Annotated in this window: 41 protein-coding genes (1 of these 41 running past the window's edge); 18 read left to right on the forward strand and 23 right to left on the reverse strand. The window is 70.4% G+C overall.

Annotation, left to right across the window (positions count from 1 at the left end; all coding sequences use genetic code 11):
* Positions 1-162: 162 nt before the first annotated feature.
* From ABZ845_RS25635 to ABZ845_RS25655, 5 genes are read right to left on the reverse strand one after another with little or no spacing between them, the layout of a single operon-like run.
* Entirely contained in the window at positions 163-1,473 is a 1,311-nt protein-coding gene (locus ABZ845_RS25635; protein WP_360983535.1) for a DUF58 domain-containing protein, read from the reverse strand.
* Complete coding sequence (locus ABZ845_RS25640) at positions 1,473-2,462, reverse strand: MoxR family ATPase (protein ID WP_360983666.1); 990 nt, start codon at positions 2,460-2,462, stop codon at positions 1,473-1,475. Before ABZ845_RS25640 ends, ABZ845_RS25635 begins: the two co-directional genes overlap by 1 nt.
* Entirely contained in the window at positions 2,462-3,649 is a 1,188-nt protein-coding gene (locus tag ABZ845_RS25645; protein ID WP_360983537.1) for a DUF4350 domain-containing protein, read from the reverse strand. Before ABZ845_RS25645 ends, ABZ845_RS25640 begins: the two co-directional genes overlap by 1 nt.
* Complete coding sequence (locus ABZ845_RS25650) at positions 3,646-4,344, reverse strand: DUF4129 domain-containing protein (RefSeq protein WP_360983669.1); 699 nt, start codon at positions 4,342-4,344, stop codon at positions 3,646-3,648. The genes ABZ845_RS25645 and ABZ845_RS25650 overlap by 4 nt, the downstream gene beginning before the upstream one ends.
* 22 nt (positions 4,345-4,366) lie before the next feature.
* Positions 4,367-5,713 (reverse strand): hypothetical protein, encoded by a 1,347-nt coding sequence (locus tag ABZ845_RS25655; RefSeq protein WP_360983539.1) that lies wholly within the window; start codon positions 5,711-5,713, stop codon positions 4,367-4,369.
* Between the two features lie 138 nt (positions 5,714-5,851).
* Between ABZ845_RS25655 and mtnA the strand changes: the two genes are divergently transcribed.
* The 7 genes from mtnA to ABZ845_RS25690 all read left to right on the forward strand — a co-directional run bounded on the left by mtnA (position 5,852) and on the right by ABZ845_RS25690 (position 14,477).
* Complete coding sequence (mtnA, locus tag ABZ845_RS25660; protein ID WP_360983541.1) at positions 5,852-6,997, forward strand: S-methyl-5-thioribose-1-phosphate isomerase; 1,146 nt, start codon at positions 5,852-5,854, stop codon at positions 6,995-6,997.
* Between the two features lie 8 nt (positions 6,998-7,005).
* Positions 7,006-7,695 carry a two-component system response regulator MtrA gene (mtrA, locus tag ABZ845_RS25665; RefSeq protein WP_311692199.1) on the forward strand — a complete coding sequence of 230 codons (690 nt, stop codon included), beginning with the start codon at positions 7,006-7,008 and terminating at the stop codon, positions 7,693-7,695.
* 1 nt (position 7,696) lies between these two features.
* Positions 7,697-9,745, forward strand: a complete 2,049-nt coding sequence (gene mtrB / locus ABZ845_RS25670) for an MtrAB system histidine kinase MtrB (RefSeq protein WP_360983544.1) — start codon at positions 7,697-7,699, stop codon at positions 9,743-9,745.
* Complete coding sequence (locus tag ABZ845_RS25675) at positions 9,735-11,567, forward strand: LpqB family beta-propeller domain-containing protein (RefSeq protein ID WP_360983546.1); 1,833 nt, start codon at positions 9,735-9,737, stop codon at positions 11,565-11,567. The genes mtrB and ABZ845_RS25675 overlap by 11 nt, the downstream gene beginning before the upstream one ends.
* Before the next feature lie 93 nt (positions 11,568-11,660).
* On the forward strand, positions 11,661-12,515 hold the full coding sequence (locus tag ABZ845_RS25680; protein ID WP_360983547.1) for a ComF family protein: 855 nt from the start codon (positions 11,661-11,663) through the stop codon (positions 12,513-12,515).
* 287 nt (positions 12,516-12,802) lie between these two features.
* Positions 12,803-13,525 (forward strand): ribosome-associated translation inhibitor RaiA, encoded by a 723-nt coding sequence (gene raiA, locus ABZ845_RS25685; RefSeq protein ID WP_360983671.1) that lies wholly within the window; start codon positions 12,803-12,805, stop codon positions 13,523-13,525.
* A 205-nt stretch (positions 13,526-13,730) separates the two neighbouring features.
* A complete protein-coding gene (locus ABZ845_RS25690) occupies positions 13,731-14,477 on the forward strand; it encodes a response regulator transcription factor (RefSeq protein WP_360983549.1) in 747 nt (248 codons plus the stop codon).
* 46 nt (positions 14,478-14,523) lie between these two features.
* Here ABZ845_RS25690 and ABZ845_RS25695 read toward each other — a convergent pair whose 3' ends face one another.
* On the reverse strand, positions 14,524-15,726 hold the full coding sequence (locus ABZ845_RS25695) for a crosslink repair DNA glycosylase YcaQ family protein (protein ID WP_360983551.1): 1,203 nt from the start codon (positions 15,724-15,726) through the stop codon (positions 14,524-14,526).
* Between the two features lie 204 nt (positions 15,727-15,930).
* On the reverse strand, positions 15,931-16,512 hold the full coding sequence (locus ABZ845_RS25700; protein ID WP_360983553.1) for a GNAT family N-acetyltransferase: 582 nt from the start codon (positions 16,510-16,512) through the stop codon (positions 15,931-15,933).
* Positions 16,513-16,822: 310 nt separating this feature from the next.
* Here ABZ845_RS25700 and secA point away from each other — a divergent pair, with 310 nt between their 5' ends.
* The gene (gene secA, locus ABZ845_RS25705) at positions 16,823-19,636 is read left to right on the forward strand and encodes a preprotein translocase subunit SecA (protein ID WP_360983555.1); all 2,814 of its coding nucleotides are present in this window, start codon (positions 16,823-16,825) and stop codon (positions 19,634-19,636) included.
* A gap of 107 nt (positions 19,637-19,743) precedes the next feature.
* Here secA and ABZ845_RS25710 read toward each other — a convergent pair whose 3' ends face one another.
* Complete coding sequence (locus ABZ845_RS25710) at positions 19,744-20,292, reverse strand: Rv3235 family protein (RefSeq protein ID WP_360983557.1); 549 nt, start codon at positions 20,290-20,292, stop codon at positions 19,744-19,746.
* Between the two features lie 355 nt (positions 20,293-20,647).
* Between ABZ845_RS25710 and ABZ845_RS25715 the strand changes: the two genes are divergently transcribed.
* Together ABZ845_RS25715 and ABZ845_RS25720 are read left to right on the forward strand one after the other, a co-directional pair.
* The gene (locus ABZ845_RS25715; RefSeq protein WP_360983559.1) at positions 20,648-21,163 is read left to right on the forward strand and encodes a hypothetical protein; all 516 of its coding nucleotides are present in this window, start codon (positions 20,648-20,650) and stop codon (positions 21,161-21,163) included.
* Positions 21,164-21,231: 68 nt separating this feature from the next.
* Positions 21,232-21,897, forward strand: coding sequence for an HAD family hydrolase (locus tag ABZ845_RS25720; RefSeq protein ID WP_360983561.1), 666 nt, complete (start codon positions 21,232-21,234; stop codon positions 21,895-21,897).
* Between the two features lie 57 nt (positions 21,898-21,954).
* On the opposite strand, the gene ABZ845_RS25725 is transcribed toward ABZ845_RS25720, so the two are convergent.
* Positions 21,955-22,521 carry a DJ-1/PfpI family protein gene (locus ABZ845_RS25725; protein WP_360983563.1) on the reverse strand — a complete coding sequence of 189 codons (567 nt, stop codon included), beginning with the start codon at positions 22,519-22,521 and terminating at the stop codon, positions 21,955-21,957.
* 703 nt (positions 22,522-23,224) lie between these two features.
* Between ABZ845_RS25725 and ABZ845_RS25730 the strand changes: the two genes are divergently transcribed.
* From ABZ845_RS25730 to ABZ845_RS25740, 3 genes are all read left to right on the forward strand, one after another.
* Complete coding sequence (locus ABZ845_RS25730; RefSeq protein WP_360983565.1) at positions 23,225-28,165, forward strand: NAD-glutamate dehydrogenase; 4,941 nt, start codon at positions 23,225-23,227, stop codon at positions 28,163-28,165.
* Positions 28,166-28,637: 472 nt separating this feature from the next.
* Positions 28,638-29,150 carry a GtrA family protein gene (locus tag ABZ845_RS25735; RefSeq protein WP_360983567.1) on the forward strand — a complete coding sequence of 171 codons (513 nt, stop codon included), beginning with the start codon at positions 28,638-28,640 and terminating at the stop codon, positions 29,148-29,150.
* 143 nt (positions 29,151-29,293) lie between these two features.
* Entirely contained in the window at positions 29,294-30,706 is a 1,413-nt protein-coding gene (locus ABZ845_RS25740) for a hypothetical protein (RefSeq protein WP_360983674.1), read from the forward strand.
* Positions 30,707-30,790: 84 nt separating this feature from the next.
* On the opposite strand, the gene ABZ845_RS25745 is transcribed toward ABZ845_RS25740, so the two are convergent.
* From ABZ845_RS25745 to ABZ845_RS25755, 3 genes are all read right to left on the reverse strand, one after another.
* Positions 30,791-32,455: a glycosyltransferase family 2 protein gene (locus tag ABZ845_RS25745; protein ID WP_360983569.1), complete on the reverse strand. Its 1,665-nt coding sequence runs from the start codon at positions 32,453-32,455 to the stop codon at positions 30,791-30,793.
* Positions 32,456-32,831: 376 nt separating this feature from the next.
* The gene (locus tag ABZ845_RS25750; RefSeq protein WP_360983571.1) at positions 32,832-33,698 is read right to left on the reverse strand and encodes an ABC transporter ATP-binding protein; all 867 of its coding nucleotides are present in this window, start codon (positions 33,696-33,698) and stop codon (positions 32,832-32,834) included.
* Positions 33,691-34,605, reverse strand: coding sequence for an ABC transporter permease (locus ABZ845_RS25755; RefSeq protein ID WP_360983574.1), 915 nt, complete (start codon positions 34,603-34,605; stop codon positions 33,691-33,693). The genes ABZ845_RS25750 and ABZ845_RS25755 overlap by 8 nt, the downstream gene beginning before the upstream one ends.
* 279 nt (positions 34,606-34,884) lie before the next feature.
* Here ABZ845_RS25755 and ABZ845_RS25760 point away from each other — a divergent pair, with 279 nt between their 5' ends.
* The 3 genes from ABZ845_RS25760 (at position 34,885) to ABZ845_RS25770 (ending at position 39,808) form a co-directional block, all read left to right on the forward strand.
* The gene (locus ABZ845_RS25760) at positions 34,885-35,511 is read left to right on the forward strand and encodes a TetR/AcrR family transcriptional regulator (RefSeq protein ID WP_360983577.1); all 627 of its coding nucleotides are present in this window, start codon (positions 34,885-34,887) and stop codon (positions 35,509-35,511) included.
* A gap of 278 nt (positions 35,512-35,789) precedes the next feature.
* Complete coding sequence (locus ABZ845_RS25765; protein ID WP_360983580.1) at positions 35,790-38,666, forward strand: CDP-glycerol glycerophosphotransferase family protein; 2,877 nt, start codon at positions 35,790-35,792, stop codon at positions 38,664-38,666.
* Complete coding sequence (locus tag ABZ845_RS25770; protein ID WP_360983583.1) at positions 38,663-39,808, forward strand: glycosyltransferase family 4 protein; 1,146 nt, start codon at positions 38,663-38,665, stop codon at positions 39,806-39,808. Before ABZ845_RS25765 ends, ABZ845_RS25770 begins: the two co-directional genes overlap by 4 nt.
* A gap of 842 nt (positions 39,809-40,650) precedes the next feature.
* Here the strand turns inward: ABZ845_RS25770 and ABZ845_RS25775 are convergent.
* The 4 genes from ABZ845_RS25775 to ABZ845_RS25790 all read right to left on the reverse strand — a co-directional run bounded on the left by ABZ845_RS25775 (position 40,651) and on the right by ABZ845_RS25790 (position 44,692).
* The gene (locus ABZ845_RS25775; RefSeq protein ID WP_360983586.1) at positions 40,651-40,779 is read right to left on the reverse strand and encodes a hypothetical protein; all 129 of its coding nucleotides are present in this window, start codon (positions 40,777-40,779) and stop codon (positions 40,651-40,653) included.
* Complete coding sequence (locus tag ABZ845_RS25780; protein WP_360983589.1) at positions 40,776-41,102, reverse strand: hypothetical protein; 327 nt, start codon at positions 41,100-41,102, stop codon at positions 40,776-40,778. The genes ABZ845_RS25775 and ABZ845_RS25780 overlap by 4 nt, the downstream gene beginning before the upstream one ends.
* A 712-nt stretch (positions 41,103-41,814) precedes the next feature.
* Complete coding sequence (locus ABZ845_RS25785; protein WP_360983677.1) at positions 41,815-43,416, reverse strand: glycosyltransferase family 2 protein; 1,602 nt, start codon at positions 43,414-43,416, stop codon at positions 41,815-41,817.
* A gap of 37 nt (positions 43,417-43,453) precedes the next feature.
* The gene (locus ABZ845_RS25790) at positions 43,454-44,692 is read right to left on the reverse strand and encodes a glycosyltransferase family 87 protein (RefSeq protein WP_360983680.1); all 1,239 of its coding nucleotides are present in this window, start codon (positions 44,690-44,692) and stop codon (positions 43,454-43,456) included.
* Between the two features lie 254 nt (positions 44,693-44,946).
* On the opposite strand from ABZ845_RS25790, the gene ABZ845_RS25795 reads away from it, so the two are divergent.
* Positions 44,947-46,632, forward strand: coding sequence for a glycosyltransferase family 39 protein (locus tag ABZ845_RS25795; RefSeq protein WP_360983592.1), 1,686 nt, complete (start codon positions 44,947-44,949; stop codon positions 46,630-46,632).
* 130 nt (positions 46,633-46,762) lie between these two features.
* Here the strand turns inward: ABZ845_RS25795 and ABZ845_RS25800 are convergent, their stop codons facing one another.
* Positions 46,763-47,269: a MarR family transcriptional regulator gene (locus tag ABZ845_RS25800; protein ID WP_360983595.1), complete on the reverse strand. Its 507-nt coding sequence runs from the start codon at positions 47,267-47,269 to the stop codon at positions 46,763-46,765.
* A gap of 129 nt (positions 47,270-47,398) precedes the next feature.
* On the opposite strand from ABZ845_RS25800, the gene ABZ845_RS25805 reads away from it, so the two are divergent.
* Entirely contained in the window at positions 47,399-47,812 is a 414-nt protein-coding gene (locus ABZ845_RS25805) for an organic hydroperoxide resistance protein (RefSeq protein WP_360983598.1), read from the forward strand.
* Between the two features lie 92 nt (positions 47,813-47,904).
* On the opposite strand, the gene ABZ845_RS25810 is transcribed toward ABZ845_RS25805, so the two are convergent.
* The 6 genes from ABZ845_RS25810 to ABZ845_RS25835 all read right to left on the reverse strand — a co-directional run.
* Complete coding sequence (locus ABZ845_RS25810) at positions 47,905-49,080, reverse strand: low temperature requirement protein A (RefSeq protein WP_360983601.1); 1,176 nt, start codon at positions 49,078-49,080, stop codon at positions 47,905-47,907.
* A gap of 149 nt (positions 49,081-49,229) precedes the next feature.
* A complete protein-coding gene (locus ABZ845_RS25815) occupies positions 49,230-51,467 on the reverse strand; it encodes a CDP-glycerol glycerophosphotransferase family protein (protein ID WP_360983603.1) in 2,238 nt (745 codons plus the stop codon).
* A 5-nt stretch (positions 51,468-51,472) separates the two neighbouring features.
* Positions 51,473-53,668 carry a CDP-glycerol glycerophosphotransferase family protein gene (locus tag ABZ845_RS25820; protein ID WP_360983606.1) on the reverse strand — a complete coding sequence of 732 codons (2,196 nt, stop codon included), beginning with the start codon at positions 53,666-53,668 and terminating at the stop codon, positions 51,473-51,475.
* 195 nt (positions 53,669-53,863) lie between these two features.
* Positions 53,864-56,125 (reverse strand): bifunctional glycosyltransferase family 2 protein/CDP-glycerol:glycerophosphate glycerophosphotransferase, encoded by a 2,262-nt coding sequence (locus tag ABZ845_RS25825; protein WP_360983609.1) that lies wholly within the window; start codon positions 56,123-56,125, stop codon positions 53,864-53,866.
* 189 nt (positions 56,126-56,314) lie between these two features.
* Positions 56,315-57,235 carry a carbohydrate ABC transporter permease gene (locus tag ABZ845_RS25830; protein ID WP_360983612.1) on the reverse strand — a complete coding sequence of 307 codons (921 nt, stop codon included), beginning with the start codon at positions 57,233-57,235 and terminating at the stop codon, positions 56,315-56,317.
* Positions 57,232-57,671, reverse strand: partial view of a sugar ABC transporter permease gene (locus tag ABZ845_RS25835; RefSeq protein WP_360983615.1) — the end only. Its footprint extends 943 nt past the window's final position; only the last 440 of its 1,383 coding nucleotides appear in the window; its start codon lies beyond the right edge, outside the window; its stop codon occupies positions 57,232-57,234. Before ABZ845_RS25835 ends, ABZ845_RS25830 begins: the two co-directional genes overlap by 4 nt.

Genomic DNA, 57,671 nt, shown 5'->3' on the forward strand with positions numbered 1-57,671 from the left:
AGAGTAGGACGCCGCCGAACAAATTTTGAGGGAAACCCCGCACCATACGGTGCGGGGTTTTCTGCTTTCTGGTGCGTTTCAGCGCGTTTCAGGAGCGTGAAAGAGCCCCTGAAACGCGCTGAAACGCACCCCTGAGATTGCCCCTCGAGGTCGAAAGTCAGCTCACAGCCGGCCCGCTGCCTTGAGTGCCAGATAGGCGTCCGCCAGCGCCGGTGCCAGATCGTCGGGTGTCGCGTCTACGACAGTGACGCCCCGGCGGCGCAGTTGCTCGGCCGTGCGTGCGCGCTCTCCCTGTGCCTGCGCAGCCGCCGCGGCCTCATACACCGCGTCTGTGTTTCCCCTGGCCGCCGCCATACCCGCGATGTGCGGGTCCGCCACCGAGGCGAGCAGCACCGTATGGCGCTGGGTGAGGCGGGGCAGTACCGGGAGAAGGCCCTCCTCGATGGGAGCCGCGTCGAGGGTGGTCAGCAGGACGATCAAGGACCGGCGCGGTGCCGTACGGAGGACGGTGCTCGCAAGGCCTCGGGCGTCCGTTTCCATGAGCTCCGGCTCGAGTGTCGCCATGGCGTTGACCAGCGATGGCATGAGCTCACGGGCGGCACGCCCCTGGACGAGGGCGCGTACCCGGCGGTCGTATGCCAGTAGATCCACCCGGTCCCCGGCCCGTGAGGCCAGTGCCCCCAGCAGCAGTGCCGCGTCCATGGAGGCGTCCAGACGCGGGACATCGCCGACCCGTCCGGCCGAGGTACGGCCCGTGTCCAGGACCAGCAGGATGTGGCGATCACGTTCGGGGCGCCAGGTGCGTACCGCGACCGTGGTCTGACGGGCCGTCGCGCGCCAGTCGATGGAACGCGTGTCGTCCCCTGGCACGTAGTCCCGCAGGCTGTCGAACTCGGTTCCCTCACCTCGTGTCAGAACACTGGTCCGGCCGTCGAGTTCGCGGAGCCGGGCCAGCTTGGAGGGGAGGTGTTTGCGGCTCGTGAAGGGCGGTAGCGCCCGTACCACCCAGGGCACTTTGTGGGTGCCCTGGCGTGCGAAGAGACCGAGCGGGCCATAGGAGCGGACTGTGACACGGTCGGCGTGCCGGTCACCACGACGGGTGGGACGCAGACGGGTGGTCACTCGACGGCGCTCTCCCGGAGGGACCGTCAGACGGTGGCGCGATGCCTCCACTTCGGTGCCGGGCTGCCAGCTGCTGGGCGGCCAGGCGTCACGTAGGCGGGCGCGCAGGGGGCGGTTCGAGGGGTTCGTGACGGTGAGTGTCACGTCCGCGGCTTCGCCCAGGCGTACGGAGGTGTCGCCGGAACGGTTCAGGCTCAGTCGGCGCACCGGTGCGGCGAGCGCGTAGTCGCAGGCGCACGCCAGGGCGAGTGGGCCGTTGACGGCGAGGATGCCCGTCCAGCCGGGCTCCCAGATGCCGACGGGAAGGGTGCCGAGAGCCGCCAGGAGCGCGGCGCGTCCGGTGAGTGCCATCAGCGGGGGACGGGGACGTGGGTGAGGATCGCGTTGATGACCGAGTCGGCGGTCACGCCCTCCATCTCAGCCTCGGGGCGGAGCTGGACACGGTGCCGGAGCGTCGGAAGCGCCAGGGCTTTCACGTCGTCCGGAATGACGTAGTCACGGCCCGTCAGCCATGCCCAGGCCCTGGACGTGGCCAGGAGGGCCGTCGCGCCACGGGGTGACACACCGAGGGTGAGCGACGGGGACTCGCGGGTGGCGCGGCAGATGTCAACGACGTAGCCGGCGATCTCGGGTGAGACCGTCGTCTTGGCGACGGCGGCGCGTGCGGCTTCGAGGTCGGCCGCGTTGGCCACGGGACGTACTCCGGCGGCGCGCAGGTCCCTCGGGTTGAAGCCGGCGGCGTGGCGGGTGAGGACGTCGATCTCGTCCTGGCGCGATGGCAGGGGGATCGTCAGCTTGAGCAGGAACCGGTCCAGTTGGGCTTCTGGAAGGGGATACGTCCCCTCGTACTCGACCGGGTTCTGCGTCGCCGCGACCAGGAACGGGTCGGGCAGCGGGCGCGGGGTTCCATCGACCGTGACCTGGCGCTCCTCCATCGCTTCGAGGAGGGAGGACTGGGTCTTGGGCGGCGTGCGGTTGATCTCGTCCGCGAGGAGCAGGTTGGTGAAGACCGGACCGGGCTGGAAGGAGAACTCGGCGGTCCGCGCGTCGTAGACGAGGGAGCCCGTCACATCGCTCGGCATCAGGTCGGGGGTGAACTGGATCCGCTTGGTGTCGAGTTCGAGCGCGGACGCCAGAGCCCGGACGAGCAGGGTCTTGGCGACGCCGGGCACGCCTTCGAGGAGGACGTGTCCGCGGCACAGGAGGGCGACGACGAGGCCGGTCACGGCGGGGTCCTGGCCGACCACAGCTTTGGCGATCTCGGCGCGCAGGGCCTCCAGCGAGGTGCGGGCGTCGCCCGCGTCCCCGGCGTACCCGGCGTTGTCAGTGGTCGGGTCCATCATGGACGGCGTACCTCTCCTTCGAGGGCGTCGAGTTGGTCGGCGAGCGCGATCAGGGCCGCGTCGTTGTTGGGTTGCGAGCCGAAGAGCAGGGATTGCAGGGACTGTTCGTCGCCGTGCAGGTGCGCGGACAGTGCGGGGAGCAGCGCCTCGGGCGTGTGCGCCTGGGCGAGGGGGATGCCCACGAGGGGTGCGAGGCGCGCGCGGGTGGCGGAGCGCAGAGCGGTGGCCACGCGGTCGCGGGCGCTCGCCTTGCGGTAGAGGCGGGCGCGGCCTTCGACGGTTTCGGAGGCGCGGATCGCGACGGGGAGTTTTTCGGGGACGAGAGGGCCGAGTCGGCGGGCCCGCCAAAGTGCGGCCAGTGCCGCGGCGATGAAGAGTTGCAGGGTTCCCCAGAGCCAGCTCGCGGGGAGCAGGTCGAAGAAGGTCTTGCGGCCCGCGTCGGTGGCGGTGGTGTCGGACAGCGAGGGGAGGTACCAGACCAAATGGGAGCGGGAACCGAGCAGTTGCAGGGCGAGCGAGGCGTTGCCCTGCTCGTCGAGACCGTCGTTGTAGAGGATGGCGGCCGAGCCGAGGACGACGGTGTCGCCGCCCGAGGAGGCGGGGAGGCGCACCAGGCTGGGCAGGCCGTCGCTGGGGTAGCAGGTGTCGGCGTGGGCGGCGGTCGTGCGGTAGCGGACCCCGGCCGTGTCGGCGCTGCCCGCTCGCCGGGCGGCGGCCAGGGCGCATCCGGGGTCCAGCGTCGAGTCGATACTGGTGACGGGGTCGGCCGAGACTCCGGGGGCGAGGGTGCCGACCGATGTGTCGGGGGCGATCAGGACCGTCCGGCCGCCGGAGTCCTTCGTCGCCTGGTGGGCCAGCTGTTGCTGGCGTGGCGTCAGCTGGTCGGGCGCGGTGATGAGAAGCGTGGTGTCGGGGCCGACCGCGGCGCGTGCGTCATCGAGGGTGGTGACGACGCGTGTGGACACTCCCCGGTCGGCGAGGAGTGCGGCGACGGCGTGGCTGCCGTAGGGGTCGGCGGAGCGTGGGTCGAGGCGGCCGTGGCGGGTGTCGGAGCGGATGACGGCGACCGTGACGGCGCCGATGAGGAGAAGGACGACGGCGAGCAGGATCCCGCGTGTCCGCGTCCACACATGGCGCGGGGTGGGCGAGACCGAGGTGGACGTGAGCGTGGCCTCGGTGGTCATCGGGCGCCTCCCTGGCCGGTGTTGTCGGCCGTGGCGAGGGCGGTGTCGGTGAGCTTGGGTTTGGTGCGCTCCAGGTCGTCGTCGAGGGCGGCGAGCCGGCGGTATGCGGTTTCGCTCGCGGCCCGGCCGCCGTATGTGACGTCGTCGAAGTCCCGGGCGGCGGTGCGCAGCCGGTCCGCGTGGACGGGCAGGGCGCGGGCGGCTTCGGCGGCGGTCTCGTCTGCGGTGCGGCCGGGGCGTACATCGAGCAGGGCGCGCTCTTCCAGGGACCGGACGATCGCGCGCATGCGTTCCTGGACGGCCTGGTTCCAGTGGCCTTGGGCGGCGTGTGCCTCCGCGGCCGCGCGGTGTTCGGCGGCACTTCGGGGCCTGTCGTCGAATAGGACCGCGGAGGTGGTGGGCATGCGGCGCGGTGTGCCCAGGCGCCACCACAGGCCTGCGATGAGCGCTAGGACCACCAGCACGATGACGAACAGGCCCACCCATCCACCGGGCGTCGCGGTCGAGGCGTCCCCGAAGAGCCGGTCGATCCAGTCCCAGAAGGCATTGAGGGCGCGCTGCAGCAGTCCGGGGTCGTTCTCGTGGTACAGCCGCTTGGACAGCTCACGCCGGGCCGCTTCCCGCGCCGGGTCGCGCGAGATGGTCACCGGTGGTTCGCCGCCCTTGCGCGACAGCACCGGTGCGACGCTCAGCATTCCCCCCGTGAAGCTCACCGCATCAGCCCCTTGGGGTGGCGCCGGCAGCGGCGGGTCCGTGGTCCTGCAGGCCGGCGGCGCGGGCCAGGTCGAGGTCGAGGGCCTCGCGGCGGATGCGCTGGTCGATGTAGAGCAGCACGGCCACCCCGGTGGTGAGCGGGAAGGTGATCATGCGTCCGATGACCGAACCGATCCCGCTGACGATGAGGAACGTCCAGCCGAGGCCGCTGTCGTTGCCGTTGACGAGGCTGGTGATGCCGCCTCCGTCGAGTTCCCCGGCGAGGATGACGAACGGGAGCACGATGAGCGAGGAGACGATCGACGCGATGAGTTGTGCGAGCAGCTGAATGCCGAAGATCCGCCACCACGAGCCGCGCACGAGTTTCGCGGAGCGGCTCAGCGACTTGCGGATGCTCTGGCGCTCCAGCATCAGGGCGGGTGCGGCGAGCGAGTAGCGGTTCATGATCCACAGGGCGATCACGGCGGCGCCGAGACCGCCGAGGGTCGCCAGCGCGACACCGCCGGCGGTCGATGCGGTGGTGGCCACGAGGATGCCGGGAAGTATGCCCACCGCCATGATCGCGAAGGCCATGAGCGGCAGCAGCAGAGCGAGACCGGCCAGCCTGATCAGCTGAGGGCGGGGCAGACGCCCGGTCGTCGCGGAGGCCGATGTCTTGCCGAGTACGGCCCGGCTGGTGACGGGTGTGAGCAGGCCCGTCGCGGCGATCGCGGCGAGCAGGACGATCAGCAGCGTGGCGCCGGAGCTCAGCATCGCGTCGCCCATGGCATGGCTCAGATCGCGCGCGGACGCGTCGGGGTTGTTCAGGGTGCCCGCGGTGGCGCTGTCCTCCAGCACGAGCTTTTGCAGCAGGAGGACGGCGGTCTCCATGACGACGGCGATGGCCAGCGAGATGCCGAGGACCGTGCGCCAGTGCGCGCGCATCGTGGAGACCGCGCCGTCGAGGAGCTCGCCGACGCCGAGCGGGCGCAGCGGGATGACGCCGGGCTTCGCGGCGGGCGGAGGACCCCAGGCGCCGCCCCAGGCCGTGTTCGGGCCGCCGTATCCGTAGCCGGGAGCGCCCCAGCCACGGGGTCCGCCCGGGGCTCCGTGGCCGCCGGGACCCGCGGGCGGGCGGGCACCCCAGCCCGGTCCGGGCTGAGGCGGAGGCGCGGCCTGGCCGGGCCCCTGAGGCTGAGGAGCGGTCCACTGCCCGGGCGGGGGCTGCTCCTTGGACCACGTCGGTGGCTGCGGCTGACCGGCGCCGTCATGGTCCGAGGGCTGCTCCGACGGCTGGGCGCCGGACGTGCCCGGCTGTTGCCCGTCGGAGGGGGCAGATCCGGGCGAGGCCCAGCCCGGAGTGTCTTCCATCGTCGCTCCTTCACGCTGCCCGTCGGCGTTCGCGGGCGAGTTGGCAGCCATCGTGCCACGCGGGGTCCGTTGGCGGACCAGCGGGAGAGGTGGCCGCACGCCTTCAATTGTCCGCCGGATACGGGGCAGACTGACCGCATGGCTGATCAGCGCGCGCAATCCGGTGAGGACAGGCAGTGGGCGGGGATACCGGTGATCCGCTGGGACGAGCCGCCCGAGGGGCCGGTACTGGTACTTCTCGATCAGAGAAGGCTGCCGGCCGAGGAAGTCGAGTTCGTGTGCACGGACGCGCCTGCCCTGGTGGAGGCGATCCGCACGCTTGCCGTGCGTGGTGCGCCCCTGCTCGGGATCGCCGGTGCGTACGGGGTCGCGCTCGCCGCCGTGCGCGGCTTCGACGTGGAGGAGGCCGCCGCCGCGCTGGCGGAGGCCCGGCCCACCGCGGTGAACCTGGCTGTCGGTGTGCGCAGGGCTCTGGCCGCGTTCCGAGCCGCGCTCGCCGACGGCGGTGGCCAGGAGCGGGCCGCCGCCGCGGCGCTCGATGCGGCGCGGAGGCTGCACCGGGAGGACGCCGAGGGCAGCGCGCGTATGGCGCGGCACGGTCTGGCGCTGCTGGACGAGTTGCTGCCGGGCGGTGGACACCGGGTGCTCACGCACTGCAACAGTGGGGCGCTGGTCTCCGGCGGGGAGGGCACGGCGTTCGCGGTGGCTCTGGCGGCGCACCGGGCGGGGCGGCTGCGCAGGCTGTGGGTGGACGAGACGCGTCCTTTGCTGCAAGGTGCTCGCTTGACGGCATACGAGGCGGCGCGCAACGGGATGGCGTACACCTTGCTCACGGACAACGCGGCGGGCTCGCTGTTCGCGGCGGGCGAGGTGGACGCCGTGCTGGTCGGGGCGGACCGGATCGCGGCCGACGGTTCGGTGGCGAACAAGGTGGGGAGCTATCCGCTTGCTGTGCTGGCGAAGTACCACCATGTTCCGTTCATCGTGGTGGCGCCGGTGACAACGGTGGACCCTGCCACGCCGGACGGAGCGTCCATCGAGGTCGAGCAGCGGCCCGGGTACGAGGTGACGGAATTCATCGCGCCCCGGGTGCCGATGGCGGGAGCGGAAGCGGGAGGCGGGATACCGGTGGCACCCCTGGGGACCCAGGCGTTCAATCCGGCGTTCGATGTGACGCCGCCCGAGCTCGTGACGGCGATCGTCACCGAAACGGGCGTCGTTTCGCCCGTGACGGCCGAGGCACTCGCTGTGCTGTGTGACAGGTCACGCCAGGTAACGATTTAGTTAATGGGATGATGTGGTCCATGAAGGGACGAGTCCTTGTCGTCGACGACGACACCGCACTGGCCGAGATGCTCGGCATCGTGCTGCGTGGTGAGGGTTTTGAGCCGTCTTTCGTAGCCGACGGTGACAAGGCGCTGGCCGCTTTCCGTGAGGCAAAGCCCGACCTGGTGCTCCTCGACCTGATGCTGCCCGGACGGGACGGCATCGAGGTGTGCCGTCTGATCAGGGCCGAGTCCGGTGTGCCGATCGTCATGCTCACCGCCAAGAGCGACACCGTGGATGTGGTGGTCGGTCTGGAGTCGGGAGCGGATGACTACATCGTCAAGCCGTTCAAGCCGAAGGAGTTGGTCGCCCGTATCCGGGCGCGGCTGCGGAGGTCGGAGGAGCCGGCGCCCGAGCAACTGGCCATAGGCGATCTCGTCATCGATGTGGCCGGTCACTCCGTGAAGCGGGACGGCCAGTCCATCGCGCTGACTCCGCTGGAGTTCGACCTGCTGGTGGCGCTGGCACGCAAGCCGTGGCAGGTGTTCACCCGCGAAGTCCTGCTGGAGCAGGTCTGGGGCTACCGCCACGCCGCGGACACCCGTCTTGTCAATGTTCATGTCCAGCGGCTGCGCTCCAAGGTCGAGAAAGACCCGGAGCGGCCGGAGATCGTGGTGACCGTACGTGGTGTCGGCTACAAGGCCGGACCCAGCTGACATGTCGCGGGACAGTGCCGCTGCGGCGCCCGGTGAGCCGGGAGTCCGTCCTCAGCGGCCTGTCGGTCGACGGAGTTCCGGCTGGGACGGTTTCTTCGAGGGCGGGCTGCTTCAGGGCGGAGTCCAGGGCAGCCCGGTCCTTCGGCTGGTGATGCGCTGGGTGCGTCGTCCGCTGCTGCCTGTGATGAGGCTGTGGCGGCGCAACATCCAGCTCAAGATCGTCGTGACGACGCTGCTGATGTCGCTCGGCGTGGTGCTGCTGCTCGGCTTCGTCGTGATCGGGCAGGTGCGCAACGGTCTGCTGGACGCCAAGGTGAAGGCGTCGCAGAGCCAGGCCGTGGGCGGTTTCACGGTCGCCGGGCAGAAGGCCGACAGCGTGGCCAGCGCGAGCGACGGCAACGACAACCCCGGCACCGGCAGCAACCCCGTGCAGAACGTCAGCGGGTGGATGGGCGACCTCGTCGAGTCGCTCTCCAGCGGTGGCCAGGGCGCCTTCGACGTGGTCACGCTCAGCACGACCGCCGCGGACGACGGCAACCGCGGACTCGGGCCGCGCGCGTCGGGCGGGGTGGACCCGAGCCAGAGCGTTCCGGAGAACCTGCGCAAGCGCCTCGACGCCGGCATGGGAGTGGCCCAGAGCTACACCCGCATCGTCTATACGGACGGTGACCGGGACCCGCAGCCAGGGCTGATCATCGGCAAGCAGATCAATGACCCGAACGGGGATCCGTACCAGCTGTACTACCTCTTCCCGCTCACGCAGGAGGAGAAGTCGCTGAGCCTGGTCAAGGGGACGCTCGCGACCGCGGGACTGTTCGTGGTCGTCCTTCTCGGCGCCATCGCCTGGCTCGTGGTGCGCCAGGTCGTCACACCCGTGCGGATGGCCGCGGGAATCGCCGAACGGCTCTCCGCGGGCCGTCTGCAGGAACGTATGAAGGTCACCGGCGAGGACGACATCGCCCGCCTGGGTGAGGCCTTCAACAAGATGGCCCAGAACCTTCAGCTGAAGATCCAGCAGCTGGAGGACCTGTCGCGGATGCAGCGGCGGTTCGTGTCCGATGTGTCGCACGAGCTGCGCACTCCGCTGACCACCGTGCGGATGGCGGCCGACGTCATCCACGAGGCGCGCGCCGATTTCGACCCGGTGACCGCGCGGTCGGCGGAGCTGCTCGCCGACCAGCTGGACCGGTTCGAGTCGCTGCTCGCGGACCTGCTGGAGATCAGCCGTTTCGACGCTGGCGCGGCGGCGCTGGACGCCGAGCCGATCGATCTGCGCGAGGTGGTGCGCCGCGTGGTGAGCGGGGCCGCGCCGCTGGCCGAACGCAAGGGCACACAGATCCGGGTCGTGGGCGACCAGCAACCCGTGGTGGCGGAGACGGACGCCCGTCGCGTGGAGCGCGTGCTGCGCAACCTCGTGGTCAACGCGGTCGAGCACGGCGAGGGCAAGGACGTCACGGTCAAGCTCGCCGCGGCGGGCGGCGCGGTCGCGATCGCCGTGCGCGATTACGGTGTGGGGCTCAAGCCCGGCGAGGCGACCCGGGTGTTCAGCCGCTTCTGGCGGGCGGACCCGGCACGCGCGCGTACCACCGGCGGTACGGGGCTCGGGCTGTCCATCGCTTTGGAGGACGCACGGCTGCACGGTGGCTGGCTTCAGGCGTGGGGCGAGCCGGGCGGCGGTTCGCAGTTCCGGCTGACACTGCCGCGGACCGCCGACGAGCCACTGCGGGGTTCCCCGATACCCCTCGAACCGATGGATTCCCGCCGCAACCGCGGGCTCGGTGACGCCGGGCTGCCGCATGGCGGCTCCGGCGGCAAGCTCGCCACAGTGCCGGTGCAGGCGACCGGTGAGAAGGCGCCGCCGCACGCGTCGATCACGCCGCGGCCGGCAGCGGTGCCGACGGCGGACCCGACCGCGCTGCCCGGCAACGGCGCGCGGGTCGTGCCGAGGCCCGCCGGGGCCGTGCGGAGTGGCGACGACAGGACACAGGGGCCCGCGCAGGGCGGTGGGCCCGACGAGCGGGAGCAAGGGGAGGCGTTTCGTGGGCGCTGAGGGGGGCGGCCGACGGCGCTCGCTGCGCTGGGGAGTCTTTGCCGGCTGTGGTGCCGTGCTGATGACGGGGTGCGCCTCGATGCCGGACAGCGGGGGGCTGAGCGGAGTGGAGTCCACGCCCCGCCAGGAAGCGCAGGTCCGGGTCTTTGCCGTGCCGCCACGTGAGAACGCGGGGCCCGCGGAGATCGTGCAGGGCTTCCTTGAGGCCCTGACCAGCGACGATCCACAGTACGAGATGGCGCAGAAGTATCTGACGGACGGCGCGCGCCGCCGGTGGAATCCGAACGCCTCGACCACGGTGCTGTCCGACGGGCCCAATCCGGTGACACAGCGCCCCGTGGGGGACCAGGAGACGAATGACGCCGCGTACGTCCTGACAGGCAGCAGGCTCGCCGTCGTGGACGAGCAGCACGCCTACAGGCCGGACTCGGGCGGCTACAGCGGAACGGTGCACCTCACGCTGGAGAAGTCGACCAGGCAGTGGCGCATCGACTCGTTGCCCCCGGGCGTGGTGATGGGGAAGTCCGACTTCCAGCGCAACTACGTGTCGGTCAACAAGTACTACTTCGCCTCGAACGTGCCCGCCGGGCCGGGCGGGCAGCTGAGCACCGTCGCGGACCCGGTGTATGTGCGCAGCAAGGTGGACCCGGTGACGTCCATGGTCAGTTCGTTGCTGAGGGGGCCCACGCGCTGGCTGGACCCCGTGGCGACGTCGAGTTTCCCTTCGGGCACGGCGCTCATGAAGGGCGTCACCTCCCTGTCGCCCGATGACCAGAACAAACTGACGGTGCCGCTCAACGGCAAGGCCGACCGGGTCGGGCAGACACAGTGCTCCAGGATGGCCGCGCAACTGCTGTTCACGCTCCAGGACCTGACACCCACCGGCGTGAGCGAGGTCGAACTGCAGCGGTCGAACGGCAGAAGACTGTGCGCGCTGAACGAGGACCGGGCCGAGACCATCGCCTCGCACGGCACGGCCAGGCGTCCCCAGTACGAGTACTTCCTCGACGGCAAGCAGAGGCTTGTCCGGCTGCCGAGCGGCAGCACGTCCACGGAGCCCGACCCGGTGCCGGGCGCACTGGGCGAGGAGACCAAGAAGCTGGGCGCGGCAGCCGTCTCGCGTGACGAGGAGAGCGCGGCGGCGGTCTCGGCCGACGGGCGGTACCTGTACGTGGGGTCGCTCGTGGCGGGTGCCTCGACCGGCGATGCGGTGCTGAGCAGTGAGGGCCTGTCGCCGCAGGACCGGCTGATCACGCCGAGCTGGGACGGCGGGGGTGACCTGTGGGTGGAGGACAGGGACCCGAAGCACCCCCGGCTGGTGATGCTGCAGAAGGGCGCGGGCCAGCCGGTGGAGGTGCACACCCCGGAGCTCGACGGACGCGTCGACGCGGTGCGGGTGGCCGCGGACGGCGTGCGGATCGCGTTGATCGTGGAGAAGGAGCACAAGACGTCGCTGCAGATCGGGCGCATCGACCGGGAGCGCGGGACCGACGGCCGGCTCGACGTGTCGATCCTCGGGCTGCATTCCGTGACCCCTCAGCTGGAGGAGGTCACGGCCATGTCGTGGGCCGGTGACAGTCGGCTCGTGCTGGTCGGGCGCGAGTCCGGCGGGGTGCAGCAGCTGCGGTATGTGCAGGTCGACGGGTCCACGCCGGCCGGGAACGCGCCGGCGTCGCTCACGGGCGTCAAGCAGATAGCGGCGTCCGAGGACGACCGGCTGCCGCTGGTGGCGTATTCGGAGGACGGGATCGTGCGTCTGTCGGCCGGGGCGCAGTGGCAGAAGGTCCTCAAGGACGGGACGGCCCCCATCTACCCGGGGTGACCTCCCCGGCCCCTGCGGTTATCCACAAGGGATATCCACAGGGGGTTTCCACAGCCCTGGCAGCCCGCCGTCCGCGTTGGCACAGTGGTGGTCATGCGCGGGTGGTGGCAAGACCTCACCGACCTGGTGCTGCCGGCCGAGTGCGGCGGTTGCGGCAGGCCGCGCACGATGCTCTGCTCGAAGTGCCGCGCGGCGCTCCACGGCGCCGCGCCGCGCCGGGTGAGACCGACGCCGGAGCCGTCCGGGCTGCCCCCGGTCCACGCGGCGGCGGGGTACGCGGGCGTGGTGCGCGCCGCCCTCCTGGCCCACAAGGAGCGGGGTGCCCTGGCGCTGGCGGCACCGCTCGGCACGGCCCTGGCAGGGGCCGTACGGGCGGGTCTGGCCGGGGGCGGTGCCGGGCCCGGCTGCGGGGTGCCCGTGCTGCTGGTGCCCGTGCCCTCCGCGCGCCGGGCGGTGCGGGCGAGGGGGCACGATCCGGTGCGGCGGATGGCTCTCGCGGCGGCGGGAGAGCTGCGCCGCAGCGGGACCACGGCCCGGGTGACGGCCGTGCTGCGGCAGCGGCGTCCGGTGGCCGACCAGGCCGGACTCAACTCAAGGCAGCGGCTCGTCAACCTGGCGGACGCACTGGAGGTGGCCGGCGGGGGCGTCCGGCTCCTGGCAGGCGGACGGGTGGTCCTCGTGGACGACGTGATGACCACGGGCGCGTCGCTGTGCGAGGCGGCGCGCGCCGTCCGGGATGCGCTTGCCGACGCCCGGACGGGGGACACGGAGGTGTATGCGGGCGTCGCAGGGGAAGCAAGGGGGGAACGAAGAGGGGTGCGGACAACGGAACGGGCGTATCGGACGCAGGCGCCCCAGGGAATGGCCGCCGGGAACGGCCTTGTGGACCGCGTCCGGGCGGCGGTAGTCGCTGCCTCGCCGGAGGCTTTCGAAACAAATCGGAACTGATCGAGAACTTGCGTCGTTGCAGGTAATGAGCAGGTCAATTCACCTGAACGGAGGTACGCGACAGTAGAGGGTGACGACATCCGTCCGGGCGAGATATGTTCGGGTTGTGAGGGAAAGGCGCAGGCCATCCCCCGCTTATCCGAATGCCGTGCTGCGGGTATTCCGCAATCACTCGTAGCGGCGGGGTGGAGATCGCGCCCACGGGGGAGGAGGAGGTGGAAGTCACCGAGTCCGAGGCTCCGGTGCTCGCCGGAGCCTGGTGCACCAAGGGAGATGCTCCGCCGAAGATGCGGAGCGATCCGGGAACGGAGTTCTGCGTGGACATCGTCGTCAAGGGCCGCAAGACCGAGGTGCCCGAGCGGTTCCGGAAGCACGTGGCCGAGAAGCTGAAGCTGGACAAGATCCAGAAGCTCGATGGCAAGGTGATCAGCCTGGACGTCGAGGTGTCCAAGGAGCCCAACCCCCGACAGGCCGACCGGTCCGACCGGGTGGAGATCACCCTCTACTCCCGTGGCCCGGTGATCCGGGCGGAGGCAGCGGCCCGCGACCCGTATGCGGCACTCGACCTGGCGGCGGAGAAGCTCGAGGCCCGGCTGCGCAAGCAGCACGACAAGCGCCACACCCGCCGCGGAGTGCGCAGGCTCACCGCGGCCGAGGTCCCCGACCACGTCCCGGACGCCGCGACACTCAACGGCAACGGCGGCATCGTGTCGAGTGAGGAACCGGGCGGCGTGCCGGCGAAGAGGATCGGATCGCTCGAGGTGCAGGGCGAAGGCCCCCTCGTCGTCCGCGAGAAGACCCACGTCGCGTCCCCGATGTCGCTCGACCAGGCGCTCTACGAAATGGAGCTGGTCGGACACGACTTCTATCTGTTCGTCGACTCCGAGACCAAGCAGCCCAGCGTCGTCTACCGACGTCACGCGTACGACTACGGCGTCATCCACCTCAGCACCGACCAGATGGTGGCTCAGGCGCAGATGGCAGGTGCCAGCGGAGCGCTCGGCGGCTGATCCCGCCGGGTGAGTACGGAACCGGTGCCCCTGGTGAGCCTGTGCGCCCCCGGGGGCACCGGTATGCGACCACTTCACGCCACGCTCTGTCACCCGGCTGCCGCCAGAGCATGGAATCATGGCCGCAACGGTCCAACCGGTGGGCCGTTGCCTTGCGTTGGCTATGGCCAGGAACCACGGGCCAGGGCCTTCAGGGGGAGGAACGATGGCGGACAGCTTCGGACCGATGCATGACGAGGACGTGGACGACGGCGTCGTCGGCATGGGCCCGGAGTCGGGCTCGGCAAGCAGCGAACCGATCCGTGTCCTCGTCGTGGACGACCACGCCCTCTTCCGCCGCGGCCTGGAGATCGTGCTCGCGGCAGAGGAGGACATCCAGGTCGTCGGCGAGGCGGGAGACGGCGCCGAAGCGGTCGACAAGGCCGCCGACCTGCTGCCCGACATCGTCCTGATGGATGTGCGCATGCCCCGTCGGGGCGGGATCGAGGCGTGCACCTCCATCAAGGAGGTGGCACCCAGCGCCAAGATCATCATGCTGACGATCAGTGATGAAGAGGCCGATCTCTACGACGCGATCAAAGCCGGTGCGACCGGATATCTGCTCAAGGAGATCTCCACGGACGAGGTGGCCACGGCCATTCGCGCGGTCGCCGACGGCCAGTCGCAGATCAGCCCCTCCATGGCGTCGAAGCTTCTTACCGAGTTCAAGTCGATGATCCAGCGGACCGATGAGCGCAGGCTCGTTCCCGCACCCCGGTTGACCGACCGGGAACTGGAAGTCCTCAAACTCGTCGCCACCGGAATGAACAACCGGGACATCGCCAAGGAGTTGTTCATCTCCGAGAACACCGTGAAGAACCATGTCCGCAACATCCTGGAGAAGCTGCAGCTGCACTCCCGGATGGAGGCCGTCGTGTACGCGATGCGGGAGAAGATCCTCGAGATCCGCTAGCACGACAGCACGACGACGCCCCCGGCGGTGTCCGGTCGGCCGCGGATCAGCCCACGGCCCGGGCCAGCTCCCTCATGAGGGGCTCACGCAGGGCGGAGGACTCCACCCGCTCCACACGCACGTTCGTGCAGTCCACCCAGGAAGCCGCTTCCAGCAGAGCCTGGGCGACGGCCGGGACCGACCGGGCATCATCCAGCGTGACCTGCTTGGCGACCAGCGTGCGGCCCTCGCGCGCGGGGTCCAGGCGCCCCACCAGCCGGCCGCCGGCCAGGATCGGCATCGCGAAATAGCCGTACACCCGCTTCGGCTTCGGGACGTACGCCTCCAAGCGGTGCGTGAAGCCGAAGATCCGCTCGGTGCGCGCCCGCTCCCAGATCAGCGAGTCGAACGGCGACAGCAGCGTCGTACGATGCCTGCCGCGCGGCGGGGCCGCAAGGGCCGCCGGGTCCGCCCACGCGGGCTTTCCCCATCCCTCCACGGACACCGGCACCAGACCGGAATCGGCGATCACCGCGTCGACCTGTTCTCCCTTGAGGCGGTGGTAGTCGGCGATGTCCGCGCGCGTGCCCACCCCGAGGGACTGGCCCGCCAGACGGACGAGACGGCGCAGGCACTCGGTGTCGTCCAGCCGGTCGTGGAGGAGGGCCTCGGGCACGGCGCGCTCGGCCAGGTCGTACACCCGCTTCCAGCCGCGGCGCTCGACGCACACCACCTCGCCGTACATCAGCGCACGCTCCACCGCGACCTTCGTCCCCGACCAGTCCCACCACTCACTGGTCTTCTTGGCGCCGCCCAAGTCGGTCGCCGTCAGGGGCCCTTCGGCCCGCAGTTGCTTGATGACCTGCTCATAGGCGCCCTCCGGCAGCGGATGGTTCCAGTGCGGGCGGGAGCGGTACGCGCGGCGCCGGAACGCGAAGTGCGGCCACTCCTCGATCGGGAGGATGCAGGCCGCGTGCGACCAGTACTCGAACGCGTGGGGCTCGGCCGCGGTCGTGCCGTCGGGCGACGGGGTCCAGTACGCAGAGTCCACGGTCCTGCGCCCCACGGCGCCGAGGCGGGCGTACGGGATGAGTTCGTGGGAGCGGGCGAGAACCGAGATCGTGTCGAGCTGGACCGCGCCGAGGTGGCGCAGGACGCCGCGGACGCCCGCCCTCCGGTCGGGAGCGCCGAGGAACCCCTGGGCGCGCAGGGCGATGCGGCGGGCTTCGTCGGCGGTCAGATCGGTGGCGGGGCGCGGAAGACTCGGCATGGTCACACGGTAGGCGGTGCCACTGACAACGCGGGATGAGCTGGGATTTCTCCCTCACGCGGCCCTCGCGCCAGGCTTGCGGGCGCGCCCCAGGGGCTTTCGTTCGGATCAGGCCGGATCAGGGCGCGGTGCCAGACCCCGCGAGCCCGGCCCGATCCAGAGCCCGGCCCGATGCAGAGCCCGGCCCGATCCGACCGAGAGGACCTACTGCTGAGGCCGTACCGGCGCCGGCAAGTACGGCGCCGTCGACGGCAGCCCCAGGTCCGACGGCAGCAGCGAGCCCACCCAGCAGTCCCTGCGCACGCCCTTGTTGTCGATCGCGGCGCGCTGCACGCCCTCCATGGTGAAGCCCGCCCGTTCGGCGACGGCCCGGGAACCCGCGTTGCCCACCTCGGCGCGCCATTCCACGCGGTCCACCGCCACCTCGGTGAAGGCCCAGCGCGACGCGCCGAGCGTGGCTTCCGTGATGTAGCCCATGCCCCGGTGCTCCTTCGCCGCCCAGAAGCCCACCTCGGCGACCGCGGGCGAGCGCATCGTGAGGCCGAACATGCCCACAAGGTCGCCGGAGCGCAGGAATACGCCGAAGGTGAACGCGGAGCCGGCGGCCCAGCCGTCGGGCACGGCCTGACCGACGAACCCCTCCGCGTGTTCGCGCAGATACGGAGAGGGGATCGTGGTCCACCGCTGGATGTCCGGGTCCTGCGCGGCTTTGTGCACCGCGTCGGCGTCGTGCGGACCCACCGTGCGCAGCAGGAGACGTTCGGTGGTCAGTGTGACGGGTTCCATCGCCCGATTCTGCGCGTCCGCTCCGCCTGGGCGCCACGATTTTTCACCCCGAGCGGCTCTTCCGCGCCGCCTCGCCGCGTCGTCGCCCCTGACGCCACGCCGTCGCCCCTCACGCGCTCGTCACGGAGTGAAAGGACCGTTACTTTTCGTGGCACGGACGCGGCACCTTCGGCCACGCCCATCCGTTGTCCTTATGGCTGTCACAGGCAGACCTCCCGGTGCGGCGTGGTCCTCGCTTACGATGGCCGTTGCTCAAGCTGTCATACATAACCGACCGTCCCAGGCCCGACCGGCAAGGAGACAAACCCCCGTGTCCGTCCTCTCGAAGATCATGCGTGCAGGCGAAGGCAAGATCCTGCGCAAGCTGCACCGCATCGCGGACCAGGTCAACTCCATCGAAGAGGACTTCATCGACCTCTCCGACGCCGAGCTGCGGGCCCTCACCGATGAGTACAAGCAGCGGTACGCCGACGGCGAAAGCCTCGACGACCTGCTGCCCGAAGCATTCGCCACCGTGCGTGAGGCCGCCAAGCGCGCCCTCGGCCAGCGGCACTACGACGTGCAGCTGATGGGCGGCGCAGCGCTCCACCTCGGCTATGTCGCCGAGATGAAGACCGGTGAGGGCAAGACGCTCGTCGGCACCCTGCCCGCTTATCTCAACGCTCTCTCCGGCGACGGCGTCCACATCGTCACGGTCAACGACTACCTGGCCGAGCGCGACTCCGAGATGATGGGCCGGGTCCACAAGTTCCTGGGCCTCACTGTCGGCTGCATCCTCGCCAACATGTCGCCGGCGGAGCGCCGTGAGCAGTACGGCTGCGACATCACCTATGGCACGAACAACGAATTCGGCTTCGACTACCTGCGCGACAACATGGCGTGGTCGCAGGACGAGCTCGTGCAGCGCGGCCACAACTTCGCGATCGTCGACGAGGTCGACTCCATCCTGGTGGACGAGGCCCGTACGCCGCTGATCATCTCCGGCCCCGCCGACCAGGCCACCAAGTGGTACGGCGACTTCGCCAAGCTGGTCACGCGCCTGAAGAAGGGCGAGGCGGGCAACCCCCTCAAGGGCCTGGAGGACACCGGCGACTACGACGTCGACGAGAAGAAGCGCACGGTCGCCATCCATGAGACGGGCGTCACCAAGGTCGAGGACTGGCTGGGCATCGACAACCTCTACGAGTCGGTGAACACCCCGCTGGTGGGTTACCTGAACAACGCCATCAAGGCCAAGGAACTCTTCAAGAGGGACAAGGACTACGTCGTCATCGACGGCGAGGTCATGATCGTCGACGAGCACACCGGCCGTATCCTCGCCGGCCGTCGCTACAACGAGGGCATGCACCAGGCCATCGAGGCGAAGGAGGGGGTGGACATCAAGGACGAGAACCAGACGCTCGCCACGATCACCCTCCAGAACTTCTTCCGCCTCTACGGCAAGCTCTCCGGCATGACCGGCACGGCGATGACCGAGGCCGCGGAGTTCCACCAGATCTACAAGCTCGGTGTGGTCCCGATCCCGACCAACAGGCCGATGGTCCGCAAGGACCAGTCGGACCTGATCTACCGCACCGAGGTGGCCAAGTTCGAGGCGGTCGTGGACGACATCGCCGAGAAGCACGAGAAGGGCCAGCCGATCCTCGTCGGCACGACCTCGGTCGAGAAGTCCGAGTACCTCTCGCAGCAGCTCGCCAAGCGCGGCATCCAACACGAGGTGCTGAACGCCAAGCAGCACGAGCGCGAGGCGTCGATCGTCGCCCAGGCCGGCCGCAAGGGCGCCGTGACCGTGGCCACCAACATGGCCGGCCGTGGTACGGACATCAAGCTCGGCGGCAACCCCGAGGACCTCGCCGATGCCGAGCTGCGGCAGCGCGGCCTCGACCCCGAGGAGCACATCGAGGAGTGGGCCGCGGCGCTGCCCACCGCCCTGGAGCGGGCCGAACTGGCCGTCAAGGCCGAGAAGGAAGAGGTCGAGGAGCTCGGCGGCCTGTACGTGCTGGGCACCGAGCGGCACGAGTCGCGCCGTATCGACAACCAGCTGCGCGGTCGTTCCGGCCGTCAGGGCGACCCGGGCGAGTCCCGCTTCTACCTCTCGCTGGGTGACGACCTCATGCGCCTGTTCAAGGCGCAGATGGTCGAGCGCGTCATGTCGATGGCGAACGTGCCGGACGACGTGCCCATCGAGAACAAGATGGTCACGCGCGCGATCGCGTCCGCCCAGTCGCAGGTCGAGCAGCAGAACTTCGAGACCCGCAAGAACGTCCTCAAGTACGACGAGGTGCTCAACCGGCAGCGCGAGGTCATCTACGGCGAGCGGCGCCGCGTCCTGGAGGGCGAGGACCTGCACGAGCAGGTCCAGCACTTCATGGACGACACGATCGACGCGTACATCGGCGCCGAGACCGCCGAGGGCTTCGCCGAGGAGTGGGACCTGGACCGGCTGTGGGGCGCCTTCAAGCAGCTCTACCCGGTGAAGGTCACCATCGAGGAGCTGGAGGAGGCGGCCGGCGACCGGGCCGGACTGACCGCCGAGTTCCTCAGCGAGTCCATCAAGGAAGACATCCACGAGCAGTACGAGCAGCGTGAGACGCAGCTGGGCTCCGAGATCATGCGTGAGCTGGAGCGCCGGGTCGTGCTGTCGGTCCTGGACCGCAAGTGGCGTGAGCACCTCTACGAGATGGACTACCTCCAGGAGGGGATCGGCCTGCGCGCGATGGCGCAGAAGGACCCGCTGGTGGAGTACCAGCGCGAGGGCTTCGACATGTTCACCGCCATGATGGAGGGCATCAAGGAGGAGTCCGTCGGCTACCTGTTCAACCTGGAGGTCCAGGTCGAGCAGCAGGTCGAGGAGGTCCCCGTCGAGGCCGCCGCGCCCTCCCTGGAGAAGGAAGAGGCGGTGGCGGCGCAGGCTGCCCGTCCCGAGATCCGTGCCAAGGGCCTGGAGGCCCCGCAGCGCCGCGAGCGGCTGCACTTCTCCGCTCCGACCGTGGACGGCGAGGGCGGCATCGTCGAGGGCGACTTCACCAACGACGACGAGCCGGTGCGTTCGGAGGCGGACGGCCTCACGCGCGCGGAGCGCCGCAAGCAGGCGAAGAGCAACGGCCGTCGCCGCAAGAAGTGACGCCGTGCCGGGCGGCCGGTGAGTGACGCCGCTGCGGCCACGGGTACGACCGTGGTGAGGGCCGGGCACCTGAGGGTGCCCGGCCCTTTCACGTCTCCGGGCCAGGGTCAGTCGTCGTCCCTCCGCGGCATCTGCGGCCCGCCCAGTTCCACCGCCGTGCAGCGCCACCGGTGGTCGGGTCCGTACTCCAGGCGGAACGCCATCGCGCGGAGCCGGTCGCCCGCGGCGATCCGGGCGAACGCCTCGATGGCGCCGGGGCGCGGGACGTAGTAGCCGATGTCCCGGACGACCGGGCGGTGGCCGCGGGTGCGCAGCGGGCCGCGCTCGGCAAGCCACGCCAGTTCGTCGTAGGCCCGGCCGCGGGTGTGGCGGAGCATGCTGTGCACCGGGCGCCGGCCACTGAGCACGGACAGCAGACGCTCGGCGAAGAGGTCGGTGGGGCGGGGCTGGGGGACGGAAGGGGCCGCAACGGGGGCGTCCGGGGCGCCCGGCGCGCCTGGAGGCGTCGTACGGGGCGTGCCCTGGCCCGGTGCCATGAGCCGCGTGCCAGGGGACGTGGTGCCCGGGCGGCGGGTGTCATGGCGTACGGGAGGACGGCCGCCCGGGTGACGTCCGGTCCTGGTCGAAGGCCTGTTCCTGGTCATCACCTTGTTCATGAGGGATCCCCGTCTCGTCGGACCGGCGAGTACCGGTCGGTAACTTTCGGTGAGGATCCTGTACGGAACGAGAGCGGGGTCCGTGACGCGGCAGGGGCGCCCAGGGAGAGCCCAAAGGTTCACCTATCAGAGTGAGGACCGGGGCGGGAACCCGTGCGGCGGCCGGGGAGTGCCGGGTGACCGGCGGGGGCGCCGGCTGACGGCGGGGAAGGGTGCGGGCGGGGCCCGAAGGGGGACACCCGCACGTATCCTGGGATGACTCGCCGGAGGGCGCGGACGCGGTCCCCGTGGGGCCCGTCCCGGGGCCGTCCGGCCGCCCCGACCGACCACCGACCGACTATGAAGGCGGCTCGCCATGCGCGTCTACGTCCCCCTGACCCTCCCCGGTCTCGCCGAGGCGTACAAGACGGGTGAGCTGGGCGCAGGGCCGTTCGTCGCGTACGCGGTGACGCCCGCGCTGCGCGAGTGGTATCTCTCCGACGACATCGAGGAGCTGGAGTACGCGGCGCTGAGCCGGGCCGCACTGGCCTCGCTCAGGCTGCTGGCGGCGGACCCGGGCGCCCCGCGGCGGAGGGCGGTCGTAGCGGTCGACGTACCGGACGGCGCTGCGGCTGCCGATCCCGACCGGGGGCTCGATCCCGCGGCTCTGGGCGAGGTGACCGTGAGCGGGGCCGTGCCGCTGTCCAAGGCCGCCGCCGTGCACGCCGACGCGGACGACGCGGAGGCGGACGTGAGCGCGGCGGCCGAGGCACTGGAGAAGGCGGACCGCGGGGACGACGACGCGCAGTTCGTCGTGGACGGGGCCGAGGACCACGAACTGCTCTGGTACGCGACGCAGGAAATCCCGAATCTGCTGGGACTGGGCGGCTGACCCGGCATTTTCCTCTCTCGGATCCGGGGAGCCGGTGATTGTCAGTGGGGCCGGGTAGCTTCTCTGTCATGGGGATGCACCACAACGCGCACATCGTCTGGGACTGGAACGGAACGCTGTTCCACGACAACGAGGCGATCATCGGGGCGACGAACGCCGCCTTCGCCGAGCTGGGTCTGGAGCCGATCACGCTCGAGCGGTACCGGGCGCTGTACTGCGTGCCGGTGCCCAGGTTCTACGAGCGGCTGATCGGCCGGCTGCCGACGGACGCCGAGTGGGAGGTCATGGACGAGGTCTTCCACCGCTACTACGCGGAGCACCGGCACGGCTGCGGGCTCACCCAGGGGGCGACGGAGCTGCTCGCGGGGTGGCGTTCGGCGGGCCGCAGCCAGTCGATCCTGAGCATGTATGTGCACGAAGAACTCGTTCCGCTGGTCCGGGGGTTCGGGATCGAGGCACACTTCATACGGGTCGAGGGGCGCGTCGGACCGTCCGGCGGCAGCAAGGCCGAGCACATGGTCCGGCACCTGAAGGCCCTCGACGGCGTCGACCCGGCGCGCACGGTGGTCATCGGCGACGCGGCGGACGACGCGGTCGCCGCACGGTATGTGGGTGCGCGGGCGGTGCTGTACACCGGCGGCTCGCATGGCCGCGACAGCCTGGAAGAGGTCGGCGTGCCGGTCGTGGACACGCTGGAGGAGGCGGTCGCGGAGGCCGAGCGGCTGGCGGCGTGAGAGCGGTGTGAGCCGGTGCGGCCACCCGCGGGGCCGCCGCACCGGACACCGGGTGCGTCAGGTCACCGGCGCCTTCGCGCGCAGCACCGTGAGGAACTCGCGCATCCAGCTCGGGTGGTCCGGCCAGGCGCGGGACGAGACGAGGGTGCCGTCGACCACCGCCTCGGCGTCCTGGAAGGTGGCACCGGCCGCCTGCATGTCCAGCTCCAGGGCCGGATAGGCGGTGACGCGCCGCCCGTGCAGTCCGTCGACCGCGGCGGTGAGCAGGGGGCCGTGGCAGATCTGGGCGACCGGCTTGTCGGTGTCGAAGAACGACTTGAGGATCTTGCGGAGTTCGGGGTCGTTGCGGAGGTACTCGGGGGCGCGCCCGCCGGGGATGACGACGGCGACGTATTCCCCGGGGTCGACGTCGGAGAAGGCGAGGTCGGCGGGCCAGGTGTAGCCGGGTTTCTCGGTGTAGGTGTCGAAGCCGGGTTCGAAGTCATGGACGACGAAACGGAGGGTCTTTCGGGTCGGGGCCGCGATATGGACCTCGTAGCCCTCCTCACGCAGGCGCTGGTAGGGGTACAGGACCTCCAGTGACTCGGCGGCGTCGCCGGTGACGATCAGGATCTTCTGCGACATCTTCGCTGTGCTCCCCTCGCTCGTGCGGACGGCTCCGTCGAGCGGACGGCTCCGTCGGGTGCTGCGGGCAACGTGCCTGAGGCCGAGGCGCTTGCCAAGGGGGCCTGTACCGCTCGTACAGCGGTGTTCACTGCTCGTACGGCCGTGCTAGAGCAATTCAGGCCCGGCGTACGACCGCGCTCGTACGGTCATGCTCGTACAGCAGCTCGTACAGCCATGCTCGCACCGACGGCCCTGCACGGCATCGCCCCCGGCGTCCCTGTGCAGAACGTCAAAGTTCGGCCCCCTGTTTTGTACACATACGGCTCATGACGTGCCCCCCGTCCGGAGCGATAGCCTTGTGGCGTGATCAGCGCGATACGTCGCGGGGACGTCCGCGTCCCTGCCCTGCGCCCGGTGAGCACGGAAGACATCCGTGACCGGGCGGCGGTCGCTGGTCTTCGCAGGCGGGGCCGGTCGAACAGGGCGCCGCTGGCGCCCGGCACGGCGACCGGGGCGCCTAAGACGCTGAGTGCGCACAGCGCGCCGAGAGCAGCGTCACAGTCGCCGAGGCCGACCCAACTGGCCGACACCCCCCCTCGCACCTCTCCATGCGGCATAGCGTCGGTTCTGACCGGACACCCCGGGTCACGGCGTTGCGTCGGAGGAGAGACCCAACTTCCTTCAACGTCTCGCAACGGCGCGCGACAGGAGCCAGAGGACAATGCAGACCAAGCTGGACGAAGCCAAGGCCGAGCTGCTCGAAAGGGCCGCACGGGTAGCTGAGAACAGCCCGGTCGGGGGGTACCTACCGACTGGGACGACGGGCGAGGGCACCCCGGACCGGGACACCGTGCTCGCGTTCCTCCAGCGCTACTACCTGCACACCGCTCCGGAGGACCTGGCCGACCGCGACCCGGTCGATGTCTTCGGAGCCGCTTTCTCGCACTACAGACTGGCCGAGACGCGCCCCCAGGGCACGGCCAATGTGCGGGTCCACACCCCGACCGTCGAGGAGAACGGCTGGACGTGCAGCCACTCCGTCGTCGAGGTCGTCACCGACGACATGCCCTTCCTGGTCGACTCCGTCACCAACGAACTGTCGCGGCAGGGGCGCGGAATCCACGTCGTCATCCACCCCCAGTTCGTCGTACGGCGCGACCTGACCGGCAACCTCCTGGAGGTGCTGCGCGACGTTCCCGCCGGTGAGCTGCCGCACGACGCGCACGTGGAGTCGTGGATCCACGTCGAGGCCGACCGCGAGACCGACCGGGCCGACCTGAAGCAGATCACCGCCGATCTGCTGCGCGTCCTGTCCGACGTCCGCGAGGCGGTCGAGGACTGGGAGAAGATGCGCGAGGCAGCGCTGCGCGTCGCCGAGGACCTCTCGAAGGAGCCCGTGCCCCAGGACCTGCCCGAGGCGGAGCTGCAGGAGGCCGGAGAGCTGCTGCGCTGGCTGTCCGCGGACCACTTCACCTTTCTCGGCTACCGCGAGTACGAGCTGCGCGCGGACGACTGCCTGGCCGCCGTGCCCGGCACGGGGCTCGGCATACTGCGATCCGACCCGCACCACGCGGGTGAGGACCAGCACCCCGTCAGCCCCTCCTTCGAACGGCTGCCCGCCGACGCCCGCGCCAAGGCCCGCGAGCACAAGCTGCTGATCCTCACCAAGGCCAACAGCCGCGCCACCGTGCACCGTCCGTCGTACCTCGACTACGTCGGCGTGAAGAAGTTCGACGAGAACGGCAACGTCGTCGGCGAGCGCCGCTTCCTCGGCCTGTTCTCCTCCGCCGCGTACACCGAGTCCGTGCGCCGTGTGCCCGTCATCCGGCGCAAGGTCGACCGGGTACTCGAAGGCGCCGGCTTCTCGCCCAACAGCCACGACGGCCGGGACCTGCTCCAGATCCTCGAGACCTACCCGCGCGACGAGCTGTTCCAGACCCCGGCGGACGAGCTGCGCTCCATCGCCACCTCCGTCCTCTACCTCCAGGAGCGCCGCCGACTGCGGCTCTACCTGCGCCAGGACGAGTACGGACGCTACTACTCGGCCCTCGTCTACCTTCCGCGCGACCGCTACACCACCGGCGTCCGGTTGCGGATCATCGACATCCTGAAGGAGGAACTCGGCGGCACCAACGTCGACTTCACGGCCTGGAACACCGAGTCGATCCTCTCCCGGCTGCACTTCGTGGTCCGTGTGCCGCAGGGCACCGAGCTGCCGCAGCTGTCCGACGCGGACAAGGACCGTATCGAGGCCCGTCTCGTGGAGGCCGCCCGTTCCTGGGCCGACGCCTTCGGCGAGGCGCTCAACGCCGAACTCGGTGAGGAGCGCGCCGCCGAACTCCAGCGCCGTTACGGCCACGCCTTCCCCGAGGGCTACAAGGCCGACCACACCCCGCGTGCCGCGGTCTCCGACCTCGTCCACCTGGAACAGCTCACCTCCGAGGCGGGTGGGCAGAACTTCGCCCTGAGCCTCTACGAGCCCGTGGGCGTCGGCCCCGGCGAGCGCCGCTTCAAGATCTACCGCAAGGGCGAGGCCGTCTCCCTGTCCGCCGTGCTGCCCGTGCTCAGCCGCCTCGGCGTCGAGGTCGTCGACGAGCGCCCGTACGAGCTGCGCTGTGCCGATCGCACGACCGCGTGGATCTACGACTTCGGTCTGCGGCTGCCCAAGTCGCTGACTGCCAACGGCGACTACCTCGGTGACGACGCCCGCGAGCGGTTCCAGGACGCCTTCGCCGCCACCTGGACCGGGCAGGCCGAGAACGACGGCTTCAACTCCCTGGTGCTGGGCGCCGGGCTCAGCTGGCGGCAGGCGATGGTGCTGCGCGCGTACGCCAAGTACCTGCGGCAGGCCGGTTCGACCTTCAGCCAGGACTACATGGAGGACACCCTCCGTAACAACGTCCACACCACCCGGCTGCTGGTCTCCCTCTTCGAGGCGCGGATGTCGCCGGACCGGCAGCGCGCCGGTCTTGAGCTGACCGATGCCCTGATGGAGGAGCTGGACGCCGCCCTCGACCAGGTCGCCTCGCTCGACGAGGACCGGATCCTGCGCTCCTTCCTCACCCTGATCAAGGCGACGCTGCGCACCAACTTCTTCCAGGAGTCCGAGGGCGGCAAGCCGCACGACTACATCTCCATGAAGTTCGACCCGCAGGCCATCCCGGACCTTCCGGCGCCGCGCCCGGCGTTCGAGATCTGGGTGTACTCGCCGCGCGTCGAGGGCGTGCACCTGCGCTTCGGCAAGGTCGCGCGAGGCGGTCTGCGCTGGTCCGACCGGCGTGAGGACTTCCGCACCGAGATCCTCGGCCTGGTCAAGGCGCAGATGGTGAAGAACACGGTCATCGTGCCGGTGGGCGCGAAGGGCGGCTTCGTCGCCAAGCAGCTTCCGGACCCGAGCGTGGACCGGGACGCATGGCTCGCCGAGGGCATCGCCAGCTACCGGACGTTCATCTCGGCGCTGCTCGACATCACCGACAACATGGTGGCCGGCGAGGTCATGCCGCCCGCCGACGTGGTGCGGCACGACTCGGACGACACCTACCTCGTGGTCGCGGCGGACAAGGGCACGGCGACGTTCTCGGACATCGCCAACGAGGTCGCCGGGAAGTACAACTTCTGGCTCGGCGACGCCTTTGCCTCCGGCGGCTCGGCCGGCTACGACCACAAGAAGATGGGCATCACCGCGCGCGGTGCCTGGGAGTCCGTGAAGCGGCACTTCCGGGAGCTCGGCGTGAACACCCAGGCCGAGGACTTCACGGTCGTCGGTGTCGGCGACATGTCCGGCGACGTCTTCGGCAACGGCATGCTGCTGTCCGAGCACATCCGCCTGGTCGCGGCCTTCGACCACCGGCACATCTTCATCGACCCGAACCCCGACGCGGCGACCTCCTACGCGGAGCGCCGCCGCCTGTTCGAGCTGCCGCGCTCCTCGTGGGCCGACTACAACGGCGAGCTCCTGTCGGCCGGTGGCGGTGTGTTCCCCCGCTCCGCCAAGGCGATCCCGGTCAACGGGCACATCCGCGAGGCCCTCGGCATCGAGGGCTCCGTCACCAAGATGACCCCGGCCGACCTGATGCGGGCGATCCTCAAGGCGCCGGTCGACCTGCTGTGGAACGGCGGCATCGGCACCTACGTCAAGTCCTCGGCGGAGTCGCACGCGGACGTCGGCGACAAGGCGAACGACGCGATCCGCGTGGACGGCGCCGAACTGCGCGTCAAGGTCGTCGGCGAGGGCGGCAACCTGGGCCTGACCCAGCTCGGCCGGATTGAGTTCGCCCAGCTCGGCGGCAAGATCAACACCGATGCCATCGACAACAGCGCGGGCGTCGACACCTCCGACCACGAGGTGAACATCAAGATCCTGCTCAACTCGGTCGTGGCGAACGGCGATCTGACGGTCAAGCAGCGCAACCAGCTGCTCGCCGAGATGACCGACGAGGTCGGCGCGCTGGTGCTGCGCAACAACTACGCGCAGAACACGGCGATCGCCAACGCCCTGTTCCAGTCGAAGGACATGCTCCACGCACAGCAGCGGTTCCTGCGCCACCTGGTGCGCGAGGGCCACCTCGACCGTGCGCTGGAATTCATGCCCAGCGACCGGCAGATCCGCGAGCGCCTGAACGCCGGGCAGGGCCTGACCGGTCCGGAGACGGCCGTCCTGCTGGCGTACACGAAGATCACGGTGTCCAAGGAGCTGCTGGAGACGCAGCTTCCCGACGACCCGTATCTGCGCAGTCTGCTGCACGAGTACTTCCCGACCGCGCTGCGCGAGAAGTTCTCCGAGCAGATCGACTCCCACGCGCTGAGCCGTGAGATCGTGACGACCCTGCTGGTCAACGACACGGTCAACACGGGCGGTACGAGCTTCCTGCACCGTATGCGCGAAGAGACGGGCGCCTCGCTGGAGGAGATCGTCCGGGCGCAGACCGCCTCCCGCGCGATCTTCTGCGCGAGCGCGGTGTGGGACGCGGTGGAGGCCCTGGACAACCAGGTGGACGCCGACGTCCAGACCCGTATCCGGCTGCACTCGCGCCGGCTGGTCGAGCGCGGCACGCGCTGGCTGCTCAACAACCGGCCGCAGCCCCTGGAACTGGGCGGCACCATCGCGTTCTTCAGGGACCGGGTGGAGCAGGTCTGGAGCGAGCTGCCCAAGCTGCTGCGCGGCGCCGACCTGGAGTGGTGGGAGAAGATCCACGACGAGCTGACGGGCGCGGGCGTCCCGGACGAACTCGCCACGCGCGTGGCCGGGTTCTCCTCCGCCTTCCCGGCGCTCGACGTGGTCTCGGTCGCCGACCGCACGGGCCAGGACTCGCTGGACGTCGCCGAGGTCTACTACGACCTCGCCGACCGGCTGCGGATCACCCAGCTCATGGACCGGATCATCGAACTGCCGCGCGCCGACCGGTGGCAGTCGATGGCCCGTGCCGCCATCCGCGAGGACCTGTACGCGGCTCACGCGGGTCTGACGGCCGACGTCCTGTCGGTGGGCAACGGCAGCTCCACGCCGGAGCAGCGGTTCACGGCCTGGGAGGAGAAGAACGGGGCGATCCTCTCGAGGGCGCGCACCACCCTGGACGAGATCTCGAACTCGGACGCGTTCGATCTCGCGAACCTCTCGGTGGCGATGCGGACGATGCGGACGCTGCTGCGCACGCACAGCTAGGCCTCTCGTTTGGATCAGGCCCCGCTCCCTGATCCGGCCTGATCCAAACGAAAGACCCTAGGAGTTGTGAGGGGCGTCGGGGAACTGCGGGCCCGCTGCGGCTGGTTGCGCGGTTCCCCGCGCCCCTTTGGTTCGGGGCGCGGGCGTTGCCGTTGCCGCGGGCGTTGCCGCGCGGTGACTCGGGCGCCGTCATGGCCGGTCGTGCCAGCGCGGTGACTCCAGCGCCTTTGCGGCTGATTGCGCCCGGCGGAGAGGTATGCCGATGCAGCCCCGTGCTCCTTCGAGGGGGCGCCCGGGAGTTTTGGGGTGCCCTCGTTCGTGTACTGTGACAAGCTCCCGTTCGCGCAGGTCAAGGCCTGTTTTCTTGCTGATGCCTTGGGTGAATCGGAAGTGGAACTTACCTTCCCCTGTTAGATGGGATGTTTGGGCCAGGTGTGGCCCCCCGTCCGACAAATGTGAAGGGCCCCTACCCGTGTCAGTGAACCTCTCCGAGCAGCGGCCCATGGTCGCCGCCCCGGTCGCGGAGACCGTCGTTCTTGCCCCCGTCCCGGCAGTCACCCGGGCGGGGCGGATCGCGGTCGAGGTGGCCAAGTTCGGAGTCGTCGGCGGCAGCGGTGTCGCGGTCAACTTCATCGTCTTCAACCTGCTGCTGCACGCACAGAAGTGGGCGCCGATGACGGCGACCGTGCTCGCCAGCATCATCGCGATGGGCACCAACTACCTGGGCTTCCGCTTCTTCGCCTACCGGGACCGCGCCTCGCGCACCCGGCAGCAGATCGTGCTGTTCTTCGTCTTCAGCGGGCTCGGCGTGGCGATGGAGAGCGCGCTGTTCTACGCCGCCTACCACGGGCTCGGCATGAACGGGTCGCTGTGGTCCAACGTCGCCAAGGCGCTGTCGATCGTGCTGGCGTCCGCGTTCCGTTTCCTGGTGTACCGGACGTGGGTGTTCCAGCACGGCACCGAGCGGGGTGCCGGCGCGCGATGAGTGTCGTGCCGGACACAGGCAAGGACGAGAAGAAACGGTCGGACAGCTCGAAGCGGCCCTGGCCTGCGCTCTCCGAGGCCCGGACGCCCCGCGGAGCGGCCGGCGCCGCGCTGTGGGCGGTCGCGGGCGGGCTCGTGGTCCTGATGCTGCTGGTGATCGTACGGCTGCCCTGGGCGGGAGACCTGGGCATCCATGCCGCGACCGTGGAACGGCTGCGGCACAGGCTGCTGGACCCGGGCAATCCGCTCGTCGACGAGAACACGCCGAGCCCGTACTACTCGCCCTGGATGGTCTTCCTCGGCCTGCTCGCCCGCCTCACCGGGCTGTCGGTCTGGGTGGTGCTGCGCATCGGCGCGCTGATCAGCCTGCCCCTGCTGGTGACGGGCGTGTGGCGGTACGTGCGCACGCTGAGCGCCCACCGTCTCGCGCCGCCGCTCGCCCTGCTGTGCCTGGTCCTCCTGTGGGGCACCGAGGTGTTCAACTGGAGCGGCTTCCTCGGGCTCAACTCGCTGGCGCTGACGGTGGCCTATCCGAGTGCGTTCACGCTGGGGCTGGCCTTTCACTTCTGGGCGATGCTGACCCGGGCCCTGAAGAGCCCTCCGGCCGGGTGGGCCGTCTTCCTCGGACTCGGCGTGATGTGGGCGGTGATCCTGCTCAGCCACCAGTTCACCGGCGTGGTGACGACACTGGGCGCCCTGGCGACGGTCGTGGGAGCACGGGCCGGGCGTGAGGTGTGGCCGCGACTCCTCGCCGCGGGCGCGCTCGGCGTCCTGATCCTCGCGCTGTGGCCCTACTACGACTTCTTCGCGCTGTTCCAGGTGAGCGGCCTGGAGGAGATACACCGTTCGCTGTACAAGCACCTGTTCGTACGGTTCGGTCTCGTGCTGTTCGGAGTGGCGGCGCTGGCCGTACGGGCGCGCAGGGACCGGCGGGATCCACTGGTGCTGTTCTTCCTGCTCGGCGCGTCGATGTTCACGGCCGGCGGGCTGAGCGGACACTACTCCTGGGGCCGGGTGCTGCCGGCGGTGCTGATCCCGGCGCAGCTGGCGGCGGCCGTGGAGGTCGCCGGGGCGGTGCGGGGCAGGATACGGGCCGTGGCGGCAGGGGTGCTGGCGGCGGCGCTGGCCGTCGGCGCGTGGACGCAGGCGCAGACCTTGGGATACGTGGTGGGGCGCAAGGCACTCCCCGGGCCCCTCGCCGAGAAGTACCAGGAGCCGTGGACGGGCTACCAGTGGATCACGCCCTGGGTGCACTACGGGGACGTGGTGATGGCGAAGCAGTTCGCCGAGCGGGGGATCCCCGCGTACGGGCCCTACACCGTGGAGCCCGGGTACCCGGACTTCTTCCTGCCGGACGAGAAGAAGCGGCAGGCGGCCGTACGGACGTACTTCGAGGCCGGTCAGCCGCGCGGCGCGCGCCTTGGCGTACTGAAGTCGTACGGGGTCCGCTGGGTGGTCCAGCGCCCGTCGGACGGCGGACTGCCCCTCGGGGACCCGACGCTGCGGCGAGTGGCGTCGGGGCCGGGCGGCCAGGTGCTGTACGAAGTGGTGCGTTGAACGGGTCCCGCAGAGGACGTACGACACAGGGGCGGCGAGGGTGGGAACCCCCGCCGCCCCTGCTGCGCCTGCCGGCTGACCGGCTTACCGCAGCGCGCTGCGGACCAGCCGCGCCGCCCGCCGCACCCGTGGTCCCGCCACCCGGCGGACCACCGGGCCGACCAGGGCCGTGACGCCCACCGGACGCCACCGGATCTGGAGACGGCCGGCCCCGCGGCCCTCCGGCTCCACCGTCATCTCATGCGGCAGCGTGCCCACCCGGGTCGCTGCGAGGGGCCGGAAGCCCAGCGGGGCCAGCAGGATGCCCGAGTTGGCCAGGCCCTGCTCTTCCAGCCGCAGCTGCGGGTGGCGGACGCCCTCGAAGCCCTGCACGGGCAGATGCGCCTCCGCCAGGTTCAGCCGGACCAGCCCCTCGAATACACCGGGACGGACCGGCTCCAGGCGGAACGCGGTCACCAGTTGGCGCCGGCCCGGGTGCACCACGATGCTCGCCCGCTGCGGCCCCACGGACAGTCGCAGGCCGGGGTCGTAGGTCCGCACCGCCAGGTTCACCGAGGCGCCGGGGCCCGGCGTCACGGCAGTGATCTCATGGCGGAACAGCGCGCTCGGGAAGGGCCGGAGCTCCAGCTCGAGGTCGGAGACGTCGAGTTCGCGCCTGGCCCAGGACGGGGAGGGGACCTGCGTACCCCAGAACGTCGCCTTCGACGCGTCGTCCGTCACGGTCTCGGTGGGGGCGACCCCATAGCCCAGCCCACGCGCGGCCGACTGCGCCTCGGCCAGCCGCCGGTCGCGCACCAGCTGGATCACGACCCGCTCCGTGCGCGGCAGCCGCGCGAACGCGCCGGGCGCCAGCGTCTCCAGATAGGGCGTCACCAGGTCGGAGAAACCGGCCAGCCACTCCTCGTCCCGGTAGGGCAGGTCCCCCGCGTACATCCGGAAGTCGTGCTTGAGGAACTTGTAGTCCTTCTCCTCGCGCAGCCCCGTGTGCCCGCTCTCGGCCAGGAAGTCGTCGATCAGCGTCTGCACATGGATGCGGTCGCGGACGTTCGTCAGCTTGTGCCGCTGGTTGGAGATCGACGCCGACTCCGCGGCCACGAACGGCGCGATGTACCAGCGGTACACCGGTTCCGGGATGACCGTGAAGGAGCGCGCCAGGCAGTACGCCTGGGCCGAGAACAGCTGGTCCTCGTAGTGGATGCCCTCGGGGAAGCGCAGCTCGTGACGGTCCAGGAACTCCCTCCGGTACATCTTGCTGGTCGACAAGTGCTCGAACAGCAGGCCCGGTTCGGAGCCGATGCCCTCGACCGTGCGCCGCTCGGCGACCAGACGCGGCATCCAGGTGGTGACGCGGCCGGTGTCGACACGGATCCGCTCCACCGCGCCCATGGCGAAGTCGACCTCGCGCTCGCGGTGCGCGGCCAGCAGCAGTTCGACGGCGTTCTCGGGCAGTTCGTCGTCGCTGTCCAGGAACATCAGATACGGCGCGCGGGCGATGTCGATGGCCCGGTTGCGCGGTGCGCTGCACCCGCCGCTGTTCTCGGGCAGCCGCAGAAAGCGCACCCGCTCGTCCTGCGCCTCCAGCCGGCGTGCCACCGCGGGGGTGTCGTCCGTCGAGTGGTCGTCGCTGATGATCACTTCGATGTTGGTGTGGGTCTGCCGCAGCAGTGACGCCACCGCTCGCGGCAGGCGCTCCGCGTCGTTGTAGACGATGACCGTGATCGTCGCGTCGGGGGTCCGGGTCGCCGTCATCGCGCCGTCGCCTCCTCGGGGGTCGGGGCCGGGGTCCGTTCGCCCACAGGAACGATCGACGGCGGGATTGGTCGCTCTCCCCGAGGAACACCGGCCGACGACGTGTCCGGCCGCGTGCCCGTCGCCGGACTCGCAGAAGCGGCGGAGGAGGCCTCCCGGGACGGCCGGAAATCCGCCCGCATCACGCGGTTACCCAGGCCGGGCGGCCAGGGCATCGAGGAGTTCGCCCGGATGACCTCGGCGATCCGGGCCAGGGACGATGATGCTCAGTCCTGGCCGCACGCGGCCTCCCGCTCCTCGGTCGCCCACAGGGGCACCGCTCTCGGCAGTTCCCCCTCGACCCATGAGGGAACCGCCGAAGGAATCCGCGGTGCGGCTACTGCTTCGCGGGCGCCGACTCCTTTGGCTCCGGGTCCGGTGCCTTCGGTGTCGTGGCCGGGGCCTTGGCCTTGCCGCCGCCGCCCGTGAACTCCTCGTACGCCTCCAGGACCTCTTCGGTCGGGCCGTCCATGCGCAGCACGCCGCGCTCCAGCCACAGCACCCGCTCGCAGGTGTCCCGGATGGAATTGTTGTTGTGGCTGACCAGGAAGACCGTGCCCGCGCTCTCGCGCAGCTCGCGGATGCGCTCCTCCGACCGCTTCTGGAACGAGCGGTCACCGGTCGCGAGGGCCTCGTCGATCAGCAGGACGTCGTGGTCCTTGGCGGCGGCGATGGAGAAGCGCAGCCGGGCACCCATACCGGAGGAGTACGTCCGCATGGGCAGCGTGATGAAGTCGCCCTTCTCGTTGATCCCGGAGAAGTCGACGATGTCCTGGTAGCGCTCCTTGATCTGCTCCCGGGTCATGCCCATCGCCAGACCGCCGAGGTAGACGTTGCGCTCGCCCGTCAGGTCGTTCATCAGGGCCGCGTTCACGCCGAGGAGTGAGGGCTGGCCATTGGTGTAGATCTTGCCGTTCTCGACGGGAAGCAGGCCGGCGATGGCCTTGAGCAGCGTCGACTTGCCGGACCCGTTGGTGCCGATGAGGCCGACGGCCTCGCCCTTGTACGCGGTGAAGGAGACGTTCTTGACGGCGTGCACCTTGCGTACGCCCGCCGCCTTCTCCACCTGCTCACGGCGCATGATGCGGTTGAGCGCGGCCGTGGCGGAGCCGCGGCCGGCTCCGGTGCCGTGGACGCGGTAGATGATGTCGACACCGTCACAGATGATGGTGGGAACCAGCGTGTCGTTCAGGTGATCAGCCACGACCGTACTTCTCCTCTGACTTCCAGAAGTAGATGAAGCCGCCGACGCCGGCGAGCAGGGCCCAGCCCGTCGCGGCCGCCCACACGTGCGGAGGCAGCTGGTGCGCCTTGAAGCTGTCGATCAGCGCGAAGCGCATCAGGTCGATGTAGACGGCGGACGGGTTGGTCTCCAGCGCGATGGTCACCGCGTGGGGGAGGTGGTCACCCTTGGTGATCTTGGAGATGCTGAACATGACGCCCGACACGTACATCCAGGTGCGCAGGACGAACGGCATCAGCTGGGCGATGTCCGGGGTCTTCGCGCCCATGCGAGCCATGATCATGGAAACGCCGGCGTTGAACGTGAACTGAAGCACCAGCGCCGGGATCGCCAGCAGCCAGGCGGCCGTGACCGGCACGCCCAGGCAGAGCAGGATGACGACCAGGGCCGCCATCGAGAACAGCAACTGCTGGAGCTGCTGGATGCAGAAGGAGATGGGCAGCGCGGCGCGCGGGAAGTGCAGCGCGCGCACCAGGCCGAGGTTGCCGGAGATCGCGCGGGTCCCCGCCATGATCGAGCTCTGCGTGAACGTCCAGATGAACACGCCGGTGACCAGGAACGGGATGTAGTCGGGCACACCGTGCTTGGTGCCGAGCAGGACGCCGAAGATGAAGTAGTAGACCGCCGCGTTCAGCAGGGGGGTCATGATCTGCCAGATCTGGCCGAGCTTCGCCTCGCTGTACTGCGCGGTGAGCTTCGCGGTGGCGAATGCCGTGATGAAGTGGCGTCGCTCCCACAGCTGCCGGACGTACTGGGGAAGGCTGGGGCGGGCACCGCTGACCGTCAGGCCGTACCGGGCGGCGAGCTGCGCCGGGGTCACGTCCGGATCGGTCGCTGTGGAGGGCGGTGTGTGGAGGACCTGGCTCACATCCGCTGCTTTCACTCGGGGGTCGGTTGCGCGTACCGGTCCACAGTCTCCCGCCGTACAGACACCCAGTCTTGCGCCGCCGTGACCGCTGGATACCTCTGCCCGGATTTTTTCGCTTTGTTGCCGGGTTCTGTGTTTATCTGGCAGGCTTGGGCGGTTCTTGGGGTTTTGAGTTATCTCTCTTTACGTCGGGACGGGACCGTATCGTCGCAGCGCGAGCGTAAGCCGATCTGACGTCGGAACGCAACCGTTTCGTCGTCACCGCCTATGCTGGGCCGCATGACCACGAACGCCGGCACTTCCCAGGTGAAACGGCCGCGCAGGACGCCCGCGGGTGCGGCCGTCCTTCGTGAGGACGTGACCGAGGCCATTCGGGCGGCTGTCTTCGCGGAACTCGCGGCCGTCGGCTACTCCCGCATGTCCATCGAGGGCATCGCGCGCAGGGCCGGTGTCGGCAAGACGGCGGTGTACCGGCGCTGGCGTTCCAAGCTCCACCTGGTGCTCGACCTGGTCTCGGCGGTGGCCGTGCAGGGCCTGCCGGCCCCCGACACCGGTTCCCTGGAGGGCGACCTCAGACTTCTGTACGAGGTGACGTCCCGGGCCCTGCGCCACCCGGTGGCCGGTCAGATCATCCCGGACCTCCAGGCGGAGGCGGCCCGCAACCCGGACATCGCGGACGCCATGCAGAAGGCGCTGCGGGAGGGGCAGCAGAGTGTGGCGAGCGGCATTGTCGCCGCCGCGGTCGCCCGCGCCGAGATCGGTGAGGACGTGGACATCGACCTCGCCCTCGACCTGATCTCCGGCCCGCTGTACTGGCGGGCCGTGGTGGTACGGGGGCCGAAGTTCCCGAAGGGGTACCTGGCGGGGCTGGCCCGGGCGACGGCCGGGGCCCTCAAGGCGTTGTGAGCCCGGTGCGATGCCCGGCGGATACGGGTGAACGGCAAGTGATCAATACTACATGGATACGGTAAAGCTTGGGTTGCTACGTAGCGTAAGGTTCACGATATGATTGGCGGGGAGACTCATGACAGCGTAGGAAGACCCAGCTCAGGGGAGCTGGAGAGCGTGGTCCTGCCCCTGATCGCGACGCCCGTCGACCGGACGCCCGTTCCGTCACCCGGACCGGACATCGCCGCAGTCGGCCCGATATCCATCCCTTGAGTGAGTCAGAGGTAGTTGCTGTAGTGTCCCAGCGCCACGACGGAACGCCCGACATCAGCGTAGTCGTCATCGTGTACAACGACGCCGAACGTCTCCCGACGGCGGTGCGGTCGGTTCTCGATCAGTCCCTGAGGAACGTCGAAGTCGTCATAGCCGACGACCACTCCACCGACGGCTCCTACGAGGTCGCGCAGCGGCTGGCGGCGGACTCCGACCGGGTGCGGGCGATACAGCTGGCCGAGAACAGCGGAGGCTGCGGCGAACCGCGCAACCAGGGCATAGCCGTGGCCCGCGGCCGGTACGTGATGTTCCTCGACAGCGACGACACCCTTGAGGTCAACGCCTGCCGCAACATGCTGGACGCCGCGGAGCGCACCGGCGCGGATCTCGTGTCCGGCCTCTGCGTGCGCGTGCACATAGACAGCAGGACGGGCAAGACGGTCAAGTGGTATCCGTGGCTCTACCGGCAGACCCGGACCTTCGACTCGATCGCGGAGATACCGGACCTGCTGGTCTTCGACACCCTCTCGACCAACAAGTGCTACCGCCGTGAGTTCCTGATCGAGAAGGGCCTGACCTTCCCGCGGGGCATTCACTACGAGGACCTGCTGTTCTCCGCCCAGGCGTACCTGGCCGCGTCCCGGATCACGCTGATCCCGAGTCCGGTCTACAACTGGAACGTCGTCGAGAAGGCGGAAGCGAAGTCCATCAGCAACCGTCGTCACGAGATCAACAACTTTGCCGACCGGCTGGAGATCCACCGCCGGATCGACAGCGTCCTCGCCCGTGAGGGCCATGACGAGCTGAAGCTGCACAAGGACAGGAAGTTCCTGAAGCACGACCTCGTCCTCTATCTGCGGGACCTGCCCTTCCTGGACGACGACTACCGGCACCGCTTCGCGGAGATGGCCCGCGGCTATGTGCAGGACTTCTCGGAAGAGGCCTACTCCGGGCTCTCCGTGATCCACCGGCTGTGCGCCTACCTGCTCCTGCGCGAGGACTGGGAGCACCTGATGCCGGCCATCGACACGCTCATCAACAAGGCCAAGGTCTCCAGCCCCCTGGTGGAGAGCAACGGCCGGGTCTACTGGTGCGCGGAACATCTCGAGGACCCGCTGGGCCGCCAGGTTCTCGACGTCACCGACCTCGGGTACCACGACAAGCCGGTCCACCTGCTCAGCCTGCGCAACGCGGTGACCCGGTACTCGGAGACCTCGGCGGGGGTGGTCCTCGCGGGAGCCGTGGTCAACCCGTTCGAAGCGATCTCGCCCGACGCCGCGCTGACGGCCGAGCTGGAGTTCCGTCCCCGGCGCAAGAGCCTGCCGCTGTCGTTCCGCTTCCCCGTGCAGACGCTTGGGCACGACGGGGAGTCGGTGACCTGGCAGGCCACCGTCCCCCTGGCGAGCAAGCTGCGTCCCGTGGGCATCGTCGACGACGTGTGGGACGTGCGCATGCACCTCACGGTCGACGGTGAGCGCACCACCAGCCAGCTCACCGTCGGGAGCACCGACCTGGAGAGCTCCGGAGCCGTTCGCATCCGGCCGCGGTTGGGCCGGATGACGGCCGACCGCATCGAGCCGCACGCCTCCGCCAACGGGCATCTCGCCTTCCGGCTGACCCAGCACGGTCAACTGGCCCGGCGCACCTCGCTGTTCGTGCAGCGCAACATGCACAGCCCGTCCGCCCAGGTGGCCAAGAAGGCGGTGCGCAAGGCCGCCTCGCTGCGCAAGGACCTCCACTCGGTCGAGCGGAAGATCGAGGGCTACCACCGGATGATCCGGCTCCTGCCGGTCCGCAAGGGAACCGTCGTCTTCGAAAGCCACCTCGGCAAGCAGTACAGCGACAGCCCCCGCGCCATCTTCGAAGAACTGCGTCGGCGTGGCACGCCGATCAAGGCGATCTGGTCGTACGCGGGCGAACGCCCCACCGGCTTCCCCAAGGACGTCGAGCTGGTGCGCCGCTGGTCCTGGCCCTACCTCAGGGCGCTGGCACAGGCCGAGTTCTGGATCGACAACCAGGGCTTCCCGCTGAAGCTGAGCAAGCGGCCGGAGACCACCTATATCCAGACCTGGCACGGCTCCGCGCTGAAGCGAATGGGCTTCGACGAGCCGCAGTTCCGGATCATGCCCGAGCAGGAGCAGCGCGACTACCAGCAGTCGATCGACCGCTTCGACCACTTCGTGGTGCGAGGTGAGCACGACGAGAGGACGCTCGCGCGCGCCTACCGGATCCCTGAGGAGAAGCTGCTGCGCACGGGCTACCCGCGCAACGACGCCCTGGTGCGAGCGCGGGAAGGCGCCACCCTCGACCCGGCGGCCGAGGAACTCGCCGAGCGTCTGGGAATCCGCCGGGACCGCCCCGTGGTCCTGTACGCCCCGACGTTCCGGGCGGAGAACGGGAAGGTGCGCGCGTTCGAGTTCCCCTTCGACGTGGACGAGTTCGCGGACCGTTTCGGCGACCGGTTCACCCTGCTGATCCGCACGCACTACCTCAACAGCGTGACGCTTCCGCCGTCGGTGGCGGGCCGGGTGGTCAACGTCAGCCAGGAGCCGGACATCACGCCCGTCCTGCAGCTGTCGGACGTGCTCGTCACGGACTACTCGTCCGTGATGTTCGACTACGCGCTGCTGCAGCGGCCGATGGTCTTCTACACGTACGACTGGGACGAGTACGTGAAGAACAGCCGCGGTACGTACTTCGACCTGTCCGAGCAGGCGCCGGGCCCGGTCGCCATGACGACGGAGGAACTCTTCGACGCCCTGTCGGACCTGGACGCCCTCGCGTCCGGCTACGAGGGACGGCTCAAGGAGTTCATGACCCAGTACGGCGACTACGACCACGGTGACGCCGCCGCGCAGATCGCAGACCGCTTCTTCGGCACCCGGGAAGACAACCGATGACACAGCGCGACATCATCTTCGTGGCCAACGAGGTCAATGAACTCGGCGGCGTGGCCCGCTGGCAGACCCAGATGGCCGGTCTGTTCGCGGAGCGCGGCCACCGCGTGACCATCGTGGGCATCGCGCCGTCGGACGCGCCGATGGATCTCGGTGACAACCCGCCGTTCGCCACCGTGACGCTCTACGACAAGCGTCCCCCCGGGCCTCAGCGGATCCGCACCCTCCGCGACCGCGCCAACCTCACGGCCCGGCGACGCGAGGCCGCTCGTCAGAGGAACATGCGAGCGGCGGCCGGACGGCTGTCGGACATCTTCCGCGCCGCCCGCCCGGGCGCGGTGATCATCGTGACCCAGGTGTGGGCCATGGAATGGGTGGCCATCGCCGACACGGCCGGCCATTGCGTCATCGGCATGAGCCACGAGTCCTTCGAGACCTCGCGGACCTCATCCCGCTTCCAGCGCGTGGAGCGCTACTACAAGGACATAGACCGGCTGCTCCTGCTGACCCAGGAGGACGCCGACCTGTGGACGGGCCGCGGGCTCACCAACGTGGGCTTCATGCCGAACCCGTCGCCGATGATGCCGGAGCGTCCCTCCCCGCGCAGCGAGAAGGTCGTCGCGAGCATAGGCCGCCTCGCCCACCCGAAGGGCGTCGACATGCTGCTCGACACCTGGGCGGAAGTGGCGCCGAAGCATCCGGGATGGCGGCTGCGCATCTACGGTTCCGGGCCCGACGAAGGGGTGTTCAGGCAGCAGTGCACCCAGCTGGGGCTGGACGGCTCCGTGGAGTGGGCCGGCCAGACCGACGACGTCGAGGGCGCCCTGCACCAGGCGTCGGTGTTCGTCCAGTCCTCACGTGGCGAGGGCTTCCCGCTGGTTCTGCTGGAGGCGATGGCCTGCGCCGTACCCTGTGTGGCCTTCGACTGTGCCCCCGGTGTCCGCGAGATCATCCAGGACGAGGAGGACGGGCTCCTCGCCAGGCTCGGCAACACCTCCGAACTCGCGCACCAGCTCGGACGCCTGCTGGAGGACGCGGAATTCCGGGACAGCATGGGCGACAAGGCCCGCGGGAACGTCCAGCGCTTCTCACCCGCGGTCATCACGGACCGTTGGGAAGAACTGTTCACCTTCCTGGAGCGCTGAGCCGCCGGGACAGACCGTGCGCCATCGTCCGGGAGCCGAGGAACGATCCTTGCCTCCCGGACGTCGGCCGCCCGTGGCCCTGGTCCCGGGAGGGATACCGGGGGCTGCTGAGGGATACCGTGGAGCCGGTCTTGACCGAGGTATCGCGGGTACGGGGAGCGGGCAGTGCGCGGCGGGTGCGGTGGCGTATGCCGCGTACAACCCGGACGCCTCGTTCGGCGTGTTCCTCGGTTACGTCGCTCGCCGTACCTTCCGGCGCGTGTCCTTCGGGCGGCGGAGCCGTTCTAGCGCAGCCTTCTGGACACGGTGGGGCCGTGTCCGGCCGCAGCGTCGTGGTTCCCGTACGGATCAGGCCGAGTCGCCTCTGCCGCCGGCAAAGAGCGGCCCCCGCCACCTCTCATCGGGGGTGGCGGGGGCCGCGGTGCTGGTCGGCCGGGCTTACGAGGGGTTGGGAGCGATGGAAGGCTGGGGGCGTCGCCCGGGCCGGCCGTCGCGGCGAAGGCCCGCGCGGTGGTGGTGAGAGGGAGGGCCGCGGCTGCCGTCGTGGCGGCGGCCACGGTCAAGACGCGGCGTCTGCTCCAGTACGTCGTGTTCAAGTTTCGAGTCCCGATCGGTCGGCGGCCGCCGACGCCGCCCGGGTGATCCGTGGGCGCCGTCGGCAGTGGGGGGTGAATGGAAGGGAGATCTCAGAACTGCCGTGCGGCCGAGGCGAGATGAGCCCGGCGCGCCGCGGATGACCGGTGGTGCGGGAGCTCCAGCCGAGCGGTGAGCGCGGCGAGCGGACCCGGTCGTCCCGCACGAGGCAGATGCGTGGAAGCTTCCGTGCGCAGGGCGGAGGGGAGCTACTTGCTGGTGGAGATCTCGACGAGCGTCTGGTCGTGGCTGCCGGGATCGGCGCTCTCGCCCACAGGCGTGAGGGTGTCCTTGGGGATGTCGTAGTGCGTCGTCTTGTCGTCGACGGTCATCGTCACGTCGGCGGAGTGGTCGGCGGCGCCCTGATGCCGTAGACGGCGGGGATCTCCAGGCTCAGGTAGCCGCTGTTCCCCGTGACGCGGAAGCAGATGTGGCTCTGCCGGTTGCGCTCCCAGATCTCCAGCAGGCCGTCCTGGCTGCCGCACGCGGCCAGCACGATGTGCCCGTCGCCCCGCTTGAGCACGATGCCCAGTTCCTGCTGGATCTTGGCGGCGTCGGGGTAGTTGAAGTCCTCGACGGCGTAACCAGGCGTGTCGGCCGCGACGGTGGTGGGCGAGGAGGGCGTCGATCTGGCCGACGCGTAGGAAGTGGACCAGGCCACGGCGGCGGCTCCCGCTAGGCACGCAGCCACCACTGTTCGAGCGACGAGTCTCAATGTATTTCCTAGCTAGTAAAACGACCCTTGAGGAGCTGGGCAAAAGTGCATGGCATGCGAAATTAAGACGCGACTCCCCCTGGAGCGGCGCCAAAAATTACCCAACTGTCCTCATGCAAGCCACAGTTGGTTCACATGTCCACTCGGACAAATCGGGGTGATCATGGAAGTTGAAGGGCGAACCGAACCGGCTCGTTAATCAACGTCGAGATAGTTGTGCGCTTCCGCGCGAAAGGTGCGTAAGGAAATTCCAAGAAGCGCCGGAGGTTATATACTGTTCAACAGTCGCGGCATTATGGAGGGAACTGAAAAGAGCTGCGGAGGCGCTAGCAGGCGCTAGGAGACCTGGTACCCGGCGGCCTGTTGCTCGGCCTGCGGGGACAGCGTCGCGCTGATGAGCGAGCACGCCGAGGCCTTCGTCTCAGCGCCCCGGACGCCGCTCCTCGACGGGCGGACGTCGCCTGCCGCGGTGCAAGTGCCGCAGCAGGCAGCCGTGTCGGGCTTGGTCAGCCCGCCGTCCGGACCCTGGAGCCGGCTGTACGGACTTGTGGCGGCCGGCGTCGAGCCCGGACGGCCGCGAGTCCGCCATAACGGCCGAGGAGGGCGTTCGCGCTCCTCGGCGGCTGTGAAAGGTGATGGTGGCCCTAGAGCCGTGCCGTCATGTGCGGCGGGCGAGGCGCCGCAGCCTGCGGCCCAGGACCGATGTCGCTCCCCGCACTCCGGGGGCCAGCCGCACGGCCAGCGCACCGGAGTGTGTGGCGTACGGCTGGACCAGGAGCACGCCGTGCTTCAGGCTCGGCACCGCGCGGCGGGTCAGGAGACCGGGGCCGGTGAGGGCGTGTGCCGTGGTCTCGCGGCTCGTGCCGTCGTCGCAGCGGAGCGTCAGCGTCACGTCCCAGGTGCCTGCGGCGAACGCCGACAGGTCGACCGCGGTCTCGGCCCTCCAGCCGTCCGAGGCCGCGTCCCGGCGCAGCGGGGCCGTGTACGTGTGGCTGGTGCGGGCGCCGCCCTCCCGGGGGGTGAACTCCACGTCGATCCTGGCCGGACGCGCGTTCTCCATCCGCCCGTACAGCTCGTGCAGGTGCAGCCGCAGCCGGCTGCCGCGCGCCGCGGGGTGCAGCTCCGCGTCGATGGCGACGGGCAGACGCGGTACGGGCCGGTGCAGCAGGTGTTCCAGCTGGACCTGGGGCAGATCAGCCGACCAGACGGGGGTGCCGTCCGCCGTGCTCGCGTAGGGCGGGGCCAGCTGCGCGGGGCGCGCCGCGAGTTCCTTGAGCCGGTCGAGGTCGCGCGGCGCCTCGGAGGCGAGCACCACCTGGGCGACGACCCTGCCGGACACGGAAGCCTGGGCGAGGTCGGCGTCGTCGAAGTCCGAGAGGAACGCGCGTGTGAGGGTCCACCACTCGTTCTGGTACCCGGCGTCGCGCAGCGGCAGTTCCCTTGTGTACATGCGCAGTCCGCGGTCCAGGAAGGTGGTGCGCGCGGCACGCGCGAGCCGCTTGTCGCCCGCCCGCAACAGGATCTCGTATGCCTGCCGGGTCGCCTCCATTCGCGCCTTCCAGTTGTCGACGTCGGCGCGGTCGAGGGAGATGGACAGCCGTCGGGCGGAGCGGCGGACATGCCAGATGTAGACGGTCTCGGGCACCAGGGCGATGCTCGGTCCGGCGGCCAGCATGCGCGCGCTGAAGACGAAGTCCTCATAGGGGAAGCGGCCGTCGGGGAACCGGATGCCGTGTTCGCGCAGGAAGTCCGTGCGGTACAGCTTGTTGACGCACAGCGTGTCGTACGCCAGCCGCGGGCGCCGGCTGGGGCGGGAGATCAGCGCGGGCCGCTCGTACAGCTCCGGCTGCCAGGGGACCTCTCGGCCCGACGGCAGCTCGCGACGCACGCACAGGCCCGCCGCCACCGGGGTTCCGTGCGCGACGGCCGCCATGAGGAGCGCCTCGACGGCTCCGGGCGGCAGTACGTCGTCGCTGTCCAGGAACATCACATACGGGGCGGCGGCCAAGTCGATCCCGTCGTTGCGCGGGCTGCCGCAGCCGCCGCTGTTGACGGTTCTGCGCACGACCTTGACGCGCGGGTCCTCGGCCGCCAGCGCGTCCAGCAGTTCGGGACTGCCGTCCGTCGAACAGTCGTCGACCGCGATCACTTCACGGACGACACCGCCCTGAGCCAGGGCGGAGCGCACCGCGTCCGTCACATGAGCGGCGTCGTCGTATCCGATGACGATGACGCTGACCTGTGCGTCGTGAGGGTGCATCGATTCCACGAGCGGCAACACTAGGGATTCCGGGTAATTATCTGTTAAGAGAGGCCCGGCCGCGCGGGTGGAACACGGCGGAAATCGTGGCGCGGCCCCGCCCGGGAGTGTCCGGTCCGGGCCGCTCGCCCCCTGGATTCCCCGGCTGCTCCGGTGTGGGCCGTCCCGAGCACCACAGACGGGTGAAGGACATCACCGCGGCGGAGACCAGCAGCCCGTTGCGCACAGTTATGAGAGCGCAGCCCGCCCAGGTGCTGCCGATGACCTCTCCGTAGTAGGCGGGGAACTCCACGGTGCTCACCGCGGTCGCGGCCAGGACGAGCGGCGCCACCGGGCGCTGGGCGGTGTGCTGTGACGTCAGGCACACCGCCGCCAGGCCGATCAGCCACACCATGTACTGAGGGCTGATCACCCGGCTCGTCACCGTGAACAGCAGAACCGCGGCGAGCGCCGCGTCGTACGGGGTCGCCGGCGTCCAGCGGCGGGCCCGCAGCCGCCACAGCAGCAGAAGGGCGAAGGCGAGCGCGGTCAGCGCGAGCGAGCACAGGGCGACGGCGTGCACATACGGGCCCACGAGCTCCACGGCCCCGTACTGGTACCGGGTGCGCCCCGGCCAGCCCGCCCGGCGCGCGAGCATGAGCGCCGTGCCGCCGAGCGACTCGATCTGCACACCACGGCCGTCCTGCTGGCGCAGGAAGTCGAACGGATCGCGGAACAGGGCCGTGAGCAAGGCGAGCAGGGTGACCGTGGTGAGCACGGCGGCCGCCCAGGTCTCACGGGTCGTCCGGCCGCGCGGTGTGCCGAGGAGCGTCAGCGCGGGCCACACCTTCACCAGGGCGCCGAGCGCCGCGAACACGCCACTTGCGCGCCGGGAGCGCGAAAGGGTCAGCAGGGAGACGACCGCGAACGCGGTGACCTGGACGTCGTACCGGGCGAGCGGGATGTGCAGCAGCAGCGGCAGGCCCCCGATCCACAGCGCCGCGCCGCGCAGCGAGCGGCCCGGCCGGGTGCCCGCGCGGGCGAGGACGAGAGCGATCACAGCGTCCGTGAGCAGGGTGAGGGTGACGAACGCCTGAAAGTACGTCAGCCCGGGGAGCAGGGCGGGGGACAGCAGCACCGCCCCCGCTCCCGGCGGGTACTGCCACAGGTGGTCGCCGGACGGGAAGGAGCCGTGCCGGAGGATGCCGTACCAGCCGTAGTACAGCCGCGAGACCTCCTGGGCGACCCCGCCCTTGCCGAGCAGCGCGGACTGGTCGTGGATGAGCAGCCACAGCATCAGGACGCGGGTGGTCAGCCAGCCGACGGCGAGGGCGTACAACCAATGTCTGCGGTGGGCCGTCTTCCCATGCGGTGTTGACACAGGAGTGGAAGCAGCCGTTCCGGATGTCGCCGGACCGTTCGAGGCACTCATCAAGGCATCCATCAAGCCCGGATGGTAGGCCGGATGTTTGCTGTATAGCGGGAGGTTCGCCGTCAATGCCCAGCAAACAAACTCTAATATTACTAAAAACGGACATGTTGAATGGAGCCATGAGTCGGTCACTGGAGAAGCGCAGGGAGCTTGTGGCCGTCCTCGTCCCCGCGATCGTCATGTTCGCGATCGGGCTGTGGGGACTGGACCGTGGCGGCATGTGGCGCGACGAGGCAGCCACGTTCGAGGTCGCGCGACGCCCTGTGCCTGAGATCTGGCACCTGCTGCACCACGTGGACGCGGTGCACGGCCTCTACTACCTGATGATGCATCTGGTCCTCGCCGTCCACCCCGGCGAGGTGGTGCTGCGGCTGCCCTCGGTCTGCGGCGCGGCGTCGGCCGCGGCCCTGATCGCCGCGCTGGGCGCACGGCTGTGCCGGCCGAGGGTGGGGCTGTGGGCGGGCCTGCTGTACGCGGTCACGCCGATGGCCGGGCACTACGCGCAGGAAGGCCGCTCGTACGCGCTGGTCGCGGCCGGGGTCGCGGGCGCGACGCTGCTGCTCCTGCGCGCGGTGCGGGACGGGAGGTGGTGGCCGTACGGGGTGGTCGTCACCGTCAGCTGTGTCCTGCACGAGTTCGCCGTGCTGGCGCTGCCGGCACATGCCTGCACGCTGGCGCTCGCCCGGGTGCCGGGGCGGGTGTGGCGCGGATGGCTGCTCTCGGCCGGGGCCACGGTCCTCGTGCTGCTGCCGCTGGTGCTGGTCTCGCACGGTCAGGCGGCGCAGGTGTCGTGGCTGACGAAACCGGACGGGCGGACCGTGGAGGCGCTGATGAGGGCGTTCGCGGGGCCCTCGTCAGGGGTTCTCGTGCCGTATCTGGTGCTGGTGGTCCTGGGCCTGTGGAGGCCGGGGGGCGGGCGGGGGATCTCCCTGGCCGGGGTGGCGGTGCCGCTGGTCCTGGTGCCGCCCGCGGTGCTGATGGCGGTGTCGGAGATCTCGCCCCTCTACTACGACCGGTACGTGCTGTACTCGCTGGCCGGGGCGCCGTTGCTCGCGGCGGCCGGCGCGGATCGGGTGGCCGGCGCCGTGCGGTGGATGTGGACCGGCGGCCTTCGTACGTCCACCGCGCTCCCCTTCCGGGTTCACTCGGACGAGGGAGCCGCCGACCCCGTGCCTTCCGGCGGCGACGTCGCCCTCGGCCTCGGCCTCCGGGTGTCCGGGGCCGCGCGGCCCGCGGTCACCGGTGGGGGAGTCGCCCTCCGGGACGCCCCGTCGGCCGGTGTGCCCGGTGCCGTTCCCGCCGTCCGGCGTCCCTCCCCGGTGTGGCGCCATGGCACGGCGCTGCTCGGGGTGCTCGCCGTATGCGCCGCGTTCGCCTCGCAGCTCCCCCTGCTCCGGGCCGATCGGCTCGCCTCCCACCGCGCCGACAACCTCGCGGCCGTCTCGGCGTTCGTAGGACGCCAGGTCCGGCCCGGGGACCCCGTGCTGTTCCTGCCCTCGCTGGAGCGGCGCTCGGCGCTGACGTATCCCGCGCGCTTCCATGGGATCCGCGATGTGGCGCTGGACGTACCCGCCCGCGAGGACGGGTCCCTCTACGGGCGGGAGGTCGGGCCCGGGGAACTGCGTCGGCGGCTCGCCGGGCTGTCGAAGGTCTGGGTGCAGACCCAGTCGTACGCACTGCGGACCTCGTGGACGCCCTCGAGCCCCACCGAAAGCGCCAAACTCGCGGTCCTGCAGGACGACTTCCGCATCCAGGCGCAGTACGTGAGCCGCGGGGTCACGCTCCGGCTGTACGTACGCCGCTGACCATGCAGGGCCCGGGCTTCCCGGGCCCTGCGCGGCGGATCGTCTTCGGTGGCCTCTTCCCCGGCTGTCGAGCCCCGGATTCCCGCCCGCCTCCGCGTGGATATCCGCGGACCGGGGGCGGATCCCTCATTCAGGCGCAGCCCGGCGTCTCCTCCAGTGCCGCGGAATCCAGGGCGCCGGTCAGGCGGTCCAGCCGGGCCTGGAGGTCCATGATCTCCGCCAGTTCGAAGCCCGTCGCCGCGGCGATCCGGCGCGGCACCGCCACGGCGAGCCGCTTCAGCCCCGCGCCCTCCTCCGTGAGGTGGATCCGCACCGAACGCTCGTCCTCGGCGCTGCGCTCCCGCCGCACCAGGCCCGCCGCCTCCAGGCGCTTCAGGAGCGGGGAGAGCGTCCCGGAGTCCAGTCGCAGATGCTCGCCGAGCCGCTTCACCGGCAGCGCCCCGTGCTCCCACAGCACCAGCATCACCAGGTACTGGGGATATGTGAGCCCCAGGTCCTTGAGCGCGACGCGGTACACGCTGTTGAAGGCGCGGGACGCGGCGTGGAGGGAGAAGCAGATCTGGCGGTCCAGCCGCAGGAACTCCTCGTCCGCGGACTCGTCGGCGGCCTCGGGGCTGGGGGGCGGCGTGCTTGTCATGCACCCAGGATAGCTCCGTCGGGCCACTTAGTTGTGCACAACTGAATTGTGTGCTTCAATCTTCTCCGTGAGGCGGTCCGGAGGAACGGAAGCCGGGCGCCGCAGATGACTTCGAGAGGGTTGGTTTCCATGGACGTGCTGTACACCGCTGTCGCCACCGCCACGCACGGCCGCGACGGACGCGCGGTCAGCTCCGACGGCAAGCTGGACCTGCAGCTGGCCATCCCGGTGGAGATGGGCGGCAACGGCCAGGGCACGAACCCCGAGCAGCTGTTCGCCGCCGGGTACGCGGCCTGCTTCGCCAGCGCCCTCGGCCTGGTCGGACGGCAGGCGAAGGTCGACGTCAGCGACGCCGCCGTGACCGGTGAGGTCGGCATCGGCAAGCAGGGCGAGGGCTTCGGTCTCGCGGTCACCCTGCGCATCGAGCTCCCCGACACCGTGGACCAGGAGACCGGCCGCAAGCTGGTCGAGCAGGCCCACCAGGTCTGCCCCTACTCCAACGCGACCCGCGGCAACATCCCGGTCGAGCTGGTCGTCGAGTAACGAGGGCCTCTCCCTCCAGACCGCGCCCGGCGCCGGAAGCCTTCTCCCGGCCCCGGGCGCACCCTCATGCCCGGGTGGCGGGCGCCGGGCGGTCAGGCGTTCGAGGGACGGGTGGTGCCGCGGCGCGCCGCCAGGAGGTGCGCCAGTGCTTCCGCCGCCAGCACCGCCACGGCCACGGGCGGGCTGAGTACGTCTCCCAGGGCGATCACCGCCAGGGGCACCAGCACACCGGGCACGGCCCAGGGCGCCGTACGGCGCAGGGTACGGCCGTACCGCAGGCTGATCGCCGAGTGCGCGGCGTGGTACAGGGCCTGCCCGCCGGCCAGGGCGACCAGCGCTCCGGTGGGCAGCCGGTGGTGACCGGCATCCGCAACGACGGTACCCAGCCCCGCGGCCAGCGCGGTGATCCCGGCGACGGCGAAGAAGTGCAGGAAGGCGACCACGTCGCGGGCCATGGCGTACATCTCGCGCGGAGGCAGCAGCCGCAGATGGCGTTCCGCCGCCGGAGTCGCGAAGTCGAAGTACGACCACCACAGGGCGGCCAGCAGCACGAAGCCCAGCACGGCGACCAGGGCCGCCTGCCCGGTCCAGGTGCCGGACATGGCGGTGATCAGTGCGATCACCGACTCGCCGAGCACGATGATGACGAAGAGGCCCACCCTCTCCACCAGGTGCTCCACGCTGATCGGCCCCGGCAGCGAATTGCCGTGGCCCGCGGCGATCATGGCGACCTCGATGGCCAGAGCGATCACCCACAGCACGAAGCGCCACGGGGACGGCACGGCCGCCGACACCGCCCACAGCGTGGCCGTGACCACGCAGTAGGTGAACGGGCGCCAGCGGGGGACCCGTTGTCCGGCCGGCAGTTCCCGTGAGGTCGCGGGCCACCATTGCGCGAACATCACCAGCCGGGTGGCGGCGAGCGCCAGGGAGAAGACCGGGGCGCGGCCCCCGAGCCCCTCGGGGACGGCGGCGCTCATCGCGGCGAGCGAGAGCATCGCGGTGAGCAGCAGCAACCGGGCCCGGGGGCGGTCGTCGTCGAACAGGTTGGCCTGGAACATGAAGTTGATCCAGGCCCACCAGGCGGGGGCGAACAGGGCGAGGAACGTCAGGAAGTCGCCCCGTCCGGGATCACCGTGCAGCCCTTTGGCGAGCTGGGAGACGACCGCCACGAAGACCAGGTCGAAGAAGAGTTCCGGCCAGCCGGCATGGCGGGCCTCCGGTCCGGGTGCGTCGGCGGGGACGGCGGCCGGTGCGGCGTTCTGCATGGGCGTCACCGTAGTGGCCGGCGGGCCGATCCCACCCCCTGCCGCGGGCCGCCCGCATCATGACGCCTCGGAGGCGGCAACGCTCCGCTTCCGCGCGGTCCCGCACCGGACGGACCGCCTCTCAACCGCGTGTGATGCCGGACGGCACGCTAACCCCGCCCCCATGGCCCGGACTTGCTCGCGAGGTCACGGGCCGGTGCGTCGCTCTCGCCTGCCGCAGGGGCCGGGATCACGGCCCGGACGTCCGGTTCGCCCAGCATCAGGGTGCGTACCACCCGCTCGGCCGCCCTGCCGTCGTCGAACTCGCAGTAGCGTTCCCGGAACCCGGCGCGCAGTTCCGCGGACTCCGTGTCCCGCCAGCATCCGGACGCGAACAGCCACGCCAGTTCCCGGTACGAGCGCGAGACATGTCCCGGCGCGCCCGTCGTGATGTCGAAGTACGCGCCCCGGCTCGCCGTGTAGGCGCCCCAGTCGTCGGCGTGCACGACGATCGGGCGGTCCAGGTTGGCGTAGTCGAACATCAGGGCCGAGTAGTCCGTGACCAGGGCGTCCGATGCGAGCATCACCTCCTCGGCGTGCGGTTCGTCGGTGGCGTCGACCAGTACGCCCCGCCGGTGCAGTTCGGTCAGGCCCATCCCGCGGGCCGGGCCGTCCGCCAGAGACGGGTGCAGGCGTACGACCAGGGTGTGGTCCTCGCCCAGCTCCTCGGCGAACCGGACCAGGTCGAAGCGCTCCACATGGCCGCCCCGCACATGGTCGCGGCGGGTCGGCGCGTACAGCACGACCGTGTCGTTCTCGGGGATTCCGTGCCGGAGGCGGAAGGCCGCCCCGTCGCCCGGTTTCGCGTTGACCAGGACGTCGTTGCGGGGGCTGCCGGTGCGGGCCGAGGCGAAGTCGCAGGGGTAGGCGCGGTCCCAGACCAGTTCGGAGTGGCGGTTGGCGACCAGGCTGTAGTCCCAGCGGTCGGCCCGGCGCAGCATCCCCGGCACATCGAAGCCGTGCCGGGCGCCCGGCTTGCCCAGCAGATCGGTGCCCATGTACTTCAGCGGGGTGCCCTGATGGGTGTGGATGTGGACGCTGCCGGGGCGTTTGGCCACGGCATAGGGCCAGTTGACGTTGTTGACGAAGTACGTGGCCCGCGCGGTGATCTGGCGGCAGGCCAGGGTGTCCGGCAGGACGTACTCGACGCCCGGCGGGAGGTGCTCCGCCTGGTCCTCGCGTACCACCCACACACCCCGGATGTGCGGGGCCAGGTCGCGTGCCGCGCGGTGGATCGCCGCCGGGTCGCCGAGGACACCACGGTGCGAGAACGCGGAGTACACCGCCAGATTCGGGTCCAGAGGCCGCTTGCCGTACGCCCAGGACCAGCCGCGCTTGACCCGGCCGGCCACCGCCTGGCGGACCTGCCGTCCGTGCCGGCTCATCGCGTCGCCGGAGGCGGCGGCTCTCTGGGCGGCCTGGTAGAGGGCGTAACCCCTTTCCAGGACACGCAGTTCGGCGGGGACGGGCTCACGGGTGCGGTAGCGGCGGAAGAGTTCGGCGGTGCGGCGGAAGAACTCCCCCTTGTCGGAAGGGGGCAGACGGTCCGGCTTGGCCAGGATGTCGAGGCAGTGCTCACCCATCTTGCGGTGCAGATACGGGCGCCAGCGGTCCAGCTCCGGGTGGGTGCCGACGTACGCGAAGAGCCGTTCGTACTGCTCGTGGATGTCGAAGTGCTTGCGGCTGGTGGTGGACAGGATGCTGCCCTGGCGGCGCTGCCGGTAGCTGAGGCAGATGCGGTCCATGGCCGCGATGCGCCCGGCGGTGAGCAGGACGGGGAACGTCCAGGGGGTGTCCTCGTAATAGCCCGGCGGGAACTCGAAGCCGTGCTCGGTGATGTAGTCCCTGCGGTAGACCTTGTTCCAGACCACCATCAGCAGCTCGAGGATTTCCGGGTGTCCGGCCGCGGTGAAGCCGTCCTCGGGGGCCTCGGCCAGCACCTGGGCCAGGACGTTGCGCCGGGTGCCGCCCCACCAGTAGGTGCGGATGTAGTCGAAGACCAGGACGTCCGGGTCCCGGGTCTCCTCCAGCCGGTCCGCGATCGCGCGCAGCGCGCCCGGCGTGAGCGTGTCGTCGCTGTCCAGGAAGAGGAGGAAGTCCCCGGTGGCGAGCGGCATCCCGGCGTTGCGCGCCCGCCCGAGACCGACGTTCTCGGGCAGATGCAGCACCCGCACCCGGGGATCGCGCTCGGCGTACTCGTCGAGGATGGCCCCGCAGCCGTCGGGCGAGCGGTCGTCCACCGCGACCACCTCGAAGTCGCCGTACGACTGCCCGAGCACCGAGTCGAGGCACTCGCGCAGGAAGCCCTGCACCTTGAACACGGGGATGATGACGCTGAAGCGGGGCACGGTGATCAGCTCCTCACAAGGGCGTGGGCCGGGGCCGGAACGCGCTCGGCGAGCGGGAGCACGGCCGGGATCGACTCCGCGGGCTCGCCCAGCAGCACCCGGCGCACCACGCGTTCGGCCGCCCGCCCGTCGTCGAACTGGCAGAAGCGCTGCCGGAAGACGGTTCGCAGCGCGGCGGCGGGCCCGCCCGTGTACGAGCCGTCGCGGAAGGCGGTGGCCAGCTCCTCGGGTGTGTGCGCCACCTTGCCCGGCGGTGCGCCCAGCAGATCGAAGTAGACGCCCCGGGTCTCCTGGTAGACGTCCCAGTCGTCCGCGTACACGACGATCGGGCGGTCGAGGTTGGCGTAGTCGAACATGATCGACGAGTAGTCGGTGATCAGCGCGTCGGCGGCCAGGCACACATCCTCGGACGAGCGGTGCCGTGTCACATCGATGACGCGGCCGCTGCCGGCCGATGCGCCCTCCTGGTCGTAGAAGTAGTGGGCGCGCAGCAGGACCACATAGTCGTCGCCCACCGCGTCGCAGAACGCCTCCAGGTCCAGGCGGGCGTCGTAGCCCGTGCTGGTGTCGCGGTGCGTGGGCGCGTACAGCAGGGCGGTCCTGTCCTCGGGGACGCCCAGTTCGCGGCGGACGCGGGCGACGTCCTCGGCGGTCGCGGTGTAGTAGACGTCGTTGCGCGGATAGCCGTATTCGAGGGCTTCGTACGAGCCCGGGTACGCCCGCTCCCACATCTCGGTGGAATGCCGGTTGGAGGAGAGGTTGTAGTCCCAGCGGTCCACCCGGGCAAGGAGCTTGGCGAAGCTGCCGCTCGCCGCCGCGACGACGGGGTACGTGGACTGGTCGACGCCCATCTTCTTCAGCGGGGTGCCGTGCTGGGTCTGCAGATGCACACTGCCGGGGCGTTTGACCACGCTGTCCGCGAAGTTGGCGTTGTTGATGAGATACGTGGCGCGGGCCAGCACGTCCCAGTAGGCGCGGCTGCCGATCACCGCGTACTCCACATCCCTCGGCAGGCTGTCCACCGCGTCGGGCTCGACCAGGAACACCGACCGGATGTGCGGGGCGAGTTCGCGGGCCTTGGCGTGGATCGCGGCCGGGTTGCAGGCGTAGCCGCGGCCCCAGTAGGCGCAGTACACCGCGAGGCCGGGGTCGAGCGGGCGGCGCAGCTCCAGCGCGTAGCGGGCACGGGTGCGCAGCCCGCGGGGCACCGCCGCGCCCCGTACGGCCTTCGCCGGGCCCTGGTTGACGCCGCGCAGCGCCCGGAAGGCGCTGTACGCGCCGGACGCGAGCAGCCGGTGCTGCACGCCGACGCTGCCCGCCGGAGGCCGGTACCCGTCCGGGCGGTGGCGGCGGTAGAGGCGGCCCGCGCGCCGGAAGAAGGCGCGCCGCAGATGCGCGGGCAGCCGCTCCGGGTGCGCGGCGGTCCGCAGGACCACGGCGAACAGCTGCTCGAACAGGGGCCGCGCCCGCTCCGCGGGCAGGGAGAGTTCGGCGGCGCGGCCCATCACCAGCTCGACCTGGTCCAGGAGGTCGACCTGGTGTTTGCCGGGGCTGTGCAGACGGCTGCCCTGACGACGCACCAGATGCCGTACGCACACCGAGCGCAGCACGGCCAGACGCCCTGCGGCGAGCGTGACCAGGCCTCCCCAGCCGACGTCGGTGAAGTGGCTCGCCGGGAAGCCGAGCCGGTGTTCGGCGAGGAACGCGCGCCGGTAGGCCGCGCTCCACGCGGGTACGGACACACCGGTCAGCTCCGGGGCCCGGTCGGGGGTGAAAGCGCCTTTGGGGGTCTTCACCAGCGGCGGGGTCGTCGTCTCCGAGTCCCACCAGTGGACCCGCTCGTGGTCGAAGTACAGGACGTCCACGTCACCGGTCCCCGCCAGGCGCGCCTCGATGGCCGCGAGCGCGCCCGGCGCGAGCAGGTCGTCCCCGTCGAGGAACAGCAGATACGCCCCGGTCGCCGCCTCGGCCCCGGCGGTACGGGCCACGCCCAGGCCGCCGGAGGGCGGAGAGGTGAGCGGGACCACCCGGTCGTCCCGCTCGGCGTACCCGGTGACGACCGCGCCCTCCGGGGAGTCGGGCGCGTCGCAGACCGCGATCAGTTCGATGTCGCGGAAGGACTGGGTGAGCACGGAGTCCAGTGCCTGGGACAGGCGGCCGGCGACGCCGAAGGCGGGGACGATGATGCTGAATCGGGGCAACTCTGCTCTTTCTCTCGGGCCCCGGTTCCTGCCCCGGGGCCGGGGCGTCGTGGGCGTATCGGGCAGCGGTCAGCGCCCCCGGACGCCGGGAGGGCGGTCAGCGCCCCGGCCGTGCGGAGGGACGCCAGGTGAAGGGCCTGGAGGGGGTGGGCCTGCGGGGCATGGCATGACTCCCGTGAGGTCGGTGGGCGGACATCAGAGGAATTCGTCGACCGGAACCCGGCGGCCGGGCACCGGGACGGTGGCGGGCGGTGCGGCCGGGAGGCCCGCCGCGGCGGCGGACGGGACCGGGTGCCGGCCGGAGAGGGGGACGACCGGCGGCAGCCAGGTGTCCTCGCCGAGGACGACCCGGCGCACGATCCGCTCGGCGGCCCGCCCGTCGTCGTGCGGGCAGAAGCGCTCCCGGAACGCTCTGCGGCGCTGCGCCGAGCGCGAGGCGCACCAGTGGCCGGTCGCGAAGATGTCGATCAGCTCGTCCTCGTCGCGCGCCACCGCGCCCGGCGGGAAGGCGCGTACGTCGAAGCAGGTACCGCGGGCCGCGTCGTACGCCTCCCAGTCGTTCGCGTAGATGACGATCGGGCGGTCGAGGTTGGCGTAGTCGAACATCAGGGAGGAGAAGTCGGTGATCAGCGCGTCCGAGGCCAGGCACACGGATTCGACACTCGGGTGGCCGGTCACGTCGATGACCCGTCCGGCCGTGCTGCGCGCGAGCGGCTCACCGTACGAGGGGTGCGCCCTGGTCAGCAGGACGAAACGGGGGCCGAGCCGGTCGAGGACGTGCTCCAGATCGAGGCCGACACGCCGTCCGCGGTGGTAGTCGCGGTACGTCGGCGCGTACAGGACGGCCACCGCGCCCTCGGGGATTCCGAGCGTCCGCCGCACCCGGGTCACGTCCGCCGAGGTCGCACGGACGAAGACGTCGTTGCGGGGGAGGCCGTACTCCAGCGTGGTGAACCCGGACGGGAACGCCCGTTCCCAGACCAGGGTGGAGTGGCGGTTGCCGGAGACGACGTAGTCCCAGCTGTCGGCGGAGCGCAGCATCCGGGCGACGTCGGTGCCGCGGGCGGCGGCCGGACGGTCCAGGAGGTCCAGGCCCATGCGCTTGAGCGGGGTGCCCTGCCGGGTCTGGATCAGCACCTGACCCGGGCGCTTGACCACCCCGGGCTCGAAGTCGGCGTTGTGCACCAGGTACTTGGAGCGGGCCAGCGCCGTCCAGTACGCGGCCGAGCCGGGGTGCAGCCGGCGCGTCACGGCCGGCACGGTGTGGTGGTGCTCGGGGCGCGCGATCCACGCGGTGCGGATCTGCGGGAGCAGGGTGCGGAACGCGGACTCCAGGGCGCCGGGGTTGCAGCCGTACGCCCCTGACGCGTCCCGGGTGAAGACCGCCCGGTCGGCGCGCAGCGGGAGGCGGAGCTGGAGGCGGTAGTGCGCCCGCAGCGCGGCGGTCGACAGGCGCCGGGCCGCCCCGGAGGCCAGCGCCCTGGTGCGGCGGACGCACCGGGACGCCCACGACAGCGCGCGATGGACGCGGTGGTCGCCGAGGCGGATCAGCAGATCACGCGGCCGGGCAGGCGCGCCCGGGACGTGATGGCGGAGGTAGTGGGCGCGGGCCAGGTGCAGGAACTCCGCCCGGCTGCCGCGTGGCACCCGGCCGCGCGCGGCGTAGACCGCGGCCAGGTGGTCGACCATGCGGCGGAACAGCACCGGGCGCCAGCGGTCGAGCCCCGGACGGCCGTCGACGAACGCGAACACCCGGTCGTACTGGCCGAAGATGTCGAAGTGTCCCCGGCCGGTGGGGGCGAGGATGTTGCCGCCCTGTCGGCGCTGACGGTAGTGGACGCAGACCCGGTCGAGGGTGGCGAGGGTCCGGGTGGACAGCAGCACCGGGAACGTCCACGGCGTGTCCTCGTAGTGGCCGGGCGGGAAGGCGAAGCCCTCGCGCTCGATGAACTCCCGGCGGTACGCCTTGTTCCAGACCACCATCAGCAGTGAGAGCAGGCCGGGGCGGTCGTCCAGGGAGAAGGGCGCCGGGCCTTCCTCCGTGAGCAGTCCGGCGAGCTGGTTGCGGACCGTGCGCCCGGTCCAGTACGTGCGGGCGTAGTCGAACACCAGGACATCGGGTCCCGAGGTCTCCTCCAGCCGGTCGGCGATGTCCCGCAGCGCGCCCGGGACCAGGCTGTCGTCCCCGTCCAGGAACAGCACATAGTCACCGGTCGCCTCCTTGAGCCCCGCGTTGCGGGCCTGCCCGAGCCCTTCGTTCCGCGCCAGGTGCAGGGGGCGTACGCGGGCGTCACGGGCGGCGAACTCATCGATCATCGCGCCCGAGGCGTCGGGCGAGCAGTCGTCCACCGCGATCACTTCGATGTCCGTGTACGGCTGCTCCAGCACGGATGTGAGGCATTCCTGAAGGTACGCCTGAACCTTGTACACGGGGACGATGACACTGAACCTGGGCAAGGGACATCCATGGGATCGGCACGGGCATACTGCCCAAAAACGTCCGATGGAGTGGTTTGGTTACGCGAACTGCGGCATCCGGGGGAACGTGGGCGGAAACCCCAGGTGAACGAGCGGGGTGGACCGGGCTCCCGGTCCACCCCCGAACCGCTGTGCGGATGTGTCCGGCCGACCGTCGTACGAATACGTCTACTTGACGGCCCCCGCCATGACGCCGGACACGAACTGCCGCTGGAAGGCGAAGAACACGGCCAGCGGGATCACCATCGAGATGAACGCGCCCGGGGCCAGCACGTCGATGTTGTTGCCGAACTGGCGTACCTGGGTCTGCAGGGCCACCGTGATCGGCTGTGTCCCGGACTTGGTGAACACCAGCGCCACCAGCATGTCGTTCCACACCCACAGGAACTGGAAGATGCCGAGGCTCGCGAGGGCCGGGCCGCCGAGCGGCAGCACCACCCGGGCGAACAGCCGCAGTTCGCCCGCGCCGTCGAGCCGGGCCGCTTCCAGCAGCTCCCTCGGGATCTCCGCGAAGAAGTTCCGCAGCAGGAACACCGCGAAGGGCAGGCCGAAGCCAGTGTGGAAGAGGATCACCCCGAGGACCGTGCCGAAGAGGCCGAGCTTCCCGAACAGCTCCGCGATCGGGATCAGCGCCACCTGCACGGGGACCACCAGCAGGCCGACCACGGCCAGGAACCACCAGTCGCGGCCGGGGAAGTCCATCCAGGCGAAGGCGTAGCCCGCGAGCGAGCCGAGCCCCACGACCAGGAGCGTCGCCGGGACGGTGATCAGGACCGTGTTCCACAGGGAGTGGGTGATGTCCCCGTTCTCCAGGAGCTTGCGGTAGCTCTCGAAGGTGAGCTGCGAGGGCTGGGTGAAGACCTTCCACCAGCCGGAAGAGCTCATGTCGGCCGGTTTGCGCAGCGAGGCCAGCAGCAGCCCGACGGTGGGCACCAGCCAGAACAGGCCGACCAGGACGAGGAAGACCCGCACCAGTCCGCCGCCGAGACCCTCCACGAGCCGCGCCCCGAGAGAGCGCTTCGCCCCCGCCGCCGTCACGGACGCCTCAGGCCTCGTCCTCGGCGGACCTCCGGCATGCGTCGCGGTCATCGCCGCACCTCCCGCCTCAGCCGCCGGATGTTGAACAGCATCACCGGGACGACGAGCACCAGCAGGAACACCGCGATGGCGCTCGCGATGCCCGGCTGGTCCTCCGAGAAGCCCTTGCGGTACAGCTCCAGGGCCAGCACGTTCGCATCGTCCTGCGAGGAGCCCGGCGGGATGATGAACACCAGGTCGAAGACCTTCAGCACGTTGATCATCAGGGTGACGGTGACGACCGCGAGCACCGGCGCGAGCATCGGTACGGTCACCCGCCGGAACACCTGCCATTCATTCGCGCCGTCCACCCGCGCCGCCTCCAGCAGCTCCCGTGGCACGGCCGCGAGGCCCGCCGCGATCAGCACCATCGCGAAACCGGCCCACATCCATACGTACGCGCCGATCACGGCAGGTGTCACAAGCGTCGGGCCGAGCCAGTCGACAC

This window comes from Streptomyces sp. NPDC047022, assembly GCF_040644155.1.
Taxonomy (GTDB): Bacteria; Actinomycetota; Actinomycetes; order Streptomycetales; family Streptomycetaceae; genus Streptomyces.

Bases quoted from the DNA above. Each gene is read 5' to 3' on its own strand.
- ABZ845_RS25730 (WP_360983565.1), top strand. From the start codon at position 23,225: ATGCAGACCAAGCTGGACGAAGCCAAGGCCGAGCTGCTCGAAAGGGCC.
- ABZ845_RS25645 (WP_360983537.1), bottom strand. From the start codon at position 3,649: ATGACCACCGAGGCCACGCTCACGTCCACCTCGGTCTCGCCCACCCCG.
- ABZ845_RS25725 (WP_360983563.1), bottom strand. From the start codon at position 22,521: ATGTCGCAGAAGATCCTGATCGTCACCGGCGACGCCGCCGAGTCACTG.
- ABZ845_RS25760 (WP_360983577.1), top strand. From the start codon at position 34,885: ATGACCACGAACGCCGGCACTTCCCAGGTGAAACGGCCGCGCAGGACG.
- raiA (WP_360983671.1), top strand. From the start codon at position 12,803: ATGCGGAGCGATCCGGGAACGGAGTTCTGCGTGGACATCGTCGTCAAG.
- ABZ845_RS25810 (WP_360983601.1), bottom strand. From the start codon at position 49,080: ATGCAGAACGCCGCACCGGCCGCCGTCCCCGCCGACGCACCCGGACCG.
- ABZ845_RS25805 (WP_360983598.1), top strand. From the start codon at position 47,399: ATGGACGTGCTGTACACCGCTGTCGCCACCGCCACGCACGGCCGCGAC.
- ABZ845_RS25770 (WP_360983583.1), top strand. From the start codon at position 38,663: ATGACACAGCGCGACATCATCTTCGTGGCCAACGAGGTCAATGAACTC.
- mtrB (WP_360983544.1), top strand. From the start codon at position 7,697: ATGTCGCGGGACAGTGCCGCTGCGGCGCCCGGTGAGCCGGGAGTCCGT.
- ABZ845_RS25640 (WP_360983666.1), bottom strand. From the start codon at position 2,462: ATGGACCCGACCACTGACAACGCCGGGTACGCCGGGGACGCGGGCGAC.
- ABZ845_RS25715 (WP_360983559.1), top strand. From the start codon at position 20,648: ATGCGCGTCTACGTCCCCCTGACCCTCCCCGGTCTCGCCGAGGCGTAC.
- ABZ845_RS25690 (WP_360983549.1), top strand. From the start codon at position 13,731: ATGGCGGACAGCTTCGGACCGATGCATGACGAGGACGTGGACGACGGC.
- mtrA (WP_311692199.1), top strand. From the start codon at position 7,006: ATGATGTGGTCCATGAAGGGACGAGTCCTTGTCGTCGACGACGACACC.
- ABZ845_RS25700 (WP_360983553.1), bottom strand. From the start codon at position 16,512: ATGGAACCCGTCACACTGACCACCGAACGTCTCCTGCTGCGCACGGTG.
- ABZ845_RS25710 (WP_360983557.1), bottom strand. From the start codon at position 20,292: ATGAACAAGGTGATGACCAGGAACAGGCCTTCGACCAGGACCGGACGT.
- mtnA (WP_360983541.1), top strand. From the start codon at position 5,852: ATGGCTGATCAGCGCGCGCAATCCGGTGAGGACAGGCAGTGGGCGGGG.
- ABZ845_RS25830 (WP_360983612.1), bottom strand. From the start codon at position 57,235: ATGACCGCGACGCATGCCGGAGGTCCGCCGAGGACGAGGCCTGAGGCG.
- ABZ845_RS25740 (WP_360983674.1), top strand. From the start codon at position 29,294: ATGCTGCTGGTGATCGTACGGCTGCCCTGGGCGGGAGACCTGGGCATC.
- ABZ845_RS25680 (WP_360983547.1), top strand. From the start codon at position 11,661: ATGCGCGGGTGGTGGCAAGACCTCACCGACCTGGTGCTGCCGGCCGAG.
- ABZ845_RS25795 (WP_360983592.1), top strand. From the start codon at position 44,947: ATGAGTCGGTCACTGGAGAAGCGCAGGGAGCTTGTGGCCGTCCTCGTC.
- ABZ845_RS25635 (WP_360983535.1), bottom strand. From the start codon at position 1,473: ATGGCACTCACCGGACGCGCCGCGCTCCTGGCGGCTCTCGGCACCCTT.
- ABZ845_RS25655 (WP_360983539.1), bottom strand. From the start codon at position 5,713: ATGGAAGACACTCCGGGCTGGGCCTCGCCCGGATCTGCCCCCTCCGAC.
- ABZ845_RS25695 (WP_360983551.1), bottom strand. From the start codon at position 15,726: ATGCCGAGTCTTCCGCGCCCCGCCACCGATCTGACCGCCGACGAAGCC.
- ABZ845_RS25790 (WP_360983680.1), bottom strand. From the start codon at position 44,692: ATGCTGTGGCTGCTCATCCACGACCAGTCCGCGCTGCTCGGCAAGGGC.
- ABZ845_RS25745 (WP_360983569.1), bottom strand. From the start codon at position 32,455: ATGACGGCGACCCGGACCCCCGACGCGACGATCACGGTCATCGTCTAC.
- ABZ845_RS25650 (WP_360983669.1), bottom strand. From the start codon at position 4,344: ATGCTGAGCGTCGCACCGGTGCTGTCGCGCAAGGGCGGCGAACCACCG.
- ABZ845_RS25800 (WP_360983595.1), bottom strand. From the start codon at position 47,269: ATGACAAGCACGCCGCCCCCCAGCCCCGAGGCCGCCGACGAGTCCGCG.
- ABZ845_RS25785 (WP_360983677.1), bottom strand. From the start codon at position 43,416: ATGCACCCTCACGACGCACAGGTCAGCGTCATCGTCATCGGATACGAC.
- ABZ845_RS25720 (WP_360983561.1), top strand. From the start codon at position 21,232: ATGGGGATGCACCACAACGCGCACATCGTCTGGGACTGGAACGGAACG.